At 70.5% G+C, this 57671-nt stretch carries 55 protein-coding genes and 1 tRNA gene (2 of these 56 only partly in view); 20 read left to right on the top strand and 36 right to left on the bottom strand.

The features are described from left to right. On the top strand, positions 1-144 hold the 3' end of the coding sequence (locus MBA17_RS26600; protein ID WP_238499310.1) for a M1 family metallopeptidase. 1281 nt of this gene lie to the left of the window's left edge; 144 of the gene's 1425 nt are visible here — the last part of the coding sequence; its start codon lies off the left edge, out of view; it ends in the stop codon at positions 142-144. 1 nt (position 145) lies between these two features. On the opposite strand, the gene ilvA is transcribed toward MBA17_RS26600, so the two are convergent. After that, positions 146-1360 carry a threonine ammonia-lyase gene (gene ilvA, locus MBA17_RS26605; protein ID WP_238499311.1) on the bottom strand — a complete coding sequence of 405 codons (1215 nt, stop codon included), beginning with the start codon at positions 1358-1360 and terminating at the stop codon, positions 146-148. 26 nt (positions 1361-1386) lie between these two features. Continuing rightward, positions 1387-2580, bottom strand: coding sequence for an FIST signal transduction protein (locus MBA17_RS26610; protein ID WP_238499312.1), 1194 nt, complete (start codon positions 2578-2580; stop codon positions 1387-1389). A gap of 161 nt (positions 2581-2741) precedes the next feature. On the opposite strand from MBA17_RS26610, the gene MBA17_RS26615 reads away from it, so the two are divergent. Beyond that, positions 2742-4151, top strand: coding sequence for a sigma 54-interacting transcriptional regulator (locus tag MBA17_RS26615; RefSeq protein WP_238499313.1), 1410 nt, complete (start codon positions 2742-2744; stop codon positions 4149-4151). Positions 4152-4191: 40 nt separating this feature from the next. Next, complete coding sequence (locus MBA17_RS26620) at positions 4192-6141, top strand: vWA domain-containing protein (RefSeq protein ID WP_238499314.1); 1950 nt, start codon at positions 4192-4194, stop codon at positions 6139-6141. Between the two features lie 279 nt (positions 6142-6420). On the opposite strand, the gene MBA17_RS26625 is transcribed toward MBA17_RS26620, so the two are convergent. Next, on the bottom strand, positions 6421-6846 hold the full coding sequence (locus tag MBA17_RS26625) for a DUF6292 family protein (protein WP_238499315.1): 426 nt from the start codon (positions 6844-6846) through the stop codon (positions 6421-6423). Positions 6847-7300: 454 nt separating this feature from the next. On the opposite strand from MBA17_RS26625, the gene MBA17_RS26630 reads away from it, so the two are divergent. Further along, positions 7301-7720: a DUF2269 family protein gene (locus tag MBA17_RS26630; protein ID WP_238499316.1), complete on the top strand. Its 420-nt coding sequence runs from the start codon at positions 7301-7303 to the stop codon at positions 7718-7720. Here MBA17_RS26630 and MBA17_RS26635 read toward each other — a convergent pair. Both MBA17_RS26635 and MBA17_RS26640 read right to left on the bottom strand, forming a co-directional pair. Beyond that, positions 7717-8853, bottom strand: coding sequence for a cystathionine gamma-synthase (locus MBA17_RS26635; RefSeq protein WP_238499317.1), 1137 nt, complete (start codon positions 8851-8853; stop codon positions 7717-7719). The two genes, MBA17_RS26630 and MBA17_RS26635, sit on opposite strands and share 4 nt — an antisense overlap. Before the next feature lie 111 nt (positions 8854-8964). After that, positions 8965-9159 carry a hypothetical protein gene (locus tag MBA17_RS26640; protein ID WP_238499318.1) on the bottom strand — a complete coding sequence of 65 codons (195 nt, stop codon included), beginning with the start codon at positions 9157-9159 and terminating at the stop codon, positions 8965-8967. Between the two features lie 138 nt (positions 9160-9297). Here MBA17_RS26640 and MBA17_RS26645 point away from each other — a divergent pair, with 138 nt between their 5' ends. Then, the gene (locus tag MBA17_RS26645) at positions 9298-10440 is read left to right on the top strand and encodes a sensor histidine kinase (RefSeq protein WP_238499319.1); all 1143 of its coding nucleotides are present in this window, start codon (positions 9298-9300) and stop codon (positions 10438-10440) included. A gap of 274 nt (positions 10441-10714) precedes the next feature. Here the strand turns inward: MBA17_RS26645 and MBA17_RS26650 are convergent, their stop codons facing one another. Continuing rightward, complete coding sequence (locus tag MBA17_RS26650) at positions 10715-12085, bottom strand: cystathionine beta-synthase (RefSeq protein WP_238499320.1); 1371 nt, start codon at positions 12083-12085, stop codon at positions 10715-10717. Positions 12086-12216: 131 nt separating this feature from the next. Between MBA17_RS26650 and MBA17_RS26655 the strand changes: the two genes are divergently transcribed. The 3 genes from MBA17_RS26655 (at position 12217) to MBA17_RS26665 (ending at position 15941) form a co-directional block, all read left to right on the top strand. Continuing rightward, positions 12217-13197, top strand: a complete 981-nt coding sequence (locus MBA17_RS26655; protein ID WP_238499321.1) for an SGNH/GDSL hydrolase family protein — start codon at positions 12217-12219, stop codon at positions 13195-13197. 53 nt (positions 13198-13250) lie between these two features. Beyond that, positions 13251-14612 (top strand): outer membrane protein assembly factor BamB family protein, encoded by a 1362-nt coding sequence (locus MBA17_RS26660; protein WP_238499322.1) that lies wholly within the window; start codon positions 13251-13253, stop codon positions 14610-14612. Between the two features lie 111 nt (positions 14613-14723). Beyond that, positions 14724-15941, top strand: a complete 1218-nt coding sequence (locus tag MBA17_RS26665; protein WP_238499323.1) for an acetyl-CoA C-acetyltransferase — start codon at positions 14724-14726, stop codon at positions 15939-15941. Between the two features lie 42 nt (positions 15942-15983). Here MBA17_RS26665 and MBA17_RS26670 read toward each other — a convergent pair whose 3' ends face one another. The 4 genes from MBA17_RS26670 to MBA17_RS26685 all read right to left on the bottom strand — a co-directional run bounded on the left by MBA17_RS26670 (position 15984) and on the right by MBA17_RS26685 (position 18557). After that, entirely contained in the window at positions 15984-16394 is a 411-nt protein-coding gene (locus MBA17_RS26670) for a PPOX class F420-dependent oxidoreductase (protein ID WP_238499324.1), read from the bottom strand. Between the two features lie 69 nt (positions 16395-16463). After that, positions 16464-16688, bottom strand: coding sequence for a DUF4287 domain-containing protein (locus tag MBA17_RS26675; protein WP_238499401.1), 225 nt, complete (start codon positions 16686-16688; stop codon positions 16464-16466). 204 nt (positions 16689-16892) lie between these two features. Further along, positions 16893-17675, bottom strand: a complete 783-nt coding sequence (locus MBA17_RS26680; RefSeq protein WP_238499325.1) for a Bax inhibitor-1/YccA family protein — start codon at positions 17673-17675, stop codon at positions 16893-16895. Positions 17676-17855: 180 nt separating this feature from the next. After that, entirely contained in the window at positions 17856-18557 is a 702-nt protein-coding gene (locus MBA17_RS26685) for a GntR family transcriptional regulator (RefSeq protein ID WP_238499326.1), read from the bottom strand. Between the two features lie 85 nt (positions 18558-18642). Between MBA17_RS26685 and MBA17_RS26690 the strand changes: the two genes are divergently transcribed. The 3 genes from MBA17_RS26690 to MBA17_RS49710 all read left to right on the top strand — a co-directional run bounded on the left by MBA17_RS26690 (position 18643) and on the right by MBA17_RS49710 (position 20517). Beyond that, positions 18643-19386: an N-acetylmannosamine-6-phosphate 2-epimerase gene (locus MBA17_RS26690; protein WP_238499327.1), complete on the top strand. Its 744-nt coding sequence runs from the start codon at positions 18643-18645 to the stop codon at positions 19384-19386. A 97-nt stretch (positions 19387-19483) separates the two neighbouring features. Then, entirely contained in the window at positions 19484-20245 is a 762-nt protein-coding gene (locus tag MBA17_RS26695; protein WP_274385973.1) for an ROK family protein, read from the top strand. After that, complete coding sequence (locus MBA17_RS49710) at positions 20242-20517, top strand: ROK family protein (protein WP_455432857.1); 276 nt, start codon at positions 20242-20244, stop codon at positions 20515-20517. Before MBA17_RS26695 ends, MBA17_RS49710 begins: the two co-directional genes overlap by 4 nt. 282 nt (positions 20518-20799) lie before the next feature. Here the strand turns inward: MBA17_RS49710 and MBA17_RS26700 are convergent. The 13 genes from MBA17_RS26700 to mfd all read right to left on the bottom strand — a co-directional run bounded on the left by MBA17_RS26700 (position 20800) and on the right by mfd (position 34525). Further along, positions 20800-20872 (bottom strand) — tRNA-Leu (locus MBA17_RS26700). 56 nt (positions 20873-20928) lie between these two features. Beyond that, positions 20929-21498, bottom strand: coding sequence for a peptide deformylase (gene def / locus MBA17_RS26705; RefSeq protein ID WP_238499328.1), 570 nt, complete (start codon positions 21496-21498; stop codon positions 20929-20931). Then, entirely contained in the window at positions 21495-22049 is a 555-nt protein-coding gene (locus MBA17_RS26710; protein WP_238499329.1) for a glycine cleavage system transcriptional repressor, read from the bottom strand. The genes def and MBA17_RS26710 overlap by 4 nt, the downstream gene beginning before the upstream one ends. A gap of 102 nt (positions 22050-22151) precedes the next feature. Further along, positions 22152-23480 (bottom strand): NAD(P)/FAD-dependent oxidoreductase, encoded by a 1329-nt coding sequence (locus MBA17_RS26715; RefSeq protein ID WP_238499330.1) that lies wholly within the window; start codon positions 23478-23480, stop codon positions 22152-22154. A 170-nt stretch (positions 23481-23650) separates the two neighbouring features. Then, the gene (locus tag MBA17_RS26720) at positions 23651-24454 is read right to left on the bottom strand and encodes a uracil-DNA glycosylase (protein ID WP_238499331.1); all 804 of its coding nucleotides are present in this window, start codon (positions 24452-24454) and stop codon (positions 23651-23653) included. A gap of 83 nt (positions 24455-24537) precedes the next feature. Next, on the bottom strand, positions 24538-25920 hold the full coding sequence (locus tag MBA17_RS26725; RefSeq protein WP_238499332.1) for a hypothetical protein: 1383 nt from the start codon (positions 25918-25920) through the stop codon (positions 24538-24540). Between the two features lie 165 nt (positions 25921-26085). Beyond that, positions 26086-26976, bottom strand: a complete 891-nt coding sequence (locus MBA17_RS26730; RefSeq protein WP_238499333.1) for a Ppx/GppA phosphatase family protein — start codon at positions 26974-26976, stop codon at positions 26086-26088. Continuing rightward, on the bottom strand, positions 26973-27506 hold the full coding sequence (locus MBA17_RS26735; protein ID WP_238499334.1) for a DUF501 domain-containing protein: 534 nt from the start codon (positions 27504-27506) through the stop codon (positions 26973-26975). Before MBA17_RS26735 ends, MBA17_RS26730 begins: the two co-directional genes overlap by 4 nt. Then, a complete protein-coding gene (locus MBA17_RS26740) occupies positions 27487-27873 on the bottom strand; it encodes an FtsB family cell division protein (protein WP_238499335.1) in 387 nt (128 codons plus the stop codon). The genes MBA17_RS26735 and MBA17_RS26740 overlap by 20 nt, the downstream gene beginning before the upstream one ends. Before the next feature lie 69 nt (positions 27874-27942). Further along, a complete protein-coding gene (eno, locus tag MBA17_RS26745) occupies positions 27943-29220 on the bottom strand; it encodes a phosphopyruvate hydratase (RefSeq protein WP_238499336.1) in 1278 nt (425 codons plus the stop codon). A gap of 90 nt (positions 29221-29310) precedes the next feature. After that, entirely contained in the window at positions 29311-30246 is a 936-nt protein-coding gene (locus tag MBA17_RS26750) for a nucleoside triphosphate pyrophosphohydrolase (RefSeq protein WP_238499337.1), read from the bottom strand. 4 nt (positions 30247-30250) lie between these two features. Continuing rightward, positions 30251-30946, bottom strand: coding sequence for a SurA N-terminal domain-containing protein (locus MBA17_RS26755; RefSeq protein ID WP_238499338.1), 696 nt, complete (start codon positions 30944-30946; stop codon positions 30251-30253). Positions 30947-30973: 27 nt separating this feature from the next. Beyond that, the gene (mfd, locus tag MBA17_RS26760) at positions 30974-34525 is read right to left on the bottom strand and encodes a transcription-repair coupling factor (protein WP_238499339.1); all 3552 of its coding nucleotides are present in this window, start codon (positions 34523-34525) and stop codon (positions 30974-30976) included. A 151-nt stretch (positions 34526-34676) separates the two neighbouring features. Between mfd and MBA17_RS26765 the strand changes: the two genes are divergently transcribed. Both MBA17_RS26765 and cysC read left to right on the top strand, forming a co-directional pair. Further along, positions 34677-35408 (top strand): class I SAM-dependent methyltransferase, encoded by a 732-nt coding sequence (locus MBA17_RS26765; RefSeq protein ID WP_238499340.1) that lies wholly within the window; start codon positions 34677-34679, stop codon positions 35406-35408. A 249-nt stretch (positions 35409-35657) separates the two neighbouring features. After that, positions 35658-36887 (top strand): adenylyl-sulfate kinase, encoded by a 1230-nt coding sequence (cysC, locus tag MBA17_RS26770; protein WP_238499341.1) that lies wholly within the window; start codon positions 35658-35660, stop codon positions 36885-36887. Here the strand turns inward: cysC and MBA17_RS26775 are convergent, their stop codons facing one another. After that, entirely contained in the window at positions 36888-37925 is a 1038-nt protein-coding gene (locus MBA17_RS26775; RefSeq protein WP_238499342.1) for a glycoside hydrolase family 26 protein, read from the bottom strand. A 375-nt stretch (positions 37926-38300) separates the two neighbouring features. Here MBA17_RS26775 and MBA17_RS26780 point away from each other — a divergent pair, with 375 nt between their 5' ends. The 6 genes from MBA17_RS26780 (at position 38301) to MBA17_RS26805 (ending at position 45494) form a co-directional block, all read left to right on the top strand. Continuing rightward, positions 38301-39728 (top strand): Wzz/FepE/Etk N-terminal domain-containing protein, encoded by a 1428-nt coding sequence (locus MBA17_RS26780; RefSeq protein WP_238499343.1) that lies wholly within the window; start codon positions 38301-38303, stop codon positions 39726-39728. Beyond that, positions 39716-41017: a hypothetical protein gene (locus MBA17_RS26785; protein WP_238499344.1), complete on the top strand. Its 1302-nt coding sequence runs from the start codon at positions 39716-39718 to the stop codon at positions 41015-41017. The genes MBA17_RS26780 and MBA17_RS26785 overlap by 13 nt, the downstream gene beginning before the upstream one ends. Next, positions 41014-41928, top strand: coding sequence for a hypothetical protein (locus MBA17_RS26790; RefSeq protein ID WP_238499345.1), 915 nt, complete (start codon positions 41014-41016; stop codon positions 41926-41928). The genes MBA17_RS26785 and MBA17_RS26790 overlap by 4 nt, the downstream gene beginning before the upstream one ends. Before the next feature lie 173 nt (positions 41929-42101). Further along, complete coding sequence (locus MBA17_RS26795) at positions 42102-42959, top strand: sulfotransferase domain-containing protein (protein ID WP_238499346.1); 858 nt, start codon at positions 42102-42104, stop codon at positions 42957-42959. Then, on the top strand, positions 42947-44386 hold the full coding sequence (locus MBA17_RS26800; protein ID WP_238499347.1) for a lipopolysaccharide biosynthesis protein: 1440 nt from the start codon (positions 42947-42949) through the stop codon (positions 44384-44386). Before MBA17_RS26795 ends, MBA17_RS26800 begins: the two co-directional genes overlap by 13 nt. A 172-nt stretch (positions 44387-44558) precedes the next feature. Next, positions 44559-45494, top strand: a complete 936-nt coding sequence (locus tag MBA17_RS26805; RefSeq protein WP_238499348.1) for a sulfotransferase — start codon at positions 44559-44561, stop codon at positions 45492-45494. On the opposite strand, the gene MBA17_RS26810 is transcribed toward MBA17_RS26805, so the two are convergent. From MBA17_RS26810 to MBA17_RS26845, 8 genes are all read right to left on the bottom strand, one after another. After that, on the bottom strand, positions 45463-46518 hold the full coding sequence (locus MBA17_RS26810) for a WecB/TagA/CpsF family glycosyltransferase (protein WP_274385974.1): 1056 nt from the start codon (positions 46516-46518) through the stop codon (positions 45463-45465). The two genes, MBA17_RS26805 and MBA17_RS26810, sit on opposite strands and share 32 nt — an antisense overlap. Further along, a complete protein-coding gene (locus tag MBA17_RS26815; RefSeq protein ID WP_238499349.1) occupies positions 46518-47453 on the bottom strand; it encodes a glycosyltransferase family 2 protein in 936 nt (311 codons plus the stop codon). The genes MBA17_RS26810 and MBA17_RS26815 overlap by 1 nt, the downstream gene beginning before the upstream one ends. Then, a complete protein-coding gene (locus MBA17_RS26820) occupies positions 47453-47659 on the bottom strand; it encodes a hypothetical protein (protein ID WP_238499350.1) in 207 nt (68 codons plus the stop codon). The genes MBA17_RS26815 and MBA17_RS26820 overlap by 1 nt, the downstream gene beginning before the upstream one ends. A gap of 65 nt (positions 47660-47724) precedes the next feature. Continuing rightward, on the bottom strand, positions 47725-48633 hold the full coding sequence (locus tag MBA17_RS26825; RefSeq protein ID WP_238499351.1) for a sulfotransferase: 909 nt from the start codon (positions 48631-48633) through the stop codon (positions 47725-47727). 97 nt (positions 48634-48730) lie between these two features. Next, entirely contained in the window at positions 48731-49996 is a 1266-nt protein-coding gene (cysN, locus tag MBA17_RS26830) for a sulfate adenylyltransferase subunit CysN (RefSeq protein WP_238499352.1), read from the bottom strand. A 2-nt stretch (positions 49997-49998) separates the two neighbouring features. Further along, the gene (cysD, locus tag MBA17_RS26835; RefSeq protein WP_238499353.1) at positions 49999-50913 is read right to left on the bottom strand and encodes a sulfate adenylyltransferase subunit CysD; all 915 of its coding nucleotides are present in this window, start codon (positions 50911-50913) and stop codon (positions 49999-50001) included. Positions 50914-50937: 24 nt separating this feature from the next. After that, complete coding sequence (locus tag MBA17_RS26840) at positions 50938-51702, bottom strand: 3'(2'),5'-bisphosphate nucleotidase CysQ (RefSeq protein WP_238499354.1); 765 nt, start codon at positions 51700-51702, stop codon at positions 50938-50940. Continuing rightward, entirely contained in the window at positions 51702-53168 is a 1467-nt protein-coding gene (locus tag MBA17_RS26845) for a sugar transferase (RefSeq protein ID WP_455432858.1), read from the bottom strand. Before MBA17_RS26845 ends, MBA17_RS26840 begins: the two co-directional genes overlap by 1 nt. Before the next feature lie 59 nt (positions 53169-53227). Between MBA17_RS26845 and MBA17_RS26850 the strand changes: the two genes are divergently transcribed. Further along, on the top strand, positions 53228-53833 hold the full coding sequence (locus MBA17_RS26850) for a 3'-5' exonuclease (protein WP_238499355.1): 606 nt from the start codon (positions 53228-53230) through the stop codon (positions 53831-53833). Here the strand turns inward: MBA17_RS26850 and pth are convergent. The 4 genes from pth to glmU form a co-directional block, all read right to left on the bottom strand. After that, positions 53808-54404, bottom strand: a complete 597-nt coding sequence (gene pth / locus MBA17_RS26855) for an aminoacyl-tRNA hydrolase (RefSeq protein ID WP_238499356.1) — start codon at positions 54402-54404, stop codon at positions 53808-53810. The genes MBA17_RS26850 and pth overlap by 26 nt on opposite strands. A gap of 120 nt (positions 54405-54524) precedes the next feature. Then, positions 54525-55130 (bottom strand): 50S ribosomal protein L25/general stress protein Ctc, encoded by a 606-nt coding sequence (locus MBA17_RS26860; protein WP_238499357.1) that lies wholly within the window; start codon positions 55128-55130, stop codon positions 54525-54527. A 101-nt stretch (positions 55131-55231) separates the two neighbouring features. Beyond that, positions 55232-56209, bottom strand: a complete 978-nt coding sequence (locus MBA17_RS26865; protein WP_455432859.1) for a ribose-phosphate diphosphokinase — start codon at positions 56207-56209, stop codon at positions 55232-55234. Positions 56210-56255: 46 nt separating this feature from the next. Continuing rightward, positions 56256-57671, bottom strand: partial view of a bifunctional UDP-N-acetylglucosamine diphosphorylase/glucosamine-1-phosphate N-acetyltransferase GlmU gene (glmU, locus tag MBA17_RS26870; RefSeq protein ID WP_238499358.1) — the 3' portion only. 42 nt of this gene lie beyond the right edge of the window; 1416 of the gene's 1458 nt are visible here — the last part of the coding sequence; its start codon lies off the right edge, out of view; the stop codon is at positions 56256-56258.

The following is a 57671-nucleotide window of genomic DNA, read 5'->3' on the forward strand; positions in this document are numbered from 1 at the left end:
CTGCGCACCTGGGCCCACGACAACAAGTACGGCCACGTCACCACGGACGACTTCGTCGCGCTGTCGGAGAAGCTCTCCGGCAAGCAGCTCGACGACCTCTTCGACGCCTGGTTGTTCCAGCCGAAGCGGCCCACCACCTGGTAGGTCAGCCGAAGATGAGCTTGTAGCCGTCTCTGCGCAGCGCGCCGAGCACCTCGTCGCAGTGGCCGGGGCCCTTGGTCTCCAGTTGCAGCAGGACCTCGACCTCGTCCAGGTGCAGCCGGGAGCCGACCCGCTCGTGCACGATCTCCAGCACGTTGGCGCCCAGTTCGGCGAGCCTGGCCAGCAGCGTCGCCAGCGCTCCCGGCCGGTCGGGCAGCCGGATCCGGAAGCCGAGGTAGCGCCCCGCCGCCGCCAGGCCGTGCCGCAGCACCTTCGACAGCAGCAGCGGGTCGATGTTGCCGCCGGAGAGCACCGCGACGACCGGCGGCTCGAAGGCGTGTGGCTGCGCGAGCACCGCCGCCACCGCCGCGACCCCGGCGGGCTCGACGACGAGCTTGCAGCGTTCGAGCATGAGCACCAGGGCCTGCGAGATCTCCTCCTCCGAGACCGTCACGACGCTGTCGACCAGGTAGTGGATCAGCTCGAACGGGAGGTCGCCCGGCTTCCCGACGGCGATCCCGTCGGCCACGGTCGGGGCGGGCTCGACCATGAGAGGATGCCCGGCGGCGAGCGAGGCCGGATAGGCGGCGGCCCGCTCGGCCTGCACGCCCACGATCCGTACCCCCGGCCGCAGCGACTTCACCGCCAGCGCCACCCCGGCGGCGAGCCCGCCGCCGCCGATCGGCAGCACGATCGTGCCGACCTCGGGAAGCTGCTCCAGGATCTCCAGCCCGATCGTGCCCTGACCGGCGATCACGTGCGGATGGTCGAACGGGTGGATGAAGACGGCCCCCGTCTGCTCCGCGTGCTCCCTGGCCGCCGCCAGCGCGACGTCGACCGTGTGCCCTTCGAACATCACGTCCGCGCCGTACGCCCGGGTCGCCGCGATCTTGGGCAGCGGCGCCCCCACCGGCATGTAGACCGTCGACTTGGCCCCCACCAGCCCGGCCCCCAGCGCGACCCCCTGGGCGTGGTTGCCCGCGCTGGCGGCCACCACTCCCCTGGCCCGCTCCTCGTCGGTCAGCTTCGCGATCCGGACGTAGGCGCCCCGCACCTTGAACGACCCGGCCCGCTGGAGGTTCTCGCACTTGAGGAAGACGGGCCCGCCGACGAGTTCCGACAGGACGCGTGAGGCCAGCACCGGGGTCGAGACGATCACGTCGGTGAGGAGCTCCCGAGCGGCGACCACGTCGTCATACGTCACTTCTGGCTCCGCCATTACTCCAGTCTTTCACCTCATCGGAGTCAGGGGCTGTACGGGTGCGCGCCGCCGACGGAGAAGACCAGGATGGAGGCGGTGAAGCCGTGCACGTGGTTCTGGCCGCCGACGGGCCCGACCTCTCCCGCGGCGAAGAACCCGGCGACCCCGATGGGGCCGAGCGTGTCGCGCAGGGCGAGGGCGTCGTGGTCGGCGCTGCCGAACATGGACGAGCCGCGGCCGTTGCAGGAGAAGAGCAGCGCCCCGTCCACCCGGCCGAAGGACTCGCGGTGCGCGTCGAGCAGCTCGTACAGGTCCTCGTCGGCGGTCTCCGCGTCGCGCACCTGGAACCTGACCGTGCGGCCGATCTCCACCATGTCGCCGATCGCCACGGCCTCCCGCTCGGGGTCGATGCCGAGCACGCCGCGGATCAGGAAGTCGCCGCGCTCGTGGCGTTCGGCGTACTCGTCGATGGCCAGGCCGATCTGCAGCCCCGAGGCGACCAGTTCGCGGTCGTCCTCCTCCAGGGCGCTGACGATCTCCTCCAGCCGGGCGAGGGCGGGCTGGCCGGCGAGTTCGAGCAGGAGGTTCTCCTCCACCCCGGTGACCACCATCGTCGGGCCGATCGGGCGGCAGCCCTGGCTGACCACCGTGCTCACCGCGATGGGCCCGCTGAGCATCACGCCGATCGCGCCCTCGGTGTAGACCTCGCCGTCGGCGAACAGCCGCACGGAGCCCCTGCCCTGGAGCCCGTTGGCGAGGCCGCCGATGAGCGGCAGGTTGCCGAGCACCTCCGCGGAGTGCTCGACGAAGGCGTCGGTGGGGAAGCTGTAGGGGTCGGCGAGGATGACCGCGACCCGGTCGTCGTGGCCGCGCTCGGGCAGGCCGACCACCACGAAGCGGTCCTCGGACCGCAGGGTCTCCAGCGCGAACGGGGTGACCCGGGTGCCGTCGAGGGTCGCCGCCCACGCGCTCACCGAGGGGTTCAGCTCGACGCCCCGCGCGTCGCCGATCACTCCCGTGGCGCTGCACCCGATCACGTGCGCGCCGGGCGCCATCTGCATGGCCCGCTGACCCGCCCTCGTGACATCGTCGGGGTCGTCGCCGCAGATGAAGAAGCAGACCAGATCGGCGGGCCCGCTGAGCCCGGTGAGGGCCTGGCCGATCGCCGACTCGGCCGAGGTGACCAGGTCGGGGCCAACGGCGAGGCCGTCGGCGAAGCGGCTCGTCAGCAGTGCCACGCGTATCGCCTCCCATTGTGATGAGCTGTCCCCTTGGCCCGATTCTCCCCACTGTGGGGACAAGCACGCCCCCCAAGCGCAACGCGATAGTCAAGATCCGAAGTACCTGGTCTCCAGATTCGGGCTGCCGGATACGCCACCGGGGACGTAGTCTCGAACCCGTGCATCAAATCCCAGAGCTCCATACTCTGCGTGAGTTGCGCCAGAGCGGCCATATCCACCGCACGGTGAAGGCTGAGATCCGCGAGAACCTGCTGGCCCGGCTCCGTGCCGGCGAGCCGAGGTTCCCCGGGATCGTCGGCTTCGACGCCACCGTGCTGCCGCATCTGGAGCGCGCCCTGCTGGCCGGGCATGACCTGGTCCTCCTGGGCGAGCGCGGACAGGGCAAGACCCGATTGATCCGCACCGTGACCGGGCTGCTCGACGAGTGGACCCCGGTCGTCGAGGGCTGCGAGATCAACGACCATCCCTACGCCCCCGCCTGCGTACGCTGCCGCAGGCTGGCCGAGAGCGAGGGCGATGACCTGCCCGTCGCCTGGAAGCACCGCGACGAACGGTACGGCGAGAAGCTCGCCACGCCCGACACCTCGGTCGGCGACCTGATCGGCGACGTCGACCCCATCAAGATCGCTGAAGGGCGCACCCTCGGCGACCCGGAGACGGTCCACTACGGGCTGGTGCCGCGCAGCAACCGCGGCGTCTTCTCGGTCAACGAGCTGCCCGACCTCGCCGAGCGGATCCAGGTCTCGCTGCTCAACGTCCTTGAGGAACGTGACATCCAGGTCCGCGGCTACAACCTGCGGCTGCCGCTGGACATCCTGCTGATCGCCAGCGCCAACCCGGAGGACTACACCAACCGCGGCCGCATCATCACGCCGCTGAAGGACCGGTTCGGCGCCGAGGTCCGCACCCACTACCCGCTCGACATGGCGGCCGAGCTGACCCTGATCAAGCAGGAGGCCGCGCTCGGCTGGGACGGCCTGGGCGCCGACCTGCCCGAACACCTCGTCGAGGTGATCGCCAGATTCACCCGCCTGGTGCGCGAGTCCACCGCGGTGGACGCCCGCTCCGGCGTCTCGGCCCGGTTCGCCATCGCCGCCGCCGAGACCGCCGCCGCCTCCGCCGTACGGCGTGCGGCGCTGACCGGGGAGGAGCGCGCGGTGACCCGCGTGTGCGACCTGCCCGGGGTGGTGCACACGCTGCGCGGCAAGGTCGAGTTCGAGGTCAGCGAGGAGGGGCGGGAGACCGAGGTCCTGGCCCATCTGCTGCGCCGGGCCGTGGCCGAGACGTACCGGAACACGCTGGGCGGGCTGGATCTGGCTCCGCTGCTGGCCAGGTTCGACGAGGGCGTCCAGGTCGAGTCCGGCGAGCTGGTCGCGGCGGGTGAGCTGCTGCGCAGGATCGGGCCGGTCAACGGGTTGTCGAAGATCATGTCGCAGCTCGGCCTGGGCGACGGCGACGAGTCGCCCGGACACGCCGCCGCGGCGCTGGAGTTCGCCCTGGAGGGCCTGTATCTCATGCGCCGCCTGTCCAAGGACGACGTCGACGGCGCGGCGGTCTACCGAACCTGACCGTCCGTCCACGGCTGGGTCTTACTAGGGAGTGCACAAAATGACCGGCTATCGCTACGGGGAGTACCACGACGGGCCCGACCCGCTGGCTCCGCCGTACGACGTGCGGTCCGCGCTGGATGAGATGGGCGACGCGATCCTGTCCGGCTCGACGCCCGTGCACGCCCTCCGCGACCTGCTCAAGCGCGGCCTGCCGGACGCGCCCGACCGGCGAGGGCTCGACGACCTGCTGCGCGAGGTACGGCGGCGCAGGCGTGAGCTGCGGGAGCAGGGGCGGCTCGACGGCACCCTGGAACGCGCCAGGGAGCTGCTGGACAAGGCGCTCGGCCAGGAGCGCGCGGCGCTGTTCCCCGACACGTCCGACGACGCCCGGCTGCGGGAGTCGGAGCTGGAGATGCTGTCCGCCGACACGGCGACCGCGATCGGTGAGCTGAGCGACTACCAGTGGCGTTCCCCGGCGGCCAGGGCGACCTTCGAGGAGCTGCGCGACCTGCTCAGGCGGGAGGTCCTCGACAGCCAGTTCCGCGGCCTGCGCGAGGCCCTCGCCAACCCGGACGCCGAGGCCATGGAGCGGGTCCGGCGGATGATGGACGCGCTGAACGAGATGCTCGACCGGGACACGCGCGGGGAACACACCCAAGAAGATTTCGACCGCTTTATGGGTGATTTTGGGGATATGTTTCCGGAGCGGCCGCGCAACCTCGACGAACTCGTCGACGCGCTCGCCCGGCGCGCCGCCGCGACCCAGCGGATGCTCGCCTCGCTGACCGCCAAGCAGCGCGAGGAGCTCTCCGGGCTCATCGACCAGACGCTCGCCGACTCGGGGCTGTCCGACCAGATGCGCCGCCTCGGCGAGGCCCTGCACGCCCGCCGTCCCGACCTGGCCTGGAGCACACCCGAACGCCTCACCGGCGAGAACCCGATGGGCATGGGCGACGCCGTCACCGCCCTTGAGGAGCTCTCCGACCTCAGCCGCCTGGAGGCCGCGCTCCGCCAGGACTACCCGGGCGCCCGCCTCGACGACGTCGACGAGGCCGCGATCCGCCGCGCGCTCGGCCGCTCGGCCGTCGACGACCTGTCGGCGCTCAAGCAGATCGAACGCGAGCTGGAACAACAGGGCTACCTGTTGCGCAAACGCGGCAAGCTGGAGCTCACCCCCAAGGCCGTCAGGCGGCTCGGCGAGACCGCGCTGCGCCGGGTCTTCTCCTCGCTCGACGCGGGCCGCCGCGGCGACCACGACCAGCGCGACGCGGGCGCGGCGGGCGAGCTCACCGGCTCCTCCCGCCCCTGGCGCTTCGGTGACGAACAGCCCATCGACGTGGTCCGCACGCTGGTCAACGGGGTCCGCCGGGGCCGCGAAGGCAAGGGTGTGCGCCTGTCGGTCGACGACTTCGAGGTCGCCGAGACCGAGCGCCGCACGGCCGCCGCGGTCTGCCTGCTGGTCGACCTGTCCTACTCGATGGCCCTGCGCGGCACCTGGGCCGCCGCCAAGCAGACGGCTCTCGCGCTCCAGGCCCTGGTCGCCACGAAGTTCCCGCAGGACGCGGTCCAGATCGTGGGCTTCTCCAACTACGCCCGCGTGCTCCAGCCCGACGAACTGGCCGGGCTCGACTGGGACATGGTCCAGGGCACCAACCTGCACCACGCGCTGCTGATCGCGGGCCGGCACCTCGACCGGCACCCCGACTTCGAACCCGTCGTGCTGGTCGTCACGGACGGCGAGCCGACCGCCCACCTGCTGCGCAACGGCAGGTCCGCCTTCGAGTGGCCGCCCTCCCCGGAGACCCTGGAACTCACCCTGGCCGAGGTCGACAAGATGACGCGCAGGCGTGCCACGCTCAACGTCTTCATGCTCGCGGGCGACGAGCGGCTCAAGGAGTTCGTGGACGAGGTGGCCCGCCGCAACGGCGGCCGCGTCTTCTCCGCCAGCGCCGACCGCCTCGGCGAGTACGTCGTCAGCGACTTCCTCCGCGCCCGACGGGCGAGGTGAGGGGTCAGCCGTACGGCAAGCCTGGTTTTCGCTGCTCGCCGTTGGCGGCTGGGGTCTGTGGGACAGCGCTTCTCGGGTGTGGGTCGCGGGTCGCCGTTTCGGCTGGCATGCCGGACATCTGCTTCGGTTTGACCACACCTGCGCACCGCGCACTGAGTGCGCGACCCCAGCCCCCACTCGACCATCCGCCACGGGTCACCATCCCGCACATCGAGCCGGTCGGCGGCGAAGACTGACCGGCGAATCATTGCAGGAGCACGACCTCGTTCAACCCGGGGGTCAGGCGGTGACGAGGCGGGCGTAGCCGAGCAGGCCGCTGTCGAAGCCGTCGTTGAAGTGCCGGTAGGAGCGGTAGAGCGGGCGCATCGCCGTACCTCCGCCGGCCCGGACCTCGGCGAGCAGCCGGGCGACGATCTCGGGGCGCGGCAGCACCCCGCCGCCCAGGTAGCGGACGCCGTCGAGGACGGTGCGCACGCCCTGCTCGCCCGAGACGAAGGCGCCCACCCGCCAGCCCGACTCCTCGTCCCACAGCAGCGTGGCGTCGCCGGCCAGCCGGAGAGTGGCGTCACGGGGGTCGCACGGGTCGTCCCACCAGTCGAGGACCTCCACGCCGCCCGCGGCGAGCGCCTCGGCGACCCGGCGGACATAGGCCACCGGCATGCGGAACCACTCGGCTGTGTACGGCTCAGGCAGATTGTGCTTCACGGCTATCTGCACTCCCTTGTGCGACTGCGAAAGACGGCGTTACGCCACGAATCACCTGGATACCAGAGCAGGCCACGCCGGTCGCAGGGACCGGGAAACCTTTTTCGATTCGACGCCATCCCCTTTAGGGAGGCCGGGCTTCCGTCGGCGTGCCCAAGTTCGTCCCTTCGCGGGACAACTTATTCGCTTGCCGTGCCGTCTAACCAAGACAGACGATGTTCGGACAGAGACCGACCGCGAGCCGAAAGGGGTGAAGCTGGGATGATCGCGGCAATAGTGATTCTAGTGATGATTCTCGTCGCATGTGTCTCTTATGAGCTATGCCTCGGCTCGCTCTCACGCGAACGTGAGGTGACCGACCAAGAGGCCGCCGACGACCAGGCCGTCGCAGACTAGCGCCTCCCGCGGCGCAACAGCCTCCCGGTGAGATCACCGGGAGGCTACTCTCTGGCCCATGTCTACTCTGCTGCTCTGGTTGCACATCGCCTTCGCGATCTTCGCCCTCGGGCCGGTCACGGCCGTCACGATGGCCACGCCGAGATACATCCGGGCGAAGGACGTCGGCGTCCTGCGCTACCTCCACCGCAGCACCCGGATCTTCGGGCTGCTCTCCCTCGGCGTGTTCCTGTTCGGGCTGCTGCTCGGCGGCAGGGACCTCGCCAAGCCGTACCTCTCGGTGTCGATGACGCTGTTCATCGTGGCCGCCATCCTGCTCGTCATCATCGACAGGGACCAGAGCACCGCGATCAGGGCGCTGTCCACCGAGACCGAGGGCGACGACGCCAAGGTGCAGACCGGCCGCGTCGCCACCCTCTCCGGTGTGGTCACCCTGCTCTTCCTGGTGATCCTGGTGCTGATGGTGATGTTCGACTAGAGGGCGCGGGTGAGGTCGGCGAGGAGGTCGTCGATGGATTCGATGCCGACCGAGAGGCGGACGAGGTCGCCCGGAACCTCCAGCGGGGAGCCCGCGGCCGAGGCGTGGGTCATCCGGCCGGGATGCTCGATCAGCGACTCGACCCCGCCGAGCGACTCGCCCAGGGTGAAGAGCCGCGTCCGGTCACAGATCGCGACGGCCTCCTCCTCGCCACCCGCCACCTGGAAGGACACCATCCCGCCGAAACGCTTCATCTGCTTGGCCGCGATCTCGTGCCCGGGGTGCCCCGGCAGGCCGGGATAGAGCACGCGCGTCACCCGGGGATGGGCCGACAACAGCTCGACGACGCGTTCGGCGTTGTCGCAGTGACGGTCCATCCGGACGCCCAGCGTCTTGATCCCGCGCAGGGTCAGCCAGGCGTCGAACGGCCCGGCGATCGAGCCCATCGCGTTCTGGTGATAGGCCAGCTCCTCGCCGAGCCCCGCGTCCGCGGCCACCAGGGCCCCGCCCACCACGTCGGAGTGCCCGCCCACGTACTTGGTCGTCGAGTGCACCACGACGTCGGCGCCGAGGGCCAGCGGCTGCTGGAGGTACGGCGAGGCGAAGGTGTTGTCCACGACCAGCAGCGCGCCCGACTCACGGGCCAGCGTCGCCAGCCCGGCGATGTCCGCGATGCCCAGCAGCGGGTTGGTCGGCGTCTCGACCCAGATCACCTTCGTCTCCGGCCGCACCGCCGCGCGCACCGCCGCGAGATCGGCCAGCTGCACCGGGTCGTAGGCCAGCCCCCAGCCCTTCAGTACCTTCGCGAACAGCCTGAACGTGCCGCCGTACGCGTCGCCGGGAATCAGCACGTGGTCGCCCGGACGGCACACCGTGCGGAGCAACGTGTCCTCCGCCGCGAGCCCCGAGGCGAACGCCAGCCCCCTGACCCCGCCCTCGATCGCCGCCAGGCACTCCTCCAGCGCGGTCCTGGTCGGATTCGCCGACCGGCTGTACTCATATCCCGCCCGCAGCCCGCCGACCCCGTCCTGCTTGTACGTGGAGGTGGCGTAGATGGGCGGCACGACCGCGCCCGTGCTCGGGTCAGGCTCCTGACCTGCGTGGATGGCCAGCGTCTCGAAACCATTGCTCATGCGGCCCACGCTACCGCGCGCCACCCGGCGCTCTGCTCCCAGACGCCCCTCCGCCAACCCCGGAACGGCCTTCACCGACCCCTCCGGCCCAGCTCCCCGGCAGCGTACGCCTCATGCGGCCGAAGAGCGGCGGTCCTCATGAATCGGCAACCGGACGATGTCCGCCTCCCGCTCGCCGAGGTACCGTCCGCTCGGACCGGCCGCGGGCCCGCCGTTGATCCGTGAGAGCAGCACCTGGTCGGCCATCGCGCAGAGCACCGCGACCACCATCCCCAGTCCGAGTACCACGATCCCGATCACCGTCATATCCCTCTCCCTTCCGACACCTTCGAGCATCGTCGGAAAGGGCCCACCGGCGCCTCCGCTGAAGGACCGGTTCAAGAGGGTACGGCTCGGCCGAACGGTCGATCCCGGCAGTCATCCCCTCGACCTAGGCTCATTGCCGTGGGAGACACGCACCGGATGGTCTACTGGATCCAGCGGCTCAGCGAGATAGCGCTGATCGGCTGGCTGGGCGTGCTGCTCCTGATGGACCTGGCGATCGCCCTGTCGTCGAAGACGGGCAACCCGCTGGCCTTCCTGTGCGGATCCGCCGGGATCATCGCGGTGCTGCTCAGACGCAGGTTCAGGGTGCAGGGGTTCGTGCTGCTCCTCGGGCTGTCGGCGCTGATCTCCGTGGTGATGGGCAGCGTGGACGCCCGCCTGCTCGCGCCGGGGCTCGCCGAGACCGGGTCCATCCTGATCCTCACCATCGGCGTACTGCGCTGGGTGGAGCCGGTCGGCCGGGCGGCGCTGCTCACCGGCGCCTCGATCGTGGCCCTGCTGATGGCGGCGGGCACCCGCTCCGGGGAGGGCGCCGGGCTGGCGGTCGGTTTCCTGGTCCTGACGGCCTGGGTCGTCGCGGCGAGCGTCGGCGCCTACCTCCGCTTCCAGCAGGAGCGCCGCACCCACGCCGTGCACGCCGTACGGCGGGCGGAACGGCTGGAGCTGGCCAGGGAACTGCACGACCTCGTCGCCCACCACATCACCGGGATCGTGGTGCAGGCCCAGGCGGCGCGCACCGTCGCCGAGCAGAAGCCCGAGGCGGTCACGCCCGCGCTGGACGCGATCGCGACCGCCGGGGCCGACGCGCTCACCTCGATGCGGCGACTGGTCACCGTGCTGCGCGAGCAGGACCAGGCCGCCCGCACGCCCGGATCGACGCTGAGCGAGCTGCGCACACTGGTGGAGCGCTTCTCCGCAGACGGGCCCCAGGTGGGGTTCGAGGTGGGTCAGGGGCTCGACGACGACACCCTCCCGCCCGAGGCCATGACGACCCTGCACCGGGTCCTCCAGGAGTGCCTGACGAACATCCGCAGGCACTCCCCCGGCACCGGCTGGGTGCAGGCCGATCTGCGCCTCATCGAAGGCTGGGTACGGCTCCGCGTGCGTAACCACGGCTCGGGATCCGACGCCAGACTCTCCCGCCTCGGCGGCGGATTCGGCCTGGTAGGCATGGCCGAACGCGTAGAAGCACTCGGCGGCCGCCTAATCGCCGGCCCCACCTCGGACGGCACCTGGGAAGTCACAGTGGAAATTCCGTGCTGATTGCGACGCTGCGCGTCGCGGTTCGGGCGCTCACACCCGGCGGCTTCCCTCGTCGCTCATCCGCTCCTACGTCGCTCCTTCACTCCTCAGTCCAGCCACCGGCGCGCCCTGTTTGATGCGACGCTGCGCGTCGCGGTTCGGGCGCTCACACCCGGCGGCTTCCCTCGTCGCTCATCCGCTCCTACGTCGCTCCTTCACTCCTCAGTCCAGCCACCGGCGCGCCCGAACGAGACCCTTGGCTCGCTTGGCGAGCCTTGGGTCGGGTGGGGGGATGTTAGTGGTTGGTGAGGAAGGCTAGGAGGTCTTGGCGGGTGAGGAGGCCGATGGGCTTGCCGTCGTCGAGGACTACGGCGGCGTCGGCCTTCTCCAGGGCCTCGACGGCGCCGGAGACGGGCTCGCCCGCGCCGATCATCGGGAGCGGCTGCGACATGTGGCCCTCGATCGGGTCCTCGGCTCGGACCTTGCCCCGGTAGAGGGCGTCGAGCAGGTCGCGTTCCACGATGGAGCCGACGACCTCGGCGGCCATCACCGGGGGTTCCTCCTTCATCACCGGAAGCTGCGACACGCCGTACTCGCGCATGATCGAGATGGCGGTGCTGACGGACTCGTGCGGGTGGGTGTGCACGAACTCGGGCAGCCCGGTGTTCTTCCGCAGGAGCACGTCACGGACCAGCCCTTCCTCGCTGGGGCTGGTCAGGAAGCCGTAGTCGGCCATCCAGTCGTCGTTGAAGATCTTCGACAGGTAGCCCCGGCCGCCGTCGGGCAGCAGCACGACCACGACGTCGCCCGGCGCGGCGGCCGCCGCCACCCGTGCCGCCGCGACCACGGCCATCCCGCAGGAGCCGCCCACCAGCAGGGCCTCCTCGCGGGCCAGCCGGCGGGTCATGCCGAAGGAGTCCTTGTCGGAGACCGCGATGATCTCGTCGCAGATCGTGGTGTCGTAGGTCTCCGGCCAGATGTCCTCGCCGACGCCCTCCACCAGGTACGGCCTGCCGGTGCCGCCCGAGTAGACGGAGCCCTCCGGGTCGGCGCCGATGATCCTGACCCGACCGTCGGAGATCTCTTTGAGGTAGCGCCCGGTGCCGCTGACCGTGCCTCCGGTGCCGATGCCGGCGACGAAGTGGGTGATGCGGCCCTCGGTCTGCTCCCAGATCTCCGGGCCGGTCGTCTGGTAGTGGGCGGCCGGGTTCTCCGGGTTCGCGTACTGGTCGGGCTTCCACGCGTTCGGCACTTCGCGGGCCAGCCGGTCGGAGACCGAGTAGTAGGAGTCGGGATGGTCGGGTGAGACGGCCGTCGGGCAGACGACCACGTCCGCGCCGTACGCCCGGAGCACCGCGACCTTGTCCTGGGCGACCTTGTCGGGCACCACGAACAGGCAGCGGTAGCCCTTCTTCTGGGCGACGATGGCCAGGCCGACGCCGGTGTTGCCGGAGGTGGGCTCGACGATCGTGCCGCCCGGCCGCAGCGCCCCCGAGCGCTCAGCGGCCTCGATCATGGGCAGGGCGATGCGGTCCTTCACCGACCCCCCGGGATTGAAGTACTCCACCTTGGCGAGCACCTCGGCGGGCAGCCCGGCGGTCACCTTGTGCAGCCGAACGAGCGGGGTGTCTCCCATCAGCTCGATCAGCGAGTCATACACGCGCACTGTGAGGTCCAATCACCTTGTTTATCGGGCTTTGTCAGCGTGTTCGAGGCCGTAATCCCCAGCGGGTGGATGAGACTCGGCTAGTTTCACCTCAAACGCTACCGTCGCGAGACGACGAGGGGGCGCTACTGGTGTTCTGGACTCCTGGAGTGGCGCGTGCGGCACGGCGAATCGCGACCGCCGCGGCATACGGCGGGGGCGGACTGACCGCGATCGGGGCGGCGACCTACGGCCTGTTGCTCGCCGAGGGAATGCTCGCACGCAAGCTCGTCGGACTGCCGCACGGCATGGACGGACCACCCTCCGACGGCCTCTACGGCGGCGGCGACGGCGAGCCGATCCGGCTGGTGATGCTCGGCGACTCCACCTCGGTGGGCCTGGGGCTGACCGACCCCGGTGAGACCCCGGGCGTGTTGCTCGCCTGCGGACTGTCGGCGGTGGCCGAGCGTCCCTGCCGGCTGGACGTGTTCGGTCAGTCGGGTGCCGCGTCCGCCGAACTGGCCGCGCAGGTGGACCGGGCACTCGACGCACGGCCTGACATAGCGGTCATCTTCGTCGGCGCCAACGACGTCACCACGCAGACCCGCCCGCCGCTCGCTGTACGCCATCTGCAGAAGGCGGTGCGGCGGTTACACGAGGCGGGGGCGGAGGTCGTCGTGGGCACCTGTCCCGATCTCGGCACGGTGCGCCCGATCAGGCAGCCGCTGCGCTGGGTGACCCGACGGTGGTGCAGGGAACTGGCCGCGGCGCAGACCATCGCGGTCGTGGAGGCGGGCGGGCGGACCGTGGCGTTCGCCGACCTGCTGGGGCCGGAATTCGCTACAAACCCGGGCGAAATGTTCGGACCCGATCGATATCACCCATCTGCCAGAGGTTACCAACAGGCTGCTTACGCGGTGCTACCGTCTGTATGCGCCGCGTTGGGGCTGTGGCCTGAGCCTGTGCCTCGGCGCGGCGAGGGATCGAAATCGATTTACCTTGCGGCGGCTCTGGCCGCGGAGGAGCCCGGCGCCCAGGTCACCGAGACCCGCGTGGCCGGACAGGCGGTCGGCCCGCACGGACGATGGGTCACGCTGCTTCGGCGGCGGTCAGGGGCGTCTGACGACGCCTGATCGCGGTTACCCTCCGCACCGGGGTCGTCACGTCTCGTCCCCATTGGAGTGGAATGCCCGTGATCCGACCGCACGCGAAACCTGCCCTGGTGCTGATCGGCACGCTGACCCTGGCCGGCTGCTCCGGCAGCGACGCGGCCACCGAGAAGGCCCCGCCGCCCGTCCTGGCCTGGCACAACACGCAGGTCAACGCCGTCAGCCGGACCACTGTGGCGGCGGGGTTCCTCACCGCCACCACGATGGGGCCCGGCGGCACGCTCGAAACCTTCGCCGCGGACCTCGCCTCCGGCAAGAAGCTGTGGGCCCACCCCGCCACCATGGCCGGACGCCTGCCCGGCATGGGCGTCCCGCCGCCCGCGCTCATCCCGTCGGGAAAGGCCGAGGCGGTGGTGGCCGCCCTTGATCCCGCGAAGAAGGGCCGATGGAACGCCACGCTGCTGGCCCGCGACGCCCGCACCGGCGAGGAGCGGTGGCGCAGGGGGATCCACTCGACCTTCGGCCCCCAGCGCTGCGGGCCGTACGTCTGCCTGTCCGAGCACACCGCGCTGGCCACCGCCCGGGTCGTCGTGCTCGACGCGGCGACCGGCGAGACGGCCTGGCAGCTTCCCGGCATCGCCGAGGTCCAGTGGTCCGACGAGAACCGCGTGGTCCTGCTCAGGCTCGCCAAGCATCCGGTGCTGGAGGCGTACGAGCTCAAGACGGGCAAGATCGTCTGGCAGCAGCCCGTCGAGCAGGCGCTCGGGAAGGGGGTGGACATGTCGGGCGGCTGGTCCTTCGGAGCCACCGCCGACAACCTGGTCGGTTACGTCGCGCCGTACACCGATCCGGGCACCAAGAAGGTCTCGACCTTCGGGGTCTTCTCGCTCAAGCTCTCCGACGGCTCGGTCAACTGGATGCGCCCGTCGGTCGTCCGCGTCTATCCCAGCGGCAGCCCCGGCTTCGCCCCGGTGGTGCGCCCGGTCGACGACAAGGGGCAGTACGGCGGATTCGCCAGGCTCGATCCCGACACCGGCCGGGTCATCGGCCAGATCGGCGCCACCGACGTGCCCGGGTCCGGATGGTGGCTGGCCTTCCCCTCCCAGATGGAGCGGGTCGGCTTCCTCAAGCACGGCAGCTCCGGCAGCTCCTTCGACCTGGCCAGCGGCAAGCCGACGACCACCGAGGGACAGCAGGGCTGGTCGTTCTGCGTCACCGACCCCAAGGCGCTCCCCCTCAAGGGCCAGGCTCCGGGGTTCTACTCCGTCGCCGCGCTGTGCGAGTACGACCTCGCCAGGGGCAAGCGGGCGGACGGCACGGCCACGCCCCCGGAGTGGTTCACCGGCAGCCAGGAGGGCTGGCGGGTGTGGCGTGACGAGAAGGGCGCGCTGCACGGAATCAGGGACGGCGCCGCCAACGCTCCGGGCATGTACGGCTGACCTGCCGATTACAGTACAAAGTTCTGTTTTTCGCCCCCCAGGTCATGGCGGACGCCCTACAGCGGAGTAATCTCCCCGTCAGGAGCGCTGAACAGAACCCAGGAGAGCCACATGCCCGAGGCAGTAATCGTCGCAACAGCACGTTCGCCGATCGGCCGCGCCTTCAAGGGGTCGCTCACGGACATCCGTCCCGACGACCTTGCCGCCCAGATGATCCAGGCGGCCCTGGCCAAGGTCCCCCAACTCGATCCCGCGGAGATCGACGACCTCATGCTCGGCTGCGGCCTGCCGGGCGGCGAGCAGGGTTTCAACATGGGCCGGGTGGTGGCCGTGATGCTCGGCCTTGACGGCGTGCCCGGCACGACCGTGACCCGCTACTGTTCCTCATCCCTGCAGACCACCCGGATGGCCTTCCACGCGATCAAGGCGGGCGAGGGAGACGTGTTCATCTCGGCCGGGGTCGAGTGCGTCTCACGTTTCGCCAAGGGCAACTCCGACTCGTGGCCCGAGACCCACAACTCGATCTTCGGCGACGCCCGTGCGCGCACCCTCAAGCTGGCCGAGGGCGGCCAGACCTGGCAGGACCCCCGCGACGACGACCAGCTCCCCGACGTCTACGTCGCGATGGGCCAGACCGCGGAGAACGTGGCCGGCATCCGGGGCATCTCACGCAAGGAACAGGACGAGTTCGGCGTGCGGTCGCAGAATCTCGCGGAGAAGTCGCTCGGCAACGGGTTCTGGGAGCAGGACATCACCCCTGCCACCCTGCCCTCCGGCGCCGTCGTCAGCAAGGACGACGGCCCCCGGCCCGGCACCACCTACGAGGCGGTGGCCGGGCTCAAGCCGGTGTTCCGCCCCGACGGCACCGTGACCGCCGGCAACTGCTGCGCCCTCAACGACGGGGCCGCCGCGGTGGTCGTGATGAGCGACACCAAGGCCGCCGAGCTGGGGCTCACCCCGCTGGCCAGGATCGTGTCCACGGGCGTCACCGGTCTGTCGCCGGAAATCATGGGCCTGGGCCCGGTGGAGGCCACCAGGCAGGCGCTCGCCAGGGCCGGCATGTCGATCGACGACATCGACCTGGTCGAGATCAACGAGGCGTTCGCCGCCCAGGTGATCCCCTCCTACCGGGAGCTGGGCATCGAGCTCGACCGCCTCAACGTCAACGGCGGCGCCATCGCGGTCGGCCACCCCTTCGGCAGCACCGGCGCCCGGATCACCTCCACCCTGATCAACAGCCTCCGCTTCCACGACAAGTCCATCGGGCTTGAGACCATGTGCGTGGGCGGCGGCCAGGGCATGGCCATGATCCTCGAACGCCTGAACTGACCCGTCAGGCCGGCGTCCCATCCGGACGCCGGCCGTACCCGGTCAGCCGTGGAGGTCGGGGCCCGCCCTGGTGGGGGTGATCTTCATGATGACCCGGCGGTCGCGTTCCATGACGGCGCGGTAGTCGTCCCAGTCGGGGTGCTCGCCGGAGATGCGGCGGTAGTAGTCGACGAGTGGCTCCATCGCCTCGGGGAGACCGACGATCTCGGCGGTGCCCTCGATCTGGATCCAGTCGCCGAAGAACCCGTCGGTGAACACGCAGACCGCCACCTGGGGGTCCCGCCGGGCGTTGCGCGTCTTGGCGGCCGTCTCACGGGTGCTGATCACGATGTGACCGTCGTCGTCGATCCCGGTCGTCACCGGTGACAGCTGCGGACGGCCGTCCGCGTGCCGGGTCAGCAGCACCGCCCGATGGTTGCCTCTGACGAACTCTCGTGCCTTGTCCAGATCCATGAGCCCATCATGCTCCAGACAGGCGCACGCCCGCGCCACCGGTGGGTGGGCGCGGGCGCGTCGCTACGACTACATGCGGTGGTGGCGCTGCCGCTCATGCTCGCGAACGATCGCGGCGGCGTAGCCGTGGGTTAGCCCGTGTTCGTCTGCGAGCCAGTTGGCCCGTTCATCGCAGCGTAGGAACGACGGGCCGTTGTCGATGGCTTGAAACCACTCTGGGAGTGCGCGTCCCGTTATCGTGGGGACTCTGGCAATGAGCTTGATCTGCGTCTCCGGTGAGTGGTTCAACGACATGGGCACCTCCACGGATGGGCTCCTTTGCTCGACACTGCAACAACACCGGCCGATTGGCAAGAGCTGACCGGCCAGTTCTCTCTTACGTGACGTAGATCATTCGTCGCGCAGGGTTGTTGGTCCAGCATGTGCCTTGCCGTACCCACGTATCGGCCAAGACATGCGAAAGGCCCCGCCATAAGCGGGGCCTTGTCACATGACCTGCTAGTCGTTGCCCGAGAAGTAGCTGACGAAGCGCAGCACCTCCAGGTAGATCCAGACCAGGCTGAGGGTGAGCCCGAAGGCGCACTGCCAGGCGAACTTCTCCGGTGCGCCCTGCGCCACGGCCTGCTCGACCATGTCGAAGTCGAGGAGCAGGAAGAAGCAGCCGAGCAGGATCATCGCGGCGCTGAAGATCCAGCCGAGCGGGCTGTCGGTGCGGATGCCGATGCCGCCGTCGACGAAGAACCCGGCGACCAGGTTGATCAGCATCAGGCCGATCGCGGCGATGGCCGCGGCGCCGACGAAGCGCACCAGCTTCGGCGTGACCCTGATGATCTTCAGCGAGTGGACGGCCAGCACCCCGCCGAAGGCGAGGGCCGTACCGAGCACCGCCTGGATCACGACGCCGTTGTAGAAGCTCTCGTACGTGTGGCTGAGCGCGCCCACGAAGACGCCGTAGAACAGCGCGTAGCCGAGGATCAGCACGGGGCTGGTGCTCTGCTTGAACGACGCGATCAGGGCGAGCACGACGCCGACCAGCGCGAAGACCACCGCGATGCCCAGGGGCACGTTGAGCACCCACGCGGCGGCGGCCGCCACCACCAGGGTGCCCAGGGTCATGAACCCGCGCACGACGACGTCGTCGATCGTCATCTGCCGCTGGGCCGGGGGGGCGTACGACGGGGCGTCATACATGTTCTGGAGCTGGTCAGAGCTCGGAGTCGGCCCGCCCCAGGCCTGCTGGCCCTGGCGTTTCCGACTGAAAACGGGGTTCTTGCTCTCCATCGATTGCCTCCACCTTGCGACCTACGTGATCAGAGTAGTAGATCGGGCATCACAGGGCCGTATCATGCCGGTATCTAAATCTGTCTGGGGAGACAACGACCGGTCAGCCTTCTCAGTTCCCGAAGCATCCCACGGGAACGCCCGTACGCCGAGGGGGAGCCGGCCCGTTCGCCGGATCGCTCACGCCTCCGAGCGGAGCACGGTGATCTCGTAGGAGTAACGGTCGCCACGATAGAGCGACCTGGCCACCTCCACCGCCCTGCCACGCTGGTCGTAGGCGGTCCGCTCGACGAGCATGGCGGGTGAGAAGGGGGCGGCGGCCAACTCCCCGGCCTCCTCCGGGTCGAGCACGGTGGCCCTGATCGTCTGGTCCGCCCGTTCGAGCCGGATCCGGTGCTCCCGTTCCAGCAGGTCGTAGAGGGAGACGTCGGCGGCGAGGCCGAGCAGGCCCGGCGCGATGGACACGGGCACGCACGACTCCTCCAGGCACATGGGCTCGCCGTCGGCGGTGCTCACCCGGCGCAGGCGGGTGACGGGCTCGGCCGGGCTGATCCCCAGCGCGTAGCCGACCCCGGCCCCGGCCGGGACCTCGGCCGCCGCCAGCAGGCGAGAGCCCGGAGTCAGCCCCCGGCTGCGCATGTCCTGGCTGAACGAGGTCAGCTCGATGGTCTTGGCGATGCGCTCGCGGCTGACGAACGTGCCCGAGCCCTGCACCCGGTATACCAGCCGGTCGGTCTCCAGCCGGTCGAAGGCGCGGCGGACGGTGAGCCTGCTGACCTCGAACAACTCGGCCAGGTCGCGCTCGGTGGGCAGCTTCGCCCCCGGCCCCAGCCGCTCGACGAGGGCCATCAGGTGATCCTTCAGCTGACCCGTCTTGGTCATCCCAATTCCCGTGATCTGCGCATCGCCGTACCAGCTTACAGCGGGGGTTTGACGCTCGTTCGCCAATTGGGCTATACCAATTGACGTGAATCTGACAGCCAGGATGGCGGGCGGCCTCGTGATCAGTTGCCAGGCCCCCGACGGGCATCCGCTGCGCCGTACCCCGGTCATCGCCCTGCTCGCCCGGTGCGCCGAGGAGGGCGGGGCCGCGGGTGTGCGGGTCAACGGCCCCGAGGACGTCCGCGCGGTCAGGGCGGCGGTGGGGCTGCCGATCATCGGCCTGGCCAAGGTCCCGCGGGAGAGCGCCCGGCCGCTCATCACACCGGGGTACGAGCTTGCCGCCCGGCTGGTCGAGGCCGGGGCCGACATGGTGGCCCTGGAGGCGACCGCGGAGGTGACCGGCGACCCGCGGGAGACGATCGAACGGGTCAGGACCCGTCTCGGCGTGCCGGTCATGGCCGACGTCTCCACCCTCGGCGAAGGGCTCGCGGCCTGGGAGTGGGGCGCGGAACTGGTGTCCACGACCCTGTCCGGCTACACCCCCTACACCGCCACCCCCGCCACCCCCGCCACCCCCGGCACCCCCGGCACCCCCGGCACCCCCGGCACCCCCGGCGATGAGCCTGACCTCGATCTGGTCGCCCGGCTCGCCGCCCACGACGTCCGCACCGTGGCCGAGGGCCGCCTGCGTACCGCCGAACACCTGGCCGCCGCCTTCGAACGCGGCGCCTGGGCCGTGGTCGTGGGCGGCGCGGCGACCGACCCGCTCGCGATCACCCGCCGGCTCGTCCGCAGCACACCCGCCGCACAACGGGTCCAGGCGACGTGACGACCACGACCACCAAGGACGGGACAAACCAGCCGATACGGGGGATCACAGGCATGAGGCAGGTCCGCCAGAACCAGGATCGGCCGGTGAGGGCGTGATGACGGGCACGAGCGCGACCCGGCCGACGGAGACGGAGACGGGGACAGGGACAGGGACGGAGACGCGGACGGGGACAGGGACAGGCGCGACGGTCGTCATCGGCGTCGACCTCGGCGGTACCAAGACGGCGGCCGGTGTCGTGACCCTCGACGGCCGTCTCCTCCACTCGGCCCACCTCCCCACTCCCGCCGCCTCCGGAGCCGCCGCGGTCCTGTCCCAGGCGGTACGGCTGGCCGCCGCCGAGGCCGCCTGGGCCGGCGAGGCGGGCCTGCGACCGGTGGCCTGCGGCGTCGGGAGCGCGGGCACCGTCGACGCCCGGGGCGAGGTCAGCCATGCCACCACCGCGCTCCCCGGCTGGCGCGGCACCCCGCTGCGCGCCGCCTTCACCGCCGCCCTGGACCTCCCCGTCAGGGTGCTCAACGACGTGCACGCCTGGGCGCTCGGCGAGGCCCGCCTCGGCGCCGCCCTGCACAGCCGGACCGCCCTGGTCGTCACCGTCGGCACCGGGATCGGCGGTGCGCTCGTCGTGGACGGCGAGTTGGTCCCGGGCCGTACGGGCACGGCGGGCGCCCTCGGGCACCTCCCCGTCCCCGCGCCAGGTCCGGCACGCCGCTGCCCCTGCGGTCGCACCGGCCACCTGGAGGCGTACGCCTCCGGTCCCGCGATCCTCGCCCGCCACCGCGAACTCGGCGGCGCCGGCGAGGACCTGGCGGACGTCGCCGGGCTGGCCGCGGCGGCGATCCCCGCGCCATCGCGGTGATCACGGAGGCGGCCGGCCTCCTCGGTCGCGCCCTCGGCGGCCTGGTGACCGTCTTCGACCCGGACGTCGTCGTGCTCGGCGGCGGGGTGACCGCCGTCGGCGACCTCCTGCTCGACCCCCTCACGCGGGCCGTGCGGGAGGAGGCGCTGCCGGGGCCGGACCAGGTCGTGATCCGGCCCCCGGCCCTCGGCCGGTTCGGCGGGGTGCTCGGGGCCGCCGCCGCCGCGATCGGAGAACGGCCGGACGAGGGGAAGGACCGCGGCCGGGAATGATCGCCACTTGTGGTGCGGCCATTAGGCCGCCCACCTCGATCTCGCCGGAAGCGATCTTCTCCGCCGTCGCACTGCGTCACAACACGGTTCCCGAAACGGTGCGTTCCGGCAGCGGTGAGCGACGAATTGATGACACTTCCGGTAACCGGATAACTATGTAACGAATTCGGCGCAACTGTGCGTAAAGGACTGCGCTTTAGTTCCGGACAACCGAACACATGCGAAACGGTCAGCTTCTACTTCACGCAGGTAGCGAACCGGTTACCGGTGGTTGACAGGGGGTGCCCCCGGCGGGACTCGAACCCGCACTACAACCCTTTTAAGGGGTTTGCCTCTGCCATTGGGCTACGGGGGCGCCGTAATCATACGTAATAGACCACTCATAAGAGGAGCACAAGTTCGTATCAGGCGTCACACATGATGACGTAAGGGAGATTGCGGATGTCGCGCCCGGTGTACGGCACGAGCGGTGGGCATCCGGTCGAGGAAGAGAACGCCGTCGAGATGGTCGAGCTGATGCTGCAGGCAGCGGGCCTCGAACGCGTCCGTGTGAAACGTCAGTGATTCGCCGTCGCCGGGACGCTGGCCGGTGACGGTGATCCGGGTGGCCCGGCGGACCTCGCCGACGAGCCCGGGGACCGACAGGCAGCCCTCACGGGCGGTCTCCCAGCGGGCGGCCTGGGTGAGGCGCGGGTTGACCAGCACCAGCTCCCCCGCGCAGGAACGGGTCCTCGGGTGGCTGGAGACGTCGATGGCCAGCAGCCGCCAGCCCAGGCCGATCTGCGGCGCGGACACGCCGAGGCGGTCGTCGGCACGGCGCAGCGTGGCGAGGAGGTCGGCGGCGGCCTCGACCACCCGGGGATCGGCGGGATCGACGGGGGCCGCCATGGTGGTGAGCAGCGTGTGCGGCGCGTCGAGCACCTCGCGGGCCGTACCGGCCGGCGCGGTGGGCGCGGTCATCGGGGCGCGGGAGGGAGTCACAGGAGCTCCGGCACGGCGGGGCGGAAGGTGATCTCGGCGCCGAGTCCGGCGCCGACGGCGGCGAGACGGCGCATCAGGGCGGCCACGTCGACGTCGCCGGGGATCCGGACGTCGGCGATCAGCACGTAGAGATCACCGCTGAGACGGCTGTTCATGCCCGTGATCGTCCCACGTTCGCATGCCAGCACGCCGCTGACCGCAGAGATGATGCCGGGCCGGTCGGCGCCGTGCACGCTCAGCACGAACCCCACGCCGTCGTCGGCCTCGCCCGGCGAGGTGCGGGCGAAGGGCCGGAACCAGGCGCGCGGGGAGGGCGCCGGGTCACGCAGGCCGTCCATCTCGACCGTGGTGATGACCAGGTCAGGGCAGTGGTCGCGGAGTTTCTCGGCGGCGAGCGTGCCCGAGACCAGCAGTGTCATCACCACGTAGTCGCCGAGCAGCGTCATCGTGGAGTCCTGGATGTTGGCTCCCTGCTCGGCGATCGCCCCGGAGACCTCCGAGATCACGCCGGGGCGGTCGATGCCGAGCACGGTGACAGCGGACAGGCCCATGTTCACCACTCTCCGCCCTCTCCCAGCCTCTCGGGTGCCCTTCCGAGACGGGAGTACGGCCTCGCTCCTCCGTGCGGTGGAGGCGCGAAGCCGTACCCGGGCTCAACGCGGGCGGTTGCTCGCGACCGCGGCCCTGAACTCGTCACGCGGGCGGTGGATCTCGCCGAGCGAGATCGTCTCCCGCTTGAAGAACAGCGCGAGGGTCCAGTCCACGACCACACGGACCTTCCGGTTCAGCGTGGGCACCCGCGACAGATGGTAGGTGCGGTGCATGAACCATGCAGGGAATCCGCGAAGCTTGACCCCGTAGACGTTCGCCACGCCCTGGTGGAGGCCGAGTCCGGCGACCGATCCGACATACTTGTGACGGTAATCGACAAGTTCCTCCCCCTTGAGGGTCCGCACGATGTTGTCGGCGAGGACCTTGGCCTGCCGTACGGCGTGCTGGGCGTTGGGGGCGCAGAACTCGCCGGGGTTGGTCACGTCCGGGACGCCCGCGATGTCGCCGGCGGTGAAGGCGCCGGGCATGCCGACGACGGTCAGGCGGGTGGTGGCCTTGATCCGGCCGCGCTCGTCGACGGGCAGATCGGCGGCGCCCACGATCGGGCTGGGCTTGACTCCCGCGGTCCAGACGAGCGTCTCGGCCTCGAAGCGCTCGCCGTCGGAGAGCACCACGTTGCCGTCCACACACGACTCCAGACGGGTGTCGAGCCGTACGTCGATGCCGCGCTCGCGGAGCTGCTCCAGGGTCCACTTGCCCATCTCCGGGCCGACCTCGGGCAGCACCCGGTTGGTCGCCTCGACGAGGACCCAGCGCAGGTCGGCCGGGGTGATGTTGCGGTAGTAACGGGTGGAGTCCTTGGCCATGTCCTCCAGCTCGGCCAGCGCCTCGACGCCGGCGAACCCGGCGCCGACCACGACGAACGTGAGCGCCCTGCGGCGGATCTCCTCGTCGTCGGTCGACTCGGCCACGTCGAGCTGGTGCAGGACCCGGTTGCGCAGGCCGATGGCCTCGCCGATGGTCTTGAAGCCGATGCCGATGTCGGTGAGGCCGGGAATCGGCAGCGTGCGGGACACCGAGCCGGCCGCCATCACGATGAGGTCGTAGCCGACCTCGCGGGGGGAGCCCTCGGCCGGTTCGAACAGCACGGTCCGGCCCGCGTGGTTGACCTTGGTGACCTTGCCGCTGAGGATGCGCACCTTGGGCAGGACTCTGCGCAGCGGGGCCACGACGTGCCGCGGCGACAGGTTGCCCGCCGCCGCCTCGGGAAGGAATGGCTGGTAGGTCATGTAGGACTGCGGATCGACCAGCGTGATCCGCACGCTCCCGTCACGCAACTGCCGGGCGAGCCGGCGCTGCAGTCGTAGCGCGGTGTAGAGGCCGACGTAGCCGCCGCCGACGATCAGGATGTGCTTCGACTCCGGGTTCACCTTGGGTACCCATCTCTCGCATTGCTTGTGAAAGCATTCACAAGCCTATGCCACGAAGGATGATCGACTCCACTCGGGGTACTGCGAACTAGGTCACAAATTTCCCGCTATAGCAAGACAATCCGGGCTTTCAGCGAAATATTGCTAGAACTTTATTCATATGACGTAGTTCACTCTGACGTGCCCGCCAGCTCGGCGGCCCTGGTGAAGACGTCGTCGAGCATCTGTTCGGTCACCCGTCCGGTGAAGGTGTTCTGCTGGCTCGGGTGGTAGCAGCCGAGCAGGGTCGCCGTCGCTCCGGCGCGGGAGAGCCGGACCTCGGCGCCGTGGCCGAAGGGCGGACGGCTGCGCGGCAGGTCGTACCCCGCCTGCCGGAGCGCCGGCCAGAGCGCCTGCCAGGCGAAGCCGCCGAGCGCCACCACCACCCGTACGCCGGGGGCGACCAGGTCGACCTCCCTGGCCAGCCACGGAAGGCAGGTGGCGCGTTCCTCGGGCGTCGGCTTGTTCGCGGGCGGCGCGCAGCGGACGGCGGCGAGCACCCGGGCGCCGATCAGCCGCTGGCCGTCGCCCGCGTGCGTGCTCGTCGGGAGGGCCGCGAACCCGGTCCTGTGCAGCGAGGCGAACAGCCAGTCGCCGCTCCTGTCGCCGGTGAAGACGCGCCCGGTGCGGTTGCCGCCGTGCGCGGCCGGCGCGAGCCCCACCAGCAGGACGCGCGGCTCGTCCGCACCCCACCCGGGGGTCGGCCGCCCCCAGTAGGTCTCCTCCGCGAAGGCCCGCCGCTTGACCTCCGCGACCTCCTCCCGCCAGGCGACGAGCCTGGGGCAGGCCCGGCACACGGACTCCCGCGCGGCGAGCTCGGCGACCGTACGGCTGGCGGCCGCGAGCCGTACGACGTCGGCGGGATCGTGCGCGACGGGCGTGTCCGGCTCGGCGGGGTCACCGGGCCAGCCGGAGCCGGGAGGTACGAAGGTCATGGGCACGATCGTGCCAGGAACGACAGAGGCGCGGTGCCCGTGGTGGGCACCGCGCCTACGTCACGAAACGCGACCGCTCAGGATCAGGCGGTCGGGCAGGTGTGGGAGAACTCCTTGGTGGCGGAGACGGCGTTCGGGGAGAGGACCTCGAGCGTGACCTTCCCCGCGGTGGTCGGGAACTCGCCCGGCGTGGTGCTCATGGTCACCGGGATGTCGCCCGCCTTGTCGACCTTGACAGTGGTGTGGCCGTTGGGGACGCTGCCCCCGATCCTCCACTGGTAGGTCAGCGTGGTCGGACCGGTCACGGCGATGTCGGCCGAGACCTTGACGGCGGGGCCGGCCTTCGACCCGCACGTCGCGTTGTCGGGCGCGGTGCGCAGGTTGGAGATGGAAGCCGTCACGGCGGCGTCCTTGCACTTCACCTCGGTGGAGGCGACGTTGGAGGACGAGTTGTTCGGGCCGACGATCTCGATCCAGCGCTTGATGGTGCCGCTCTCGGACGCGTTCGCCGTGTGGCTCACGCTCTTGCTGCCGGAGTGGCGGGAGAAGTACAGCGACTCGAGCGGGCCGCGGTAGTTCGGGCCGACCCAGCGGTAGTGCACGGTGGCGCTGCCGCCGCGGACGTCGACGGTGCCGCTGAACTCCCTGGCGACCGGGCAGGAGCCCTCGTAGTCGGCGGGCGCGCTCACCTGGGCGTACGCCTTGGCGTCGTCGTCGCAGGAGACCTTGTAGTACGCCCGGTTGGAGTGGGTGTACTTGGGACGCACGATCTCCAGCGCAACCCAGCCACGGTGGCTCTCACGCGGCCTGAAGGAGTAGTGGACCCGGCGGTCGTCCCAGACCTTGACGCTGCCCGTGTCGACGACGCGGCCGTTCTGGATCCAGCGGTACTTCACCCAGGACGGCTTGCCGACGCGGATCGAGGCGACCGCGTCGATCTCGGAGTAGCAGGAGTTGGAGTAGCGGTCCACCTCGACGTAGGCCTTGACCCACGACCTCTTCGGAGGCTTGTGCTCGATCCTCTTCTGGCAGTCGACCGCGAAGTAGCCCTTGCTGGAGGTGACGTTCCGCGGGGAGAGGACCTGCAGCCTCTGCCAGCCCTTGACGTCACGCTTGAAGGTGCCGGTCTCCTTGAAGGTGACGGACTTCTTGCTCTTGCCCGAGAGCGTGTACGACTTCACCTTGCTCTTGGAGCCGTCACTGCGCAGCCAGCGGTAGACGACAGGCGTCTTGCTCTTCGTCGGCTTCACGGTGACCGTCGAGGAGAAGGTGACCTTTACCGGGCACCCTCCCTCGTAGCTCTTGGGGGAGGCCTTCGGCGTGGACGCCGAGACCTTCGGCTTGACTGACGTGGCCGTGCCGGCGCTCGCGGCCGCTGGAGCGGCGAACAGTCCGGAGACCATGGTCGCCGCCATGGCCACGCCGGCACCCAGCGCGGCCAGCCTGCGGGCTAAACCCTTGGACATCATGAGGGCGTGCTCCGTTCAGGAAGTGAGGATGCTCTGAAGCGGTTGCCGCCCCGACACGAGCTGTGCCGGGCCCACGGCAAAGCTTCGGTAAAGCAACTTTACTAAACCATGATCACGCGAGCCGCTCAACTCGTTTCAATCACGAATTATGTCTCGATATCGCTACTTTTCGGCGATAGACCAGGCGATGCCATCCAGAATGTCGTGCTCACTCACCACGACCTCGGCAAACTCATAGTGGGCGACGATCCGGTCGAGTATGAGCGCGCCCGCCCCGATCACATCGACCCGCCCGGGATGCATCACCGGAATGGCGGCACGCTCATCGTGCGTCATCGCCAGCAGCCGGAGAGTCACCTGGTGAACCAGTTCAGCGGAAATCCGGGAATGATGAATGCGCGCGGGATCGTATTCCGGCAACCCGAGTGCGATGCCCGCGACCGTGGTGACCGATCCGGCGAGTCCGACCAGGGTGCGGGCCGCCTCCACGGGCACCACCGCGGAAACCCGGTCGAGCGCCGCGTCGATGTCGGCCCGCGCGCCCACGAGGTCGCCGGCATGCCGTTCGGTCAGCCGTACGCACCCGATGTCGACCGACAGGGAGCCCGCCGGCTCGGGACCGACGACGAACTCCGTGGAACCCCCGCCGATGTCGACCACGAGGTACGGCTCGGCGTGGCCGTCCAGCCCCCTGGTGGCGCCGTCGAAGGACAACGCCGCCTCCTCCGCCCCGGTGACCACCTCCGGCTCGACACCGAAGATCTCGCGGACGCCGTCGACGAAGAGCTCCCGGTTGCCGGCGTCGCGGGTGGCGCTGGTGGCCACCACCCGGACCCCGGCCGCGCCGTGCCGGGCGATCAGCTTGGCGTAGCCGCGCATGGCGGTGAAGGTGCGCTCCAGGGCGTCGGCGGCGAGCAGCCCGGTGCGGTCGACGCCCTGGCCGAGCCTGACGATCTCCATCCGCCGCTCGACGTCGGCCGCCACACCGCCCGAGATGTCGGCGATCAGCAGCCTGACGGAGTTGGTGCCGCAGTCGACGGCGGCGACCCTCACTCCGCGTCCCCGGCGCAGGGGCCGTCCGCCCACCACTCGGGCAGCGCGTCGAGCGCCTCACGGCCGAACGGATTGGCCCCCGGCACGGCCAGCTCGTGGCCGACCAGCGCGTGCAGGCACTTCACCCGCTCCGGCATGCCGCCCGCGCTCTGCATGTCACGCGGCAGCGGCTCCAGGCCGTCGCGCGCCGCCGCCTTGTCGCGCCGGGCGACGTAGTCGTCGTGGGCGGCCTGGTAGCGGGCGGCCAGCTCGGGGTCGTCGGCGAGCCTGGCCTGCATGCTCCGCATCAGCCCCGACGTCTCCAGCGTGCCGATCGCGGACGCCGCCTTCGGGCAGGTCAAATAGTAGAGCGTGGGGAACGGCGAGCCGTCGGCCAGCCTCGGCGCGGTCTCCACCACGTCGGGAAGCCCGCACGGGCACCGGTGCGCCACCGCCCGCAGTCCTCGCGGGGCACGGCCCAGCTGCCGCTCCACCGCCCGCACATCGCCTGGGTCCACCACGCGGGCAACCCTACCGGGTGACCTTCTCATCGGCCGCTTCGACCGACTCCCAGAGCGACTGGTACCACGGTGGCCTGGCGGCCTTGGCCTGGCCGGGTTTCGCCTTGTCGGGCTTGGGCCGGTCGTCCATCACCACGAAGCACGCCTCGCCCGGACCGCAGTAGAACAGCCGTTCTCTGGCCGACTGCTTGGTGTAGTCGGGATCGGTGACCCGCCTGCTGCGCTCCGCCAGCTTGGCCAGCTCCGCGCGTTCCCGCTCGTTCTCTTCCTTCATCTGCGCGATGTCGCGGCGCTGGGCGATGTACTCCCGCACGGGGTAGGCAAGGCTCAACGCGATCGCGCACACCACCAGGGCGAGCACCGCGGCGCGTCCGGTCAGTTGTGGCCGCTTGCTCATCCACGCCCTCCCGTTGTCGTCGTCCGCGGCTCGCGCCCGCCGAACCGGGCGCAAGCCGCAGGAAACACGCTAGCGCTGGAAACGCGGGAACGCCGCGCGACCCGCGTAACGGGCGGAGTCGCCGAGCAGCTCCTCGATCCGCAGCAGCTGGTTGTACTTCGCCACCCGGTCGGACCGCGCGGGGGCGCCGGTCTTGATCTGGCCGCAGTTGACGGCCACCGCGAGGTCGGCGATCGTGGTGTCCTCGGTCTCGCCGGAACGGTGGCTCATCATGCACCGGTAACCGCTGCGGTGAGCCAGCTCCACCGCGTCCAGGGTCTCGGTCAGCGTGCCGATCTGGTTGACCTTGACCAGCAGGGCGTTGGCGGCGCCGTCGGCGATGCCGCGCGCCAGGCGCTCCGGGTTGGTGACGAACAGGTCGTCGCCCACGATCTGGACCTTGTCGCCGAGCGCGGCGGTGATGGCCGCCCAGCCCGCCCAGTCGTCCTCGTCCAGCGGGTCCTCGATCGAGACCAGCGGGTAGGAGCGGACCAGGTCCTCGTAGAAGGCGATCAGCTCGGTGGCGCTGAGCCCCTTGCCGTCGATGGTGTAGACGCCGTCGGCGTGGAACTCGCTGGCGGCGACGTCGAGCGCGAGCCCGATGTCCTCGCCCGGCGTGTAGCCGGCCTTCTCGATGGCGACCAGGATCAGGTCGAGCGCGTCGCGGTTGGAGGGCAGGCTGGGGGCGAAGCCGCCCTCGTCGCCCAGGCCCGTCGCGTAGCCCTTCTCCTTCAGCACGCCCTTGAGCGCGTGGTAGACCTCGGTGCCCATCCGGACGGCCTCGGAGAACGTCTCCGCGCCGATCGGCGCGATCATGAACTCCTGGATGTCGACGTTGCTGTCGGCGTGGGCGCCGCCGTTGAGGATGTTCATCATCGGCACGGGCAGCAGGTGCGCGTTGGGGCCGCCGACGTAGCGGAACAACGGCAGGTCGGCGCTGTCGGCCGCGGCCTTGGCCACGGCGAGCGAGACGCCGAGGATCGCGTTCGCGCCCAGGCGGGCCTTGTTCGGCGTGCCGTCCAGATCGATCATCGTCTGGTCGATCAGGCGCTGGTCCTCGGCGTCGAGCTCGGCGACCACGTCGGCGATCTCGTCGGTGACGCCGAGGACGGCCTTCTCCACACCCTTGCCGCCGTACCGGTCGCCCCCGTCGCGCAGCTCCACGGCCTCGAACTGGCCGGTGGACGCGCCGCTCGGGACCGCGGCACGGCCGGTGCTGTAGTCGTCCAGCAATACCTCGACTTCGACCGTCGGGTTGCCCCGTGAGTCGAGGATCTGGCGTGCGGTAACGGCCTCGATGGAAGCCACGAAGCGCTCCTAATGACTCGGAGAAGGGTTTGCCTACGAAGCCTATCGACCCTTACCTCCTGGTACGGCTACGCCCCACGCCGGGCGGCCCTAGTCGGCGGTTTCCCAGTGGCGGACCCGGTCACGATAGGCGCGGGCCGCCGCCCGCAGCTCGGCCTCGGCGTCCAGGCCCTGCGCGCGGGCCCGCCGTACCAGGTCGAAGAGCTCGCGGCCGAGGGGTGAGACGCCGTCGGCGGGGAGGTCGGCGGGGGCCTCGACGCGCTCGGCCCGGCGTTGCAGCTTGGTGACGAGGGTGAGCGCGGGCTGGCCGAGGGGGACGCCGTCGAGCACCGAACCCGCGCCCTTCTCGGCCCGCTCGGCGGCCTTGATGGTCTCCCAGTTGTCGTTGACCTCGTCGGCGCCGGTCACCTTCACCGAACCGAACACGTGGGGATGCCGCCTGACCAGCTTGGCGACGATCCCCTCCGCGACGTCGTCGATGTCGAACCCGTCGGCGACCCGGGCGTGGAAGGCCACCTGGAGCAACACATCGCCCAGTTCGTCACGGAGTGCGGCGTAGTCGCCGTCCTCGACGGTCTCCTGCACCTCGTACGCCTCTTCGAGGAGGTAGGGGACCAGCGTCTGGTGGGTCTGCTTGGCGTCCCACGGGCACTCCTCGCGCAGCCGCTCCATCACCGCCACCAGGTCGAGCACCCGCGCGCCCGGCAGGTCGTAGGAGCCGGGCACCAGCTCGATCAGCGGCGGGTCCTGCTCGGCCAGCGCCGCGTGGCCCACCGCGCGCATCAGGCTCTCGTCGCCGTCCTGCGCGGCCAGCCAGACGACGTCACCCGCGCGGGCCAGCCCGACCAGCTCGGCCGGCACGGGATCGACGACCTCGACGACGATCCCCGCCTCCGAGAGGTACGGCAGGCAGGGGTGGTCGGCCGAGCCGGTCAGCACCCGGCTCGCGCCGAGCACGCGCCACGCGTGGTGACTGAGCAGCCCGGGCGCGACCCGGGGCGAGGTGGTGAGGACGATCAGCGCCACGCGATCAGCCGCCGTCCTGCGGCGCGCCTTCCTGCGGAACGCCCTGCTGCGGAACGCCTTCCTGCGGAGCCCCCTGCTGCGGCGCGCCTTCCTGGGGGACGCCCTGCTGCGGGGCGCCTTCCTGGACCGCCGCCTTGCCGAACCGGCCGTTGTCGACGAAGCCCTGCTGCGGGTCGAACTTCCCGTAGCGCGGGTTGTAGGAGACCGGGAGGGTCTCCAGCTCCTGGACGAGCTGCTGCTGGCCGCGCTGCATCGCCGCCTCGTCGGTGCCGCCGCCGTACTTGGCCAGCAGCTTCTGCGCGGTGAGGAACGCCTGGATGTACTCGCGGGACTGCTCGGGCGCCACGCCTTGGGTGATCAGCGTCTGCTCGACCTTCGGCGCGCCGCCCTGGGCGGCGAGGAAGGCGTCGACCTCGCCGTCGGTGGCGCCGATCCCGTTCCGCTCGCCGAGCTGGGTGTAGCGGCTCACCTCGACGAGCGACAGGAGCGCCATCTGCGGAATCGTTTGCTGCATCTGCTGCTGGGCCTGCGGCACGCTGTTGAGCGCCGCCTGGGTGTCGCGGACGACCTGGTCGAGCCGGCTGGAGGTGATGCGCTCCTCACCGACGATCGCCGCGGAGCCCACCTGCTGCGGGGAGCAAGCGGTCAGCGCGACCCCGAAGGCCACCACGGCCAGGGTGAGACGCATTGGAGTCTTCAACGTGGGATCCCTTCCGACAAACCGCGATTACTTTACCGTGGCGGATTCGAGGAACATCGCCTGGACCAGATCGCCACACCATTTCAGCAGGTCGAGATCGCGCAACGGCTGGCCGCCCAGCGGCTTCGTCTTCGGCACCGGGACCAGAAGGGTCCCGACCGCCTGCTTGTGCAACGCCTTGGGGTACAACCGCTGGAGCCGTACCTGCTGCGAGTCCTTGAGCTCCCGCACCGGCGCGAACTTGATCTGCTGGCCCTGCAGGGTCACGTCGGTGAGCCCCGCCTGGCGGGCGCGGACCCTGAACCTGGCGACCTCGAAGAGGTTCTCGACCTGCTGCGGCGGCCTGCCGTACCGGTCGGTCAGCTCGTCGCGCACGGCGTCGATGTCCTCGGCCGAACTGATGGCCGCGACCCGCTTGTACGCCTCCAGGCGCAGCCGCTCCGAGGTCACGTAGTCGTGCGGGATGTGCGCGTTGACCGGCAACTCGACCTTGGCCTCCGGGCGCTCGACCTCCTCGGGGGACAGCCCCTCCAGCTTGGCCTTCTGCTCCTGGACCGCCTCGGCCATCATCCGGACGTAGAGGTCGAAGCCGACGCCGGCGATGTGGCCCGACTGCTCGGCGCCCAGGATGTTGCCGGCGCCGCGGATCTCCAGGTCCTTCATCGCGACGTACATGCCCGCGCCCATCTCGGTGTGCTGGGAGATGGTCGCCAGCCGCTCGTGCGCGGTCTCGGTCAGCGGCTTCTCCGGCGGGTAGAGGAAGTAGGCGTAACCCCGCTCCCTGCCCCGCCCGACCCGGCCGCGCAGCTGGTGCAGCTGCGACAGGCCGTAGTTGTCGGCCCGGTCCACGATCAGCGTGTTGGCGTTGGGCACGTCGAGGCCGGACTCGACGATCGTGGTGCAGACGAGCACGTCGAAGTTGCGCTCCCAGAAGTCCACCATGATCTTTTCGAGCTGGGTCTCGTTCATCTGGCCGTGCGCGACGGCGATCTTCGCCTCGGGCACCAGCTCCCGCAGCCGCGCCGCCGTACGGTTGATGCTCGCCACCCGGTTGTGCACGAAGAAGATCTGACCGTCACGCATCAGCTCCCTTCGTACGGCGGCGCCGATCTGCTTCTCGTCGTAGGGGCCGACGAAGGTGAGGATCGGGTGCCGCTCCTCCGGCGGGGTGAGGATCGTCGACATCTCCCGGATGCCGGTCAGCCCCATCTCCATCGTGCGCGGGATCGGGGTCGCCGACATGGCCAGCACGTCGACCTGGGTGCGGAGGTGCTTCATGGCCTCCTTGTGCTCGACGCCGAACCGCTGCTCCTCGTCCACGATGATCAGGCCGAGCTGTTTGAACCTGACCTCCGGACTGAGCAGCCGGTGGGTGCCGATCACCACGTCGACCGCGCCCTCGGTGAGCCCCCGCATGGTCTCCTTGACCTCGCCGTCGCTCTGGAACCGCGACATCGGCCTGACCACGACGGGGAAGCTGGAGAACCGTTCGGCGAAGGTGGACAGGTGCTGCTGCACGAGCAGCGTGGTCGGCACCAGGACCGCCACCTGCTTGCCGTCCTGCACGGCCTTGAACGCCGCGCGCACCGCGATCTCGGTCTTGCCGTAGCCCACGTCGCCGCAGATCAGCCTGTCCATCGGCAGCGGGCGTTCCATGTCGCGCTTGACCTCGTCGATGGCTTCGAGCTGGTCGCCCGTCTCCGCGTAGGGGAAGGCGTCCTCCATCTCCCGCTGCCACGGCGTGTCCGGTGCGAACGGATGCCCCGGCGAGGCCATCCGCGCGCTGTAGAGCCTGATCAGCTCCCCGGCGATCTCCTTGACCGCCTTCTTCGCCCGCGACTTGGCCTTGGCCCAGTCGCCGCCGCCCATCCGGTTCAGCGACGGGGCCTCACCGCCGACATAACGGGTGACCTCGTCGAGCTGGTCGGTGGGCACGTAGAGCCGGTCGCCCTTGGCGTACTCGATCACGAGGTACTCGCGGGTGGCGCCCTGCACGGTGCGCTGCACCATCTCGACGTACCGGCCCACGCCGTGCTGCTCATGGACCACGTGGTCGCCCAGCTTGAGCTGCAGCGGGTCGACCATGTTGCGCCGCCGCGAGGGCAGCCGCCGCATGTCCTTGGTGGACGCCTTCTGCCCCACCAGGTCCAGATGGGTCAGTACGGCCAGCGTCTCGCTGACGAAACCGTGGTCGACCAGGCTGGTGGTGACGTGGACGACGCCCCGCTCCAGCTCGCCGTCGAGGCCCTGCTCCAGCCTGGCCGGCACGTCGACGCCCTTGAGCAGCTCGACCATGCGCTCGGCCGGGCCGTGCCCCTCACTGAGCAGCACCACCGCCTTGCCCTCGCCGAGCCAGCCCTTGATGTCGCCGAGCGCCCGCTGGGTGTCGCCCCGGTACGCCTCCGCCTCGCGCGCCTCCAGCCGGACGCCCGGGAGATCGCCGGTGTCCTCGAACGGCGCCATCGACCACCACGGGTGCCCGAGCCGCGTCGCGTGCTCGCGCACCTCCTCCAGCGTCCTGAAGGCCGCCGCGCCGAGGTCGATCGGCGCCTCGCCGCCCGCCGCCGCGTTGATCCAGGACGCCTCGAGGAACTCCTGGCTGGTGTGCACCAGCTCCTCCGCGCGCCCTCTGATGCGCTCGGGATCGCACACGAACACCGCCGACCGGACCGGCATGTGGTCGATCAGCAGATCCATCTCGCCCGCGGCGAGCACCGGCGCGAACGCCTCCATGCCCTCCATCGGCGAGCCGTCCGCGAGCTGGTCGAGGATCTCGGCCAGCGCGGGATGCGCCAGGGCCAGCTCACGCGCCCGCTCCCGCACCTCGGGAGTGAGCAGCAGCTCGCGGCAGGGCGCGGCGAACAGCCCGTCGTCCGCCACTTCGAGGGAACGCTGGTCGGCCACCTTGAACCAGCGGATCTCCTCGACGGTGTCGCCCCAGAACTCCAGCCGCAGCGGATGCTCCTCCGTCGGCGGGAAGACGTCGAGCAGACCGCCCCGCACGGCCACCTCGCCGCGCTTCTCCACCATGTCGACCCGGTGGTAGCCGTTCTCGACCAGCCGGGTCACCACGTCGTCCAGCTCGGCGTCGTCGCCCGCGCGCAGCCGTACCGGCCGCAGGTCGCCCAGCCCCTGCACGATCGGCTGGAGCACCGCCCGGACCGGCGCGACGATCACGTTCAGCGGGCCGGCCGCCACGTCGCCGTCGACCGGGTGGGCGAGCCTGCGGAGCACCGCGAGCCGCTGGCCCACGGTGTCGCTGCGGGGCGAGAGCCGCTCGTGCGGCAACGTCTCCCAGGCGGGGAACACCGCCACCGAGTTCTCGTCGAGGAGGCTGGTGAGCGCCGCCGCCAGATCCTCGGCCTCACGGCCCGTCGCGGTCACGGCCAGCACGGTGCGCCTGGCGGCCCCCGCGGCCTGGTGCGCTCCGTCGCGGGCCAGCGCGGCGGCGGCGAAGGGGCGCAGCGCCGGCGGCGCGATCAGCGACACGTCGGAGGTGTCACCGGCGCGCACGTCAGCGAGCACACCGGCCAGTTTCGGCTCGCTCGCGACGAGGTCAAGCAATCCGGAAAGGGTCATCAGATTCGCCCACAGCCCCACGACGGCAACACGACCACCCCCGGCCGGGTCTGGTCGCGGGGGTTCGCGTACAAGGCTATCTGTCTTGACCCGGTGACCGTGCTCGGGTTAATACCACACTTGGCGCAATCAATTGACTACTGTGAGTCACATGTCTGAGATGAGATCGGTCGTCGATCGAGACGACCTGTTTTGCAGGCGGGTCAGGGACCAGTGGAGCGAGCAGCTCGGCAGGCGGCTCGACATCCTGGTCGCCGGATGCGGCGGGGGCGGCGCTCCGCCACGCCTTCCGGAGGTGGAGAGGAAGGTCACCGGGGTCGACGAGGACCTGCCGGTGCTGCGCGCGGTCACCGAGCACCGCCGCGATCTCGACACGTGGGCCCTCGGCGACCTGCGCGCGGTGCCGGTGCCGCCCCGCTCGTTCGACGTGGTCCAGCTCGAATTCCTGCTGGAGCGCATCGAACACGCCGAGCTGGTGCTCGACCGGGTGCTCACCGGCCTGCGGCCCGGCGGCCTGCTGCTGGTACGGCTCCGCGACCGCGACTCGGCGTACGGCTACCTCGACCGGGCCCTCCCCTCCTGGCTGCGGCGCCTCCTGTGGCGGAGGTTCGCCCCGGCGGGCGCGCACGGCGTGCTGCCCGCGATCTACGAGCCGGTCGCCTCGCGCGAGGGCATGCAGTCGTTCTGCCTCACCCGGGGGCTGCGGATCACCGACGAGTTCACTACCGTCGGCGGGCCCGCGCTGCGCGGGCGGCTGCGCGCGCTCGCCCGGTATGCCTGCGAGCTGGTCGAACGGCTCTCCGGCGGCCGTCTCACCGCGGACCACGACGAGGTGACCTTCGTGATCCGCAAGCCGCAGAACCATTTCGCGCGGCTCCTCTGACACCTGGCTCCGGGCACGACCGAGCCTGCTCCGAACCCGCATCGACGGCACCGAGACGATCGATCCCGCCCCGGACGCCTCTGCGATCACCGGGCACGGTCGCCCTGATTCCCCCGAACGGTCCACCGGGCCTGCCCTCGAACGCATCGCCCAAGGCGGGCGCGGCCGATCCGAGCCTCCGCCGAGCACACCGGCGATGCTGGGCTAGGCTGGCTGCCTTCCACTGGCACGATCGGGGAACCGGAGCAGATGACGGCGAATTCCGAGTGGACCCCTGACGCGCGCGAGCTCGCCGACCTGGAGCTGCTGCTGTCCGGCGCGTTCCAGCCCCTCACCGGGTTCCTCACCGCGGACGACGTGCACAGCGTCGACGAGCACGGCACCCTGGCCGACGGCACGCGCTGGCCCGCGCCGGTCACGCTGGCCCTGCCCGACGACCATCCCGCCGCGCCCGGCGACCGCGTGACGCTGCTCGACCCCGAAGGCGCCGCGCTGGCCGTCCTCACCGTCACCGAGCGCACGCACGGCCACGTCGCCGGGCCCGTCGAGCCTCTCGGCGCCGTCGAGCACGGCCCCTTCGCCCGGCTCCGCCGTACACCCGCGCAGGTCCGCGAGGAGCTGGCCGGGCGGGAGGTGCTGGCCGTCACCATGCGGGGGCCGCTGGACGACCTGGGCGAGATCACCGCGACCGCCGCCGAGCTGGGCGCCTCGATCCTGCTGCTCCCCCTCGTGTACGGCGAGGCCGGCCCGGGTGTCGTGCGGGCCGCGCTCACCGCCCGCGACAAGCTGCCGACCGGCACCGTGGTGGCCGCCGTGCCCCTCGCGCCCCGCGAGGAGCCCGCCATCGACCTGGAACTGCGGGAGCACGTCGCCGAGGCGTACGGCGCGAGCGAGCACCTCGCGGGTCCCGAGCCGGTCACCATTCCCGGCCCGCCGCACCGGCGTGGCCTGGTGGTCTTCTTCACCGGGCTGTCCGGTTCCGGCAAGTCGACGATCGCCAGAGGGCTGCACGACGCGCTGCTCGAAAGCGGCAGCCGTACGGTCACCTATCTCGACGGCGACGTGGTGCGGCGGCTGCTCTCCGCGGGCCTCACCTTCTCGAAGGCCGACCGCGACCTGAACATCCGGCGGATCGGCTTCGTCGCCGCCGAGGCCGCCAGGCACGGCGGGCTGGCGATCTGCGCGCCCATCGCGCCCTACGCCCAGACCAGGGCGGAGGTGCGCGCGATGGCCGAGGCGGTCGGCGCCGACTTCCTGCTGGTGCACGTGGCCACGCCGCTGGAGGAGTGCGAACGGCGCGACCGCAAGGGCCTGTACGCCAAGGCGCGGGCCGGGCTGATCCCGGAGTTCACCGGCATCTCCGACCCGTACGAGGAGCCCGAGGACGCCGATCTGGTGATCGACACCACCGGGATGTCCGTCGACCGGGCCGTCGGCAGGGTGCTCGACCTCCTGGTCTCCGGCAGGTGGATCCGCTGATCAGGGGCGCACCGGGGTCGCGTTGAAATATCTGTCCCCGGCGAGCCGGGTGAAGGCGGCCTTGGCGCCGGGCGTGACGTCGAAGCGGGTGTCGCCCCTCGGCGCCCGTGGCGAGTCGAAGTAGACCAGCGCCTTGATCTGCGGGTAGTGGCGGACCCTGGCGCGGGTGGAGTCGAAGAACGCCTCCTTGCGCCGCCGGTCGAACACGCCCCACTCGGCGACCATGATCGGTTTCCCCGGGAAGCGCCACTGCATCCAGCGGTAGAACCCGCGCCAGGACGGGATGTCGTCGCGGGTCTTGTTGATCAGGCTGTCGAAGTCGGTGACCTTGTCGTCCACGTAGGGGTCGAGGGCGACCCAGTCGACCACGTCGTCGCCCGGGTAGAGCCGCTCGAACCACGGCTTGGCGGCCCAGTTGGGCGCGCCCATGTAGGTCATGACCGTCACGGCGTTCCGCACGCCCTTCGCGCGCAGGCGCAGCACGACGCGGCGGTACATCGCGGCGTAGTCGTCGGCCGTCATACCCGTCTTGCCCCGGGTGCGGACGTCGTTCTCCGGCTCGTGGTGAATGGTGAGGAAGAACGGCTCGGTGTAGGTCTTGAGCAGGTGCCCGGCCAGCCTGTCGATGCGGCCGTCGACCGCCCCGGCGGCGATCTCGGCCCAGGTGTGGTCGAGGGACGGCTTCCAGTTGATCAGGAGCATCCGGGGCCGCTCGGGGTCGCGGGTGAGCGCCGCCTCCTGCTGGGTGGGGAACAACTCGGACCCGCGGTGATAGACGTGCATGACGGCGGCCGTACGGCCCATCCGCCGCTCGGCTCGCGCCAGCGCCTGCGCGGGCGGGCGGCCGGTGAAGATCTCGGGAGCGATCCCCCACCACGCCCCGCACGACGGGATCAGCTTGGCCGTCACCTCACAGGTCTGTCCGGGCCGCAGGCCGAGCAGGCCGTTGACGCGCTCGGCCGCGGCGTCGTCCGGTAAACGCTCCGGCGGGCCGGTGCTCGTGGTGCAGGCGTTCAGGCCGAGTATCACTCCCATCATCAATCCAGACAATCGCACAAGTCCGGAAGTTTCGCTTTTACGGACTAGATGAGACATTGACCCTCAACTCCCCTCGAAATCCGTTGCACATTTCTTTACGCCCCCCGCCCACCCACCCTGCCATCCCGATAGCGTCGCACGTCATGGACTTTGCCAGCCCTTACGATCGACCGGCGATCCCGACCCGACCAGCGACCTTTCATCCCATTTCGGAGTAACCGACGTTATCGTGACGTGATTGGATCTCTTCCAGTCGCAAAGATTCTCAGATCCGGCCGGTGGAAATAAACACTCGCCGTATAGTAGGCGAGCCATTAACCATCGCGTAGCCGGGAGAGATCCCCGCAACACACCGGCCGTGAGGACGTCGCGTTCATGAGCCTGTCGCCGGAAACCCCGGACCATCGTTCCGGCACTGACCTGGCCGAGTACACCTCCCTGCTCCGCCGCCGCTGGCTGATCTTCGTGTTCTGCCTGGCGATCGGGTTCACCGCGGGAGCCGCGGTGCTGCGGTTGACGCCGCCCGCCTACACGGCGACCGCCCAGGTGCTCGTCTCCCCCACCGGCGTCCAGGACCAGACCAACCAGGTCACGGGCAGGCAGCGGGAGTCGCTCAACCTCGACACCGAGGCCCAGATCGCCCAGTCGGCCGTCGTCGCGACGAAGGCCGCCGCCACGCTCCACTCGTCGATGCCGGTCACGGTCGACGTGACCGTGCCGCCCAACTCGGCGGTCCTGTCGGTCTCGGCCACCGCGGCCACGCCCAAGGCGGCCGCCGCGCACGCCCGCGCCTACGCCCAGGCGTACCTCCAGCACCGCACCGAGGCCGCCGAGCACGCGCTCAACGCCCAGCTCAAGGCGTTGTCCGCGAAGCTCAAGCAGGTCAACAGCGGGCTCGGCGCCATCGCCGCCGAACTCCCCGCCCTCACCAAGGGCAGCGCCGAGCGGACCATCGCCCTCCAGCGGCAGAACGTCCTGAGCCGCCAGGTCTACAGCCTCACCGTCAAGTACGACGCGCTCAAGACCATCGCCGTCACGCCCGGCTCACTGATCAGCGACGCGGTCCCGCCCCGCTCGCCCAGCTCGCCCAGCCTGCCGCTCCACCTCGGCAGCGGCCTGATGCTCGGCCTGCTCGCCGGCGCCGCGGCGGCCTTCGCCCGCGACCGCCTCGACACCCGCCTGCGCACCTCGGCCGACGTCGAGCGGCTGACCCGGCTGCCCGTCATCGCCGAGCTGGGCGTCGACTCCACCGGCGCCCTGGTCGAGCCGGGCGCCCGTCGCAGGGGCGCGCGGGCGGGCGTGCCACGCGGTTCGCTGCACGAACTGGCCTCCGTGCTCCTCGCCGCCCACTTCGGCGGCCACCTGCTCATCCGCCCGGTCGGCACCCCCCGCGGCCTCCAGGAGCTGGCCACCGTGCTGAGCCCGGCCGTGGCCCCCACCCGCATCCTCATCGGCGACGACCTGCACGACCTCGCCCGGGCCGACGGCGCACTGCTCGCGATCTTCCCACCGGCCACCTCGCGCGAGGTGGCCGCCGCCAGACGTGGCCTGGCCAGGAACGGCACCCGCGTCATCGGCGCCGTCGTGCTCCGTCCCGCCCGGCGCGCGCGCGGCGCGGCGCGGCCCGTCCTGGAGATCCCGTCCCGGCCTTTCCCTGCCAACGGGGTGGACACTCCGCTGGGCCGTCTGGTGGCTCCGGCCGGGCACCGGGCGACCGGTACGACGCCCATCGCGGGCGCGACCACCGAGACGACCCCGCTGCGGCCGTTGCAGAGGTCAGACCGCTCGGCATGGGACACGTGAGGGGGATCCGGCCGGTCGCGTGGCCGATCGCCGCGCTGCTGCTCGGATACCCGGTGTGGTGGGCGCTCGGGCTCGGCGGCCTGTCGGTGATCGTGGTGGCCGCGCCGATGGCGGTGATCCTCTGGCGGCGCAGGCCGCTGAAGGTGCCGCCGGGGTTCGGGCTGTGGCTGCTGCTGCTCGCCGGCCTGCTGCTGAGCTCACTGATGCTGGCGGAGATGCCACCGGACACCTACGGCGAGCTCGGCCCCGGCAGGTTCATCGGCTATCTCATGCGTCTGGCGCTGTACCTGTCGCTTCTCGTCCTCGTCCTCTATCTCGGCAACCTCCACGAGCACGAGTTGCCCCAGCTCACCCTCATCCGGATGCTCGGCGTGCTGTTCATCACCACCATCGCCGGCGGCCTGCTCGGGCTGGTCGCACCCGGCTTCGAGTTCACCTCACCGATCGAGATGGCGCTGCCCGACTGGATCAGCGGCAACTCCTTCGTGCACAACCTGATCCACCCGACCGCCGCCCAAACCCAGAAAGTCCTCGGCTACGCCGCCCCGCGCCCCGAGGCCCCCTTCGAATGGGCCAACGCGTGGGGCAGCAACCTGTCGGTCCTGCTGATCTGGTTCGTCGTCGGCTGGTGGGTGTACGGCGGAGCCCGCCGCCGGCTCGTCGCCGTGCTGATCATCGCGCTCGCCGTCGTCCCGGTGATCCACTCGCTCAACCGCGGCCTGTGGATCGGGCTCGGCGTCGCCGCGCTCTACCTCCTGGTCCGTTCCGGCCCACGAGCCAGGACCACGATGTGCCTGGTGGCGGGGGCGGGGGCGCTGGCCCTCGCGCTGAGCCCCCTGTGGTCCATCGTCGCCCAGCGGCTCGACAGCCCGCACAGCAACGACATCCGCGCCTTCACCGTGTCGGCGACCGTGGCCGCCGCCGCCCACTCGCCCGTCATCGGCTACGGCAACACCCGCAACGCCGTCGGCAACCACAACTCCGCCACCACCGGAAAGACGATGTGGTGCGGTGAGTGCGGCCACCCGCCCCTCGGCAGCGACGGCCAGCTCTGGCATCTGCTGATCACCCAGGGTTTCGTCGGCGCCGGCCTCTACGTGACCTTCTTCGCCGGCACCATCGCGCGCTACTGGCGCGACCGCACCCCCGTCGGCATGGCCGGGGTGCTCGTAATGATCCTCGTGCTCCTCTACATGTTCGTGTACGACGGGCTCGTGACCCCCCTCAGCCTCTATCTGATCTCGTTCGCCCTCCTGTGGAGAGCGTCCTTGACGAGGGGATCCGCATGAAAGACGCCCGGGTCCGCCGGCGCTACCTCGACCAGACCATCAAACTGCTGTTCCCGGGCACGGGACGGCCGCGCCCGCACACCCTGCTCCCGCACGCGTGGCTGCCGCGGCGGCTCGTCAGGCACGCGTGGTGGCACCGGCCGCTCGGCCGGCCGATCATGGTCCCCACCGGCGGCGAGACGATCGAGGACCATCTCGGCGAGGTCCTCGACCGGCCGATCCGCACGGTGCTGCACGTCCGGCCGGCCAGGCGGGCCAACCGCAAGCCGATCCTGGAGGCGCACGGGCCCGACGGGCTGCTCGCCTTCGTCAAGATCGGCGACTCCGACCCGGCCCGCGCGCTGGTCCGCGCCGAGGCGGCGGCGTTGCGCCTGGTCGCGGACCACCCGCTGAAGACCGTGGTACCGCCCACCGTGCTCCATCACGGCGGCTGGCGCGGGCTCGACGTGCTCGTCCTCTCCCCGCTGCCGGTGCGCGCCCGGCCCGGCCGGGTCCCGCCCGACCTGGCACACGCCGCGGTGGCGGAGATCGCCGCCCTGAGTCCCGACGATCCGCACGCCTGGCACGGCGACTTCGCACCGTGGAACATGGCGCCCACCGCCGACGGACGCCTCTTCGTGTGGGATTGGGAGCGCTTCGCGACCGGCGTCCCGCTCGGCTTCGACGCCACGCACCTGTTCCTCCAGCGCGCCCTACGCAGGATGCGCCCCGCCGTGGCCGCCCGCGCCTGCCTGGCACAGGCCACCAGCACCCTCGCCCCGTACGGCCTGTCCACCGCCGAGGCCAGGCGGACCGTGCTCCACCACCTGATCGCGCTGGCCGACCGGCACGCCGCCGACGGCCACGAACCCCTCGGACCGCCGGCCCGCTGGCTCACCCCCCTCATCGACGAGCAGGAACTCATCCTGTGAGCCACCACGAGAAGCTCTGAGCCCCCGCCGAAACGCCCGCCCACGCGGCCCGGCATCCACCAGCAGCCCAGCCTTCGGAACCGCTCAGAACGCCCAGCCACCCGAGCCGAAACCACCGGGAGCGCACCCTCTGAACCCACACCGCGGGCTCGTCGACGAACAGGAGCACACCCTTGAACCCCACGCTGAAGCGCTCGGCCCACGCGGTCTCGCTGTCCACGGGACGGCTGACCGCGGGCGGCCGGATGGTGCCCGGGTTCCTGATCGTCGGCGCGCAGCGCTGTGGGACCACCTCGCTCTACCGGGCGCTGGCACAGCATCCCCTCGTGCTCAAACCGGTGCTGCGCAAGGGGGTGCACTACTTCGACATGGCCTACGACCGCGGCCCGTCCTGGTACCAGGCGCACTTCCCGCTCCGGGTCACCGCGTCACGACTACGCAGGAAGTACGGTCACCGCCCGCTGGCCTTCGAATCCTCGCCGTACTATCTGTTCCACCCGATGGCCACGCCCCGGATCGCCGGGGACATCCCCGACGTCAAGCTGATCGTCCTGGTGCGCGACCCGGTCGAGCGGGCCCATTCGGCCCACACCCACGAGTTCGCCCGCGGCTTCGAGAAGGAGCCCTGCTTCGAGCGGGCGGTCCAGCTTGAGGAGGAGCGTCTGGCCGGTGAGACGGAGCGGCTGTGCGCCGCCCCTCACGCCCTCAGCCACGCCCACCGGCACCACGCCTACCTCGCCCGCAGCCGCTACGCCGAGCAACTCGCCCGTCTCGACCCGCTCATCACCCGTGACCGCGTCCTCGTCCTCGACAGTGACCGCTTCTTCGCCACCCCCGAGCCGATCTACGACCGCGTCCTCGACTTCCTCGGCCTCCCGCACGCCGGCACCCCGGTCTTCGACCGCCACAACGCCCGCCCGCGCCCGGCCCCGGTCCCCGCCCACCTCCGGCGAACCCTCTACGACTACTTCGCCGACTGGGACGCCCTCCTCACCCCCTGGCTGACCGAAACCCCCTCATGGCGCCTCTGACCCCCGGCAACCCCGCTCCCGCCCCGAGCGACCGGCCCCACCTCGCCCCCGACACGAACCCCCCGCACAACCAGCCCCACCTCGCCTCCGCTGCCTCCGCCCGCCGCCTTGATCCGACGTCTAAGCACGGTGGGGCGCTCGGTGGGCTGGCCCGAGGTGGTCTGGCCGGGCTGCTGGGTGCCGTGACCGGCGCGGTGGCCCAGTTCCTCCTCGTCCTGGTGGTCACCCGCGCGCTCCCCACGGCACAGGCGGGCGCGTTCTTCACCGTCACCGCGCTGTGCCTGATGGCCGCCGGCATTCTCCGGCTGGACGCCGGCAACGGCCTGGTGTACGTCATCGCCCGCTCCCACCCTCACGACCACCTCGGCATATCCGGATATATCCGGGCAGCGCTGATCCCCGTGGCCGCCTTCTCCCTGCTCGCCACCGCCGCCCTTCACCTCCAGAGCCACCACATCGCCGCCGCCACCGGCGTCCCCGCCACCTGGGTCCAGCTCCTCGCCACCGCCCTCCCCCTGATGGCCTGCGCGGATGCTCTCGTCACCGCCACCCGGGGATTCGGCGCGATGGGCCCGACCGTCATCCTCGACGGCCTGTTCCGCCCGCTCGCCCAGCTCGCCCTGGTCGCCTGCCTCGCGGTCACCGCCGACACCCTCCTGCTCCCCCTCGCCTGGGCCCTGCCGTACGTTCCGGTGCTGGTGCTGAGCGCGCTCTGGTTGCGACGCCGGGTGCCCCGCATGCCGTACCTGGCGGGGACGGGGCGCGATCTGTGGCGTTACACCGCGCCACGTGCGGTGGCCGGGGCGATCCAGGCCGTCTTCCAGCGGCTCGACATCGTGATCGTCGCGGTGCTCGCGGGGCCGGTCGAAGCGGCGTTCTACACCGCCGCCACCCGGTTCAAGGTCGTCGGCCAGCTCGCCGGTCAGGGCATCGCCCAGGCGGCGGCGCCCCGGCTGGTACGCGCGCTGACCTGCGGTGACCTACCGGCCGCGCGCGAGCTGTACCAGGTGACGACCCTCTGGCTGGTCGCGCTGACCTGGCCGATCTGGGTGGCCTACGCGTTGCTCTCACCGTGGCTGCTGAAGATCTTCGGTGCCGGATACGATCGGGGCGCCCAGGTGGCCGTGGTGCTCGCCGCCACGATGATGGTCGCGTCGGCCTGCGGCCTGGTCGACGCGGTGCTGACTGCCGCCGGGCACACCGCCGCGAGCCTGGCCAACATGATGGCCGCCATCGCGGTCACCGTGGCCGTCGATCTGGTTCTCGTCCCGGTGCACGGCGCTCTGGGAGCCGCGCTCGGCTGGTCCGCGGGCGTCCTGACGAAGAACCTCCTCCCGCTCCTCCGTCTCCACCGCACCTACGGCCTGCGCCCATTCGGCCGCCACAGCCTGTCAGCCCTCCACCCCCACACCTGGCGGTCCGCATGAACCCACCGGCGCCCACGCACCCCCAAACCAATACGGCCCTCTCCACCCGGCCCCCAACCCGCCGGCACCACAGCAAATCTGCACATACCCCACCCACGCCCAACACGGCACATATCCCAGCCACCACGTGCCAGAGCGGCTCTCCGCAGCCAGCCCACACCAGGCGACCGGCATGAACCCGCCGACCTGCGCGGGGGATCCGGTGGCCGGGGCGCCGGTGCTGGTCACCGGGCTGCCGAGAAGCGGGACCAGTTGGACGGGCAAGATGCTCGCGGCGGGCGGCCGGCTCGTCTACGTCAACGAGCCGCTGAACCCGCAGCATCCGCCCGGCCGTTCACCTGGCGTGCTCGACGCGACCGTCACCCACCGTTTCCAGTACATCTGCCCGGACAACGAGTCCGCCTGGCTGCCCGCCTTCACCGACACCGTCGCGCTCCGCTACCGCTACCTCGCCGAACTACGCCGCAACCGCTCGCCGTACGACCTGGCCAGGCTCGCCAGGTACGGCGTGGCCTTCGCGGCGGGGCGGGTGCTGGGCAGGCGTGCGCTGCTGGACGACCCGTTCGCGGTGCTCTCGGCCGGATGGTTCGCGGCGCGGCTGGGCTGCCGGGTGATCGTCCTGGTACGGGATCCGGTGTCGCTGGTGGCGAGTTGGCGGCGGCTCGGCTGGACCGTCTACCTGCACGAACTGCTCGAACAGCCGCTCCTCGTCCGCGATCACCCGGAGGCCGAGTCACTGCGCCCATTGATCGGCTCTCAGGACCACCTCGCCAAGATCGCCGCTCTGTGGCGGTTCGCCGGCACCGTGACCGATCGCCTCGTGGACCGCCATCCCGGGATCCGCATCGTCCGCTACGAGGACCTCGCCGCCGATCCCCTCACGGGCTTCCGCCGCCTCTACGCCTGGGCGGACCTCCCCTGGTCACCCCGCGCCGAATCCCGAATAACCCAAGCCTGTACGGCAAGCAGCAGCACCACCGGACCCTTCGCCTGGACCGGTCTGTCCCGCACGGCCTTCCGCCCGATGGACTCCCGCCTGATCCCGGCCGTCCCCTCCGGCCTGTCGCCCGAGGAGATCACCCGCGTCCGCGAGCTGTCCTGCCCATGACCCTGCGCAACGCGCACGGCACCAGCAGCCGGAACGCGAACGGGAGATCGTCGATCAGATAGCGCCGAGCCAGCCGGCTCGGCTCGCAGAGCAACCGGAACAACCACTCCAGCCCGGAGACCCGCATCCACGCCGGCGCCCGCCGTACGGCCCCCGCGGCGAACCCGATCGCCGCGCCGCACCCGACGAACCACACTCCCGGCAGGTCCGCCCGCAGCGCGGCGATCAGCCGGTCCTGCTTCGGGAACCCCAGCCCGACGAACACCAGCTTCGGCCCCGCGGCCACCAGCGCGTCCCGCACCCGCGCCACCTCCCCCGCACACCCCTCGAACCCGTACGGCGGCGCGTCCACACCCGCCACCTCCAGCCCGTCGAACCGGTCGGCCAGCACCCTGGCGGCGCTCTCGGGTGTGCCGGGCCGGCCGCCGAGCAGATAGATCGGGAACCCGTGACGCGCGGCGGCGGCCGACAACGACCAGATCAGGTCCGCGCCCGTGACCCGCTCGGGCAACGGGGTGTCCATCAACCGCGAGGCCCACACCAGCGGCATCCCGTCGGCCACCGCGATCTCCGCCCGTGCGAGCAGGCCGCGCACCGAGGCGTCCCGGCTCGCCGTCCGGCAGATGTCCACGTTGGGCGTGACGATGTGCCCGCCCTCCCCGGCCCGCAACCCGGCCAGCACCCGATCGACCACCTGCCGCTGCGTGAGCGCGTCCAGGCCGACCCCGGCCACCACCACCCGCCGGACGGCCCGCCCCACCCGAGCGGACGCCACCACGCCCCCACCCGCCACCCAACCCTGCCCCGGCACCTCAACCGGAACCCCGGCCACCACGTCCTCATTCAGCGCATCCGGCCTCCCTCCCACCACCGGCCGAACCACCCACCCCACCCCAGCCGACGCCACCACGCCCCCACCCCGGCCCGGCGCATCCACTGGAACCACGGCTGCCTGCCGGGTGGTCTTCTCGGCCTGGGCGGCGGAGGCGTCGGGAGTGGTGGCGAGAACGGAAGGTCGCTGCATCAGATGCCGTGTCCTCGGGTGTGGAGGCGGATGAGGATGGTGGGGGCGGAGACGAGGCCGAGGGCGACGGCGACGGCCAGGGGGGCGCGGGGTTCGGTCAGGCGGGCGGAGGCGGCGCGCAGGGCCCAGCGGCAGGCTTGGCGGCGGTGTCCGAGCGCGGCGTGATGGAAGGCGAACTGGCCGTAGATCCGTGCGGCGCCCCGGGGATCGGCGGCCAGTTCCGGGTGCCGGGCGAGCATCCACTCCAGCCCGGCGATCCGGTCGGCCCATCGCGTGGCGAAGTCGGACGCGCCCCAGCGCACCCGCACCAGCGGCCGGTCGACGTGCACGATCGGGTGACGCCTGGCCGCGCGGAGGGCGAGATCCCAGTCCTCGTTCTGTCCTTTGGGGGCGCTCTCGTCGGCCCAGAACGCGCCCCGCCTGAACACGAAGGTGGAGGAGTGCACCATGACCATCCGCGAGCGGGTCAACTGTTCGTGCGTGATCGTGTCGGTGCCCGCCAGCCTGGCGACCCTGCGCGTGCCGTACTCGACCTCGATGCCGCAGCTGGCGAACTCGGCGTGCGGGCGGGCGGCGAGCGCCGCCGCCTGGGCGCCCAGTTTGCCGGGAAGCCACTGGTCGTCGTCGTCGCAGAAGGCCACCAGGTCGGTGTCGAGGACGGCGATCCCGGTGTTACGCGCTCCGGGGAGGCCGGGGCTGCGCCGGTTGGCCAGCACGCGGACCCTGCCGCACTCCCGGAACACGGCTGTCTGGGCTGCCACCTCGGCGGGGTCGACGTCGTCGGCGACGATGACCACCTGCAGGCGACCGGGGTGATCCTGCCCGAGCGCGGCGAGCGTCGCGGCCCGCAGAAGATCGGGGCGGCGGCCCCTGGTCGCGATCACCACCCCGACGGAGGCGGGAACCGGGCCGTTGGCCAGGCGAGCCGGGGTCATCATTCCGACCCGCGCAGCCGTACCGGAGGCGACATCGCCGCCCGCGAAAGCGCCGAACCACCACCGACCGAACCGATGACCGGAAGGCGCGCGAGCAAGGCCAGCATCGATACAAACCAGACCCAAGCAGACGCCGCCTCACGCAAGAACGCCGAACCACCACCGACCCAACCGACGACCGGAAGGCGCGCGAGCAAGGCCAGCATCGATACAAACCAGACCCAAGCGGCCATCCACAAAAGCACCGCACCGACACCCGGGAGGCGTGGGGTCATGGTCGTGCCCGGTGGTAGCCGTACTGGAGCAGGAGGGGCCAGGTGAGGGCGGTCACCAGGAGGCGGTGCCGGCGGGGGAGGTCGCGGCGCCAGGTCTCGTCGAAGGTCAGGGGGAGGTCGCCGACGGTGAAGCGCATGGGGTTGCCCGAGGCGGTGTGAGCGGTGCCGAGGCGGACCCGGGTGTCGGTGAGGAAGTCGAGGCGGGGGGCGAGTTCGAGGCGGGTGAGCAGGTGGGCGAAGGCGGTGCGCGGGGACGACAGGAGGTCCTCGTAGCGCATCCTGGTCACGGAGATCTCCCGGCTGGCGAGGAGTTCGAGCGCGAGGTTCTGCGTGGTCCAGTGGAACGCGGTGCGCGCCGGTGACCAGCGGCGCATCAGGGTGCCGTCTTCGGGGCGCTCGACCCGCCTGCGCCAGGAGTGCGCGACCGCGCGCGGGTCGCGGACCAGGTGCACGACGTCGACCTCGACGCCGGCGGCGGCCAGGCAGAAGGCGAGCGAGGCGTGTTTGCTGGAGTCGACGATCACCGGGGAGCCGGCGACCTCGCTGGCGGCGTCGTAGAGCCCACGGTAGAGCTGGACGTATTCCACCAGCTCGGGCGAGAGACGCGGTGGGATGCGGCGGGTGCGGTCGACCCGCTGCCGCAGGGCGATCGCGCGCCTGGCGAGGTCGGGCGTCCAGCCGCCGAATCCGCGCTCACCGACCTCGCACCAGAACGGGCAGTCGGGAAGCCGCACACCGCACCCGCAGGGCTCACCTGCGAGGATGCCGCGCGCCCAGAGGTGCACGACTTCGCCGAGCGGCACGACGCCCGGCACCTCGCCGAGCATGCGCTCAAGGAGGGTGCTGCCACTACGGCCGAGCCCGCCCAGAAAGATCACCCGGGCGGGCGGCGGACTGTTCGACACGGCACGGCCCCCACATGGTGGATACGGACCGTACCGATGCTAGTGCGGAGAGTAATCAGATGACCACGAAACCGCCAAAGGATCTACCAGAAACGGCTCAGCTGCGCGCGTCGACGATCATGCCGGCGCCCACCGTGCTGTTGGTGGCCTCGTCGACCAGGATGAAGCCGCCGGTCATCCGGTTGCGGGAGTAGTCGTCGACGAACAGCGGCTGGGTGATCCGCAGCGACACCCGGCCGATCTCGTTGAGACTGAGCGACTCGGCCGACTCGTCGCGGTGCAGCGTGTTAACGTCGAGCCGGTAGTGCAGGTCGCGGACCAGGGCGCGGGCCGTACGGGTGGTGTGTTTGATCAACAGCTTGGAGCGGGGCATGAGCTTCGCGCCGTCGCCCATCCAGCAGATCATCGCCTCAAGCTCCTGGGCGGCCTCCGGCTGGTTGTTCGGCCGGCAGATCATGTCGCCACGGGAGACGTCGATGTCGTCCGCCAGCCGGATCGTCACCGACATCGGCGGGAACGCCTCGTCGACCGGGCCGTCGAAGGTGTCGATCGAGGAGATCCGGGTGGTGAGGCCACTGGGCAGGTGCATGACCTCGTCGCCCGGCTTCAGCACGCCGCCCGCGATCTGGCCCGCGTAACCGCGGTAGTCGTGGAAGGCGGGATCGGTCGCCTTCTGCGGACGGATGACGTACTGCACCGGGAAGCGGACGTCGACCAGGTTGCGGTCGGAGGCGATGTGCACGTTCTCCAGGTGGTGCATCAGGGAGGTGCCCTCGTACCACGGCATGCTCTCGGAGCGGGAGACCACGTTGTCACCGTGCAGCGCCGAGATCGGGATGAAGGTGAGGTCGGGCGCGCTCAGCTTCGAGGCGAACGCGGTGAACTCCTCGCGGATCTCGTTGAACCGGTCCTCGGAGTAGTCGACGAGGTCCATCTTGTTCACCGCGAGCACGAGGTGCGGCACCCGGAGCAGCGTCGTGAGGAAGGCGTGCCGCCGGGACTGCTCCAGCACGCCCTTCCGCGCGTCGATCAGGACGATCGCGAGGTCGGCCGTGGAGGCGCCGGTGACCATGTTCCGGGTGTACTGGATGTGGCCGGGCGTGTCGGCGATGATGAACTTCCGCTTGGGCGTGGCGAAGTAGCGGTAGGCGACGTCGATCGTGATGCCCTGCTCACGCTCGGCCCGCAGCCCGTCGGTCAGCAGCGACAGGTCGGTGTACTCCGTGCCCCGGTCGCGGCTGGTGCGCTCGACGGCCTCCAGCTGGTCCTCGAAGATCGCCTTGGAGTCGAACAGCAGGCGCCCGATGAGCGTCGACTTGCCGTCGTCCACCGAGCCCGCGGTGGCGAAACGCAGAATGTCCATGGTTAGAAGTAGCCTTCTCGCTTGCGGTCTTCCATTGCGGCCTCGGAGGCTCGGTCGTCGGCCCTGGTGGCGCCGCGCTCGGTGATCCGGGTGACGGCGATCTCGGCGATGATGTCGTCGACGTTGGCGGCCGCCGACTGCACCGCGCCCGTGCAGGTCATGTCGCCGACCGTGCGGTAGCGGACGGTGGTCTCGAAGACCGTCTCGTCGTCCGCCCGGTTCACCACGTCGGCGTCGGACAGCAGCATGCCGTCACGCTCGAAGACCTTGCGCGTGTGCGCGAAGTAGATCGACGGGATCTCGATCTCCTCGCGGCGGATGTAGTCCCAGATGTCCAGCTCGGTCCAGTTCGAGAGCGGGAACACCCGGATGTGCTCACCCTGGCGGATCTTGGCGTTGTAGAGGTTCCACAGCTCGGGGCGCTGGTTCTTCGGGTCCCACTGGCCGAAGTCGTCGCGGAAGGAGAAGATCCGCTCCTTGGCCCGCGCCTTCTCCTCATCGCGCCTCGCCCCGCCGAAGACCGCGTCGAACTGCTGCTCCTCGATGGCGTCGAGCAGCGTGGTGGTCTGCAGCCGGTTACGCGAGGCACGCCTGCCGGTCTCCTCGACCACCCGACCGGCGTCGATGGAGCTCTGCACGCTGGCCACGACCAGCCGCGCCCCCAGCTCGGCGACGCGCCTGTCGCGGAACTCGATCACCTCGGGAAAGTTGTGCCCGGTGTCGACGTGCATGAGGGGGAACGGAATGGGTGCGGGCCAGAACGCCTTCTCCGCGATGCGCAGCATCACGATGGAGTCCTTGCCGCCGGAGAAGAGCAGGCAGGGCCGCTCGAACTCGGCGGCGACCTCCCGCATGATGTGGATGGCCTCCGCCTCGAGAACGTCGAGTTGCGACGTGGTGTAGTCGCGCTGAAGCATCGCTATTTCCTCCGGGATGACTTTCTATCGACGCAGGTCCCGGATCCCGGCGAGCAACATTGGCGCCAGTTCCGGTAGGGAGACCAGGATATCGGGCAACGAGGGGTCGGCTCGGTTGTAGGCCAGCGGTGCGCCGTCGATCCGGCTGGCGTGCGCGCCCGCGGCGAGCGCCACGGCGACGGGAGCGGCGGAGTCCCATTCGTACTGCCCGCCGGCGTGGACGTACGCCTCGACCTGGCCGGTCAGCACCGCGGAGATCTTGGCGCCCGCCGAGCCGATGGGCACCAGCTCGCCGCCGACCTGGGCGGCGAGTCGCTGCACGAACTCCGGCGGACGTGTCCGGCTGACCGCGATCCGGATCACACCCGCCTGCGGCGCCGCCAGCTTCGGCGGCTCACCCGTCGACAGCGTACGGCCCTGCGCGGGCAGTGCGACGGCTCCGGCGGACAGCTCGCCACGCTCCCAGAGGGCGACGTGCACCGCCCAGTCGGTGCGTCCCTCCTCGGCGAACTCCCGCGTGCCGTCGAGCGGATCCACGATCCACACCCGGTCCGCCGTCAGCCGCCGGGGGTCGAGCCGCTCCTCGCGGCTGGCCTCCTCCGACAGCACGCTGTCACCGGGACGCAGCCGGGCCAGGGCGTCCATCAGGTGGCGGTGGGCGGCGCGGTCACCTTCGTCACGCAGCGCGCGTGAGTCACCGAACCCGACCCGCGCTCGCAGCTCAAGCAGCACGTCACCCGCCTCGGCGGCGAGTTCCGCGGCAAGCGCGTGGTCATCCCTAATCGTCATCAATACGCTCCAGCTCCCCGGGCGACAGCCGACCAGGTCTTCCACAGAATTTGCAGGTCTAACATAAGCGACCAGTTCTCAACGTAACGCAGGTCCAGCCGTACAGATTCCTCCCACGACAGGTCCGATCGGCCGCTCACCTGCCACAGACCGGTTATTCCCGGTCGTACCAGCAGCCGTCTGCGCACGTCGTCGCCGTAGCAGGCAACCTCCGCGGGAAGCGGCGGGCGCGGTCCGACCAGTGACATGTCACCGAGCAGCACGTTGATGAGCTGCGGCGCCTCGTCAATGGAGTGGCGGCGCAGCCAGGCCCCGAGCGGTGTCACCCGGGGATCACGACGGATCTTGAACAGCAGCCCGTCGCCCTCGCTGACCAGCTCTATCCTGCGCCGCTCGGCGTCGGCGGCCATGGTGCGGAACTTGTAGATCGTGAACTCCCGCCCGTCCCGCCCCACCCGCGTCTGCCTGAACAGCGCGGGCCCCCGGCTCGACGCCCGTACGGCGAGCGCCAGACCGGCCAGCACCGGCAGCAGCCCGAACAGCAGCACACCGGCCACCACCCGGTCGAAGAGGTTCTTCACCAGTTGCCGCACGCCCGCCAGCTCGGGATGCTCGACATGGAGCAACGGCAGCCCCGCCGCGGGACGGATGGTCGTGCGCGGACCGGCCACCTCCATCAGGGCCGGGGCCACGACCAGCTCGGTGTGGGTGCGCTCCAGCCGCCAGGCCAGCCGCCGCAGCGCCACGCCGTCCATCTCGGGGCAGGCGAGCACCGCGACCGTGTCGGCGGCGACCTGGCCGACCACCAGCGGCACGTCGGTGAAGTCGCCGAGCACCTCGACGCCCTCCACCTCGCCGCCGGTGTCGCCCGGCAGGCACGCCGCCACCACCTCCATCCCGTGGTAGCGCTCCTGCCTGAACCTGCGGACCAGATCGGCGACGCCCTCCGGGTGACCCACCGCCACGACCCGGCTCATGCACTCGCCACCCGCGCGCCTGGCGTGCAGCGACCGGCGCAGCGCGTATCTCGCGGCGAGCGTGAGAATGGTGGTCACCGGCAGCGCGAGCACGACGTAACCCCGGGCCACGTCGGTCTTCGTCACGTAGGAGACGACGGCGGTGCCCGCGGTCAGGAACATCCCGCACTGCACGATCCGGCGGAACTCCTCCGGCCCCACCCCGAGCAGGCGTGGCTCATAGGCTCGATTCAACGCGACCACGCCGACCCACAGGAACGGCAGCGCGGCGCTCAGCACCACGTAGGGCGTGACGTAGGGGGTGATCTCGCCGAATCTGACGGTGAACGCCAGCACGCCGGTGAGCACGGCACAGGCCACATCCGCGAGCATGGCGCGGCCGCGATACTGTCGCATCCACCGTGGCAGGCGCGGGCGATCGGCGGGGATGATCGCCGGCCCGCGTGCGGCCACCTCTGCGAGGCCCGCAGAAATCTCGCCGTCGATCATGCCCCCTCCCGTTGACCATGCATAAAGAGACAGTAATAGAACGGAAGGAGGCAAGGGATTTGAAGGCTGAAACGTACATCTCCGTGGACATTGAAGCCGATGGTCCTATTCCAGGCCCTTATTCAATGGTGAGTCTGGGAATGACCGTCGCAGGCAGAATGCGTGGCCGCCACTTCGATCCGATCGACCCCGAGAGCCGCACCTTCTACGTCGAGATCAGGCCGATCAGCGACGCCTTCGTGGCCGAGGCGCTGGCGGTGAGCGGGCTCGACCGCGATCTCCTGCTGCGTGACGGGCGTGATCCGGCGGAGGCGATGGCGGAGTGCGCACTCTGGATCAAGGAAGTCTGCGGAGCTTCCGTGCCGGTACTCGCCGCATATCCACTTTCCTTCGACTGGATGTGGATTTACTGGTACTTCATGAATTTCACCGGCAGCTCACCATTCGGTCATTCCCGCTGTATCGATATAAAGACGCTCTATGCCGCTAAAGCAGGAGTCACCATCGGCTGGGCCACCAAACGGCAGATGCCACGCAACCTCGCCGCACAGCGCCCGCACACCCACAACGCCCTCGACGACGCCATCGAGCAGGCCGAGCTGCTGCAGAACCTGATGGCCTGGCCCGGTAACCGGCCGGTCAGCGAGGAGGGCCGGAAGGATTGAGGTCACCGGCGTGGAAGGAGTTCTGGGTCGCCTCCAGCCCTTGCGTGACCAGCGACTCCACCACATCGGCCGCGCGATCGACCAGGTAGGGCAGATCCTTGCGCTCCGCCGTGCCGAAGTCGCGCAGCACGTAGGACGCGGCGTCCATCCGGCCCGGCGGCCTGCCGATGCCGAACCGCACCCGCAGGTAGTCGCGTGAGCCCAGCGACTTCGTGATCGACTTCAGCCCGTTGTGCCCGTTGTCGCCGCCGCCGAACTTCGCCCGCAGCGCGCCGTACGGGATGTCCAGCTCGTCATGGACGACGATCAGGCGCGCCGGCTCGACCTTGTAGAAGTCGGCCAGCGCCTTGCACGGCCCGCCGGACAGGTTCATGAAGGTCAACGGCTTGGCCAGTACGGCGGGGCCGCCCGCGAGCCGGCCTTCGAGCACCTCGGCCCGCGCTTTGTGCACCTTGAACCGCCCGCCCGCCCGCGCGGCCAGCTCCTCAAGCACCATAAAGCCGACGTTGTGCCGATTGCCCGCATATTCCGGCCCAGGATTGCCCAGGCCCGCGATCAGCCACCGGTCCACGGACACTCTCCCTGCTCGACAGCGGTTCCCACGGTGCTTCCAGACGGCGTCCCGGACGGTCCTGCCGACGGCAGCGGGCGGCCGACATGACGCCGACCGCCCGCACACGCCTCTGAAACCCTACTCGGCGGACTCGCCGTTGCCCTCGGCCGTGGGAGCCTCGGCGCCCTCGGCCTCCTCTTCGGCACCGGTCGGCTTGGCCGTGACGTGCAGCACCAGGGCCTCCGGCTCGGCGACGAGCGAGACGCCCTCGGGCAGCGTCAGCTCGGCGGCGGTGAGCTGGGTGCCGATCACCATGCCCTCGACGGAGACCTCGATCTCCGTCGGGATGTGGGTGGCCTCGGCGCCGACCGCGACGGAGACCATCTGCTGGTCGAGCATGCCGTCGGGGTGGATGTCGCCGACGACGGTGATCGGGATTTCGACGGTGACCTTCTCACCGCTCTTGACCAGGAGCAGGTCGATGTGCTCGATGAAGCCCTTGAGGGGGTCGCGCTGCACGCCCTTGGGCAGCGCGAGCTCGTTGACGCCGTCACCCTGGATACGGATCAGCACGTTGGCCGTACGCAGCGCGATCATCAGGTCGTGACCCGGCAGGGTCAGGTGCTGCGTGTCGGTGCCGTGGCCGTACAGGATGGCGGGCACCTTGTTGGCACGACGGATCTTACGAGCGGCACCCTTGCCGAACTCGTTGCGCCGCTCGGCGGCGATGCGTACTTCGGACATGGCTGATCTCCTAGGGATAGCGATGAATGGACCACGGATGCGCTCACCCTCACCCGCCCTAGCGGAAGGCGTTACGAGCGCAACTTCACTAGATTACAACGCTAGCTGTCTCCTTCGAACAAGCTCGTCACCGATCCGTCGCTGAAGACCGCGGTGATCGCGCGGGCGATCAGCGGGGCGATCGACAGGACCGTGAGCTTGTCGAACTGCTTCTCCTCCGGGATCGGCAGGGAGTTGGTGACGATCACCTCGGAGATCCGGGAGTTCTTCATCCGGTCGACCGCCGGGCTGGAGAACACCGCGTGCGTGGCCACCACCAGGACATCGGTGGCGCCCTGCTCGTAGAGCGCGTCGGCGGCCTTGCAGATCGTGCCCGCCGTGTCGATCATGTCGTCGATCAGCACACAGGTACGGCCCTGCACCTCGCCGACGACCTCGTGCACCTTGACCGAGTTGGCCACGTCGAGATCACGGCGCTTGTGGATGAAGGCGACCGGCGTGCCGAGGGAGTCGGCCCACCGCTCCGACAGGCGGACCCGGCCGGTGTCGGGCGAGACGATCGTGGTGTTGGCGGGGTCGAGCTTGTCCTTGAGGTAGCCGGCCAGCACCGGCATCGCGAACAGGTGGTCGACCGGGCCGTCGAAGAAGCCCTGGATCTGCGAGGTGTGCAGGTCGACCGACATGATGCGGTCGGCCCCCGCGGTCTTGAACAGGTCGGCCATCAGCCGGGCGGTGATCGGCTCGCGGCCCCGCCCCTTCTTGTCCTGCCGGGCGTAGCCGAAGAACGGCATGACCACGGTGATGCGTTTGGCGGACGCCCGCTTGAGCGCGTCCACCATGATGAGGTGCTCCATCACCCACTTGTTGATCGGAGCGGTGTGGCTCTGGATGACGAAGGCGTCGCACCCCCGGACGGATTCCAGATAGCGGGCATAGATCTCGCCGTTGGCGAAGTCGTGGAGTTTGGTCGGAGTCATCTCGATCCCGAGGTTGGCCGCCACCTCCTCGGCCAACTCGGGGTAGGCGCGACCGGAGAAGAACATCAGGTTCTTCTCCCCTGTGGTCTTCTTGCCGCTCACCTCGCCACCCCGTCGATAAGGTCGATGTGCCTGGTTGCTCGCTCGCTCACGTGCCGTTCTCCTGTTGGTGTCCGGCCTGCTCGGCCGACGCACGGCGCGCCGCCTCCGCTGACCTGGTGCCCGCGCGCTTGCGCGCGACCCACCCTTCAATGGTGCGCTGCCGCGCTCTGGCCACTCCGATGGCCCCTGGCGGCACGTCATTGGTGATCGTGGAACCCGCGGCCGTGTAGGCGCCGTCGCCGATCGTCAGGGGCGCCACCAGCATGGTGTCGCACCCGACGAAGGCGTGGTCGCCGACCGTGATATGGCGCTTCTCGACCCCGTCGTAGTTGACGAAGATCGTCGCCGCGCCGATGTTGCTGCCCGCCCCGATGGTGGCGTCGCCGACGTAGGTCAGGTGCGGCACCTTGGTGCCCTCGCCGATCTCGGCGTTCTTCATCTCGACGTGCGCGCCCGCCTTGGCCTTGCGGCCCAGGACGGTGCCCGGGCGCAGGTAGGTGTACGGCCCGACGGCGGCCTCGGGGCCGATCCTCGCGCCCTCGCAGACCGAGTTGCGCACCACCGCGTCCTCGCCGACCTCGGTGTCGGTCAGCGTGGTCGCGGGGCCGATGGTCGCGCCGGCGGCGACGCTGGTCGTTCCGTGCAGCTGGCTGCCCGGCATGATCACGGCATCGGGCTCCAGTGTCACGCCGACGTCGATCCAGGTGCTCTCGGGATCGACCACGGTGACCCCGGCCCGCATGTGCGCGAGCAGGATGCGGCTGTTGAGCACCCGGCCCGCGAAGGCCAGCTGCGCCCGGTCGTTGACGCCCTCGACCTCGACATGGTCGCCGGCGACGAACGCGCCCACCCGGTGCCCGTCCTCCCGCAGGATGGACAGCACGTCGGTGAGGTATTCCTCGCCCTGGGCGTTGGCGGTGGAGACCCGCTTCACCGCGTCGGTCAGCAGGGTGCCGTCGAAGGCGTAGACGCCGGAGTTCATCTCGTTGACGGCCCGCTGCTCGGGGCTGGCGTCCTTCTCCTCGACGATGCCCAGCACGGCACCGGTCTCGTCACGCACGATCCGCCCGTAACCGGTCGGATCGGGCACCTTGGCCGTCAGCACGGTGGCCGCGTTGCCCTCGCCCGCGTGTACGGCGAGCAGTTCGGCGAGGGTCTCGGTGCGGAGCAGCGGTGTGTCGCCATAGGTGACCAGGACGGTGCCGCTGATCGTGCCGACCTCTTCGAGCACCGTGCGAACCGCGTGACCGGTCCCCCGCTGCTCCTGCTGCACGATCGGGTACGCGTCGGGGCCGGTCGCGGACAGGTGCTCCCGCATCCGCTCCCGCTCGTGCCCGATGACGACGATGAGCCGCTCGGGCGTCAGCCCTCGAGCGGCCGTGAGCATGTGATCGACCAGCGCACGGCCGCACAGCTCATGCAGGACCTTGGGTGTTCTCGACCGCATCCGGGTGCCCTCACC

Source organism: Dolomitihabitans soli, assembly GCF_022213955.1.
GTDB lineage: Bacteria > Actinomycetota > Actinomycetes > Streptosporangiales > Streptosporangiaceae > Streptosporangium_A > Streptosporangium_A soli.

Coding starts and splice junctions, on each gene's coding strand:
- ilvA (WP_238499311.1), bottom strand. CDS start 1,360: ATGGCGGAGCCAGAAGTGACGTATGACGACGTGGTCGCCGCTCGGGAG.
- MBA17_RS26620 (WP_238499314.1), top strand. CDS start 4,192: ATGACCGGCTATCGCTACGGGGAGTACCACGACGGGCCCGACCCGCTG.
- MBA17_RS26630 (WP_238499316.1), top strand. CDS start 7,301: ATGTCTACTCTGCTGCTCTGGTTGCACATCGCCTTCGCGATCTTCGCC.
- MBA17_RS26635 (WP_238499317.1), bottom strand. CDS start 8,853: ATGAGCAATGGTTTCGAGACGCTGGCCATCCACGCAGGTCAGGAGCCT.
- MBA17_RS26640 (WP_238499318.1), bottom strand. CDS start 9,159: ATGACGGTGATCGGGATCGTGGTACTCGGACTGGGGATGGTGGTCGCG.
- MBA17_RS26660 (WP_238499322.1), top strand. CDS start 13,251: ATGCCCGTGATCCGACCGCACGCGAAACCTGCCCTGGTGCTGATCGGC.
- MBA17_RS26665 (WP_238499323.1), top strand. CDS start 14,724: ATGCCCGAGGCAGTAATCGTCGCAACAGCACGTTCGCCGATCGGCCGC.
- MBA17_RS26670 (WP_238499324.1), bottom strand. CDS start 16,394: ATGGATCTGGACAAGGCACGAGAGTTCGTCAGAGGCAACCATCGGGCG.
- MBA17_RS26675 (WP_238499401.1), bottom strand. CDS start 16,688: ATGTCGTTGAACCACTCACCGGAGACGCAGATCAAGCTCATTGCCAGA.
- MBA17_RS26680 (WP_238499325.1), bottom strand. CDS start 17,675: ATGGAGAGCAAGAACCCCGTTTTCAGTCGGAAACGCCAGGGCCAGCAG.
- MBA17_RS26685 (WP_238499326.1), bottom strand. CDS start 18,557: ATGACCAAGACGGGTCAGCTGAAGGATCACCTGATGGCCCTCGTCGAG.
- MBA17_RS26695 (WP_274385973.1), top strand. CDS start 19,484: ATGACGGGCACGAGCGCGACCCGGCCGACGGAGACGGAGACGGGGACA.
- MBA17_RS26710 (WP_238499329.1), bottom strand. CDS start 22,049: ATGGGCCTGTCCGCTGTCACCGTGCTCGGCATCGACCGCCCCGGCGTG.
- MBA17_RS26720 (WP_238499331.1), bottom strand. CDS start 24,454: ATGACCTTCGTACCTCCCGGCTCCGGCTGGCCCGGTGACCCCGCCGAG.
- MBA17_RS26725 (WP_238499332.1), bottom strand. CDS start 25,920: ATGTCCAAGGGTTTAGCCCGCAGGCTGGCCGCGCTGGGTGCCGGCGTG.
- MBA17_RS26735 (WP_238499334.1), bottom strand. CDS start 27,506: ATGAGAAGGTCACCCGGTAGGGTTGCCCGCGTGGTGGACCCAGGCGAT.
- MBA17_RS26740 (WP_238499335.1), bottom strand. CDS start 27,873: ATGAGCAAGCGGCCACAACTGACCGGACGCGCCGCGGTGCTCGCCCTG.
- mfd (WP_238499339.1), bottom strand. CDS start 34,525: ATGACCCTTTCCGGATTGCTTGACCTCGTCGCGAGCGAGCCGAAACTG.
- MBA17_RS26765 (WP_238499340.1), top strand. CDS start 34,677: ATGTCTGAGATGAGATCGGTCGTCGATCGAGACGACCTGTTTTGCAGG.
- cysC (WP_238499341.1), top strand. CDS start 35,658: ATGACGGCGAATTCCGAGTGGACCCCTGACGCGCGCGAGCTCGCCGAC.
- MBA17_RS26775 (WP_238499342.1), bottom strand. CDS start 37,925: ATGATGGGAGTGATACTCGGCCTGAACGCCTGCACCACGAGCACCGGC.
- MBA17_RS26780 (WP_238499343.1), top strand. CDS start 38,301: ATGAGCCTGTCGCCGGAAACCCCGGACCATCGTTCCGGCACTGACCTG.
- MBA17_RS26785 (WP_238499344.1), top strand. CDS start 39,716: ATGGGACACGTGAGGGGGATCCGGCCGGTCGCGTGGCCGATCGCCGCG.
- MBA17_RS26790 (WP_238499345.1), top strand. CDS start 41,014: ATGAAAGACGCCCGGGTCCGCCGGCGCTACCTCGACCAGACCATCAAA.
- MBA17_RS26800 (WP_238499347.1), top strand. CDS start 42,947: ATGGCGCCTCTGACCCCCGGCAACCCCGCTCCCGCCCCGAGCGACCGG.
- MBA17_RS26805 (WP_238499348.1), top strand. CDS start 44,559: ATGAACCCGCCGACCTGCGCGGGGGATCCGGTGGCCGGGGCGCCGGTG.
- MBA17_RS26810 (WP_274385974.1), bottom strand. CDS start 46,518: ATGCAGCGACCTTCCGTTCTCGCCACCACTCCCGACGCCTCCGCCGCC.
- MBA17_RS26815 (WP_238499349.1), bottom strand. CDS start 47,453: ATGACCCCGGCTCGCCTGGCCAACGGCCCGGTTCCCGCCTCCGTCGGG.
- MBA17_RS26820 (WP_238499350.1), bottom strand. CDS start 47,659: ATGCTGGCCTTGCTCGCGCGCCTTCCGGTCGTCGGTTGGGTCGGTGGT.
- cysN (WP_238499352.1), bottom strand. CDS start 49,996: ATGGACATTCTGCGTTTCGCCACCGCGGGCTCGGTGGACGACGGCAAG.
- cysD (WP_238499353.1), bottom strand. CDS start 50,913: ATGCTTCAGCGCGACTACACCACGTCGCAACTCGACGTTCTCGAGGCG.
- MBA17_RS26840 (WP_238499354.1), bottom strand. CDS start 51,702: ATGACGATTAGGGATGACCACGCGCTTGCCGCGGAACTCGCCGCCGAG.
- MBA17_RS26845 (WP_455432858.1), bottom strand. CDS start 53,168: ATGATCGACGGCGAGATTTCTGCGGGCCTCGCAGAGGTGGCCGCACGC.
- MBA17_RS26860 (WP_238499357.1), bottom strand. CDS start 55,130: ATGTCCGAAGTACGCATCGCCGCCGAGCGGCGCAACGAGTTCGGCAAG.